A 52,507-nucleotide genomic window follows, 5' to 3' on the forward strand; every position below is an offset into this window, starting at 1 on the left:
ACGCGCTCGGACGGACAGCCGACATTCAGATTGACCTCGTCGTAACCCCAGGTCTCGGCCAGCCGCGCACAATGCGCCAGATCAGCCGGTTCGGAACCGCCAAGCTGCAGCGCCAGCGGGTGTTCACAGGCATCGAAACGCAGATGGCGGCCGACATCACCATGCAGCAGGGCACCGGTGGTCACCATTTCGGTGTATAGCCAGGTGTGGCGGCTGATCTGGCGGGCGAAGGCACGGTAATGACGATCCGTCCAGTCCAGCATCGGCGCCACGGTAACGCGGCGGGGCGGGAGCTGGCCGGCAAATCCTTGCCCTGACTGGGTTTTGTCGTTGTCTGCAGCGATCTTGTTGCTGTCCATTTCTACCTGTTTTTGCCAGTTTTCGTCGCTTCTGTGCTACATTTCGTGCTACTTTTCGGTGCTGTAGCACCGATCAACGCATCTTCGTAGCACCGGAATCACTTCGCATGGCGACGATAACTAAGCATTTGAAATCAAACGGAGAATTATCCTACCGTGCTCAAGTGAGGGTCAAGCAGGGTGGGAAGATCGTCTTCAGCGAAGCCCGCAGCTTTCCCAGGGAACGGCTGGCGCGGGACTGGGCTGCACGGCTGGAACTCGAACTGAAGGGGCACGGCGCCATCGCCAGGCGCAAGATGGCCAAGGCTACCCTGGGGACGCTGATCGCCCGCTACGTGGCCGAGCTCGAACCGCACGGCAAGATCGGCCGGACCAAAGGCTACGTACTCGACAGCCTGCTGGCCCGTCCCATCGCCGACAAGGAAGCCCTGGCTCTCGACACACGCGACGTCATCCAGCATTGCCGCGACCGCCAGGCAGAAGGCGCCGGCCCGGCAACGGTACTGCACGACGTCAGCTATATGAAGTCGGTGCTCGAACACGCCAAGCGGGTCTGGGGCATGCCGGTCTCGGCACAGGCCGTGGACGACGCCATGGCAACGCTGCACCAGTTGCAACTGATAGGCAAAAGCCGCGCCCGCGACCGGCGCCCTACTCCCGACGAACTGGATCGCATCTTTGCCTGGCTCGAACTGCGGCAAAGCACAAGCAAGTCCTTCATCCCCCATGTTGATATCGTCCGCTTCGCCATCGCCAGTGGCATGCGCGCAGCCGAGATCGAGCGCCTGTTATGGGACGACCTCGACGAAGAGCGCCGGCTGATCCTGGTGCGCCAGCGCAAGGACCCACGCAACAAGGCGACAAACGATCAGTGGGTGCCGCTGCTGGGCGAAGCCTGGGATCTGGTCCAGGCCCAGCCACGAGATACGGACCGCGTCTTCCCGTACAACATCCGCTCGGTCGCCGCAGCATGGCAGCGAGCCTGCGTCGATCTCAACATCAACGACTTGCGGTTCCATGACCTGCGCCATGAAGGCATCAGCCGGCTATTCGAGGCAGGGTTGTCGATTCAGGAAGTGGCAATGGTGTCGGGGCACCGGAGCTGGAACAACCTCAAGCGGTACACACAACTGCGTCCAGAATCCCTGCACGACAGATTCGGGGCGCCGATCGCAACCAAGGAACCGCTGCCGGAAGGCGACGGCGAGGACCATGGCTGCTACCTGGGCGAATGGTCCTGCCAGGCTGACGTGCTGAACGCCTACAGGCTACGCCCGAAGGACGTCGCCGGCGTCGAGATCGTGTTTGCCGCAGCGTTTGAGGAAGAGAACCGCTTTGTGCTGTTCCGGGAGGATGGCAGGCTGTTCGAGGTTGCCAGCGGTGCTGACTGGCTGCCAGAGGCGACGACAGCCAACAGCATCAGGCACCGGGTGAAGACGGGGAAGATCGGGCGTAGCGGGAGGATGGATTTGTTTGCGTCGGAGTTGTTGGGGGTGCTGGAGGGAGGGCGGTAGATACGGTGAAATCTTTCCCCGACAGCCTACTAATGTATCCCGTGTAAAGCCCTCCCCTGCCAAGGTGCAACAGGAGCTGTCTATCTAGCAGCTTCCAGCGTCATCTCCATGGCACTCCGACTGCTCATGTGATACGTTCGTGAGTGATCGTGGCGCAATCTTCATTTTCTTTAAGGTGACCGTCGGGAGCGACGCATGCACATTTTAATCTAACATCAACTAAGTTTTGCTTTAGCTTCCGAGTGACAGAAAGACACCAAAATGAATGACTCTTTTGACGTTGTGCAAAAAAAACCATTGAATCTATTGGATTTAGATTCAAAAAACCCAAGATTTGGCCTTGACAGAAGTAAAATAGCAAATCAAACCGATATTCTTGATTTTATCGTTGATAACTTTGGTGTAGACGATGTTATTAGCTCACTTGCCTACAATGGTTATTTTGATGCAGAGCCTATTATTGCTAAAGCAGAAGATAATGGAAGATTCACTGTCATTGAAGGCAACCGCCGGCTTGCAGCATGCTTGATTTTATCAGGCTCGGAACGAGCGAAAAACCAAGCAAGAAGAACTAAAGAATTTGAAAACATTAAAAATGACGTTTGGGATGACAACACAGAGATTCCTGTTCATGTATATGAAAAGGGCCATGACCCAGTAAAGCTTCACTCTTACCTTGGCGTGAGGCATATCACATCAGCCAAAGCATGGGATTCATTTGCAAAGGCAGCGTGGATAAATGATGTTGTTTCAAGTGGCGCTATGACACTTGAGCAAATAAGTGAAGTTACCGGCGATAAAAACAGAACTATTCAGCGATTGCTTGAAGGTTACAATTTTATCCAACAGTTGGTAGACCAAGGTCGTTTCCACCCCGATGACAGCATAAGACGTGGCCGCGGAAGCAATCCTGAATTTCCATTCTCGTGGGTCTACACCCTACTTAACTATGGGCAAGTGAGAGATTGGTTAGAGATAGAAGGCAATAGTCCGACCGAAAAAAATCCGATCAAGGCACATCGGATCGACGATGCCAAAATGACAATGACGTATATGTTTGGCGATCGATCTACTGGCACGAGCCCGGCAATTAAAGATTCTCGCCAACTTGGATTATTGGCCAACGTTCTGGGCAGCCCGGCAAGACGAGAGCTGCTAAGCCAAGGTAAGTCCATAGAGCAAATCGAGGAGTTGGCTCGAGAACCTGTCGATCAATTGGCTCGATCTCTTGAGCAGGCAAGCGCAGCATTCACGCAAGCGATGAAGGTGATCTCAACAAGATCACTAACAGATAAAGAAGCGATGGCTATTGCTTCCTCAGCTAAGGATGTAGCTACGATGGGCGTGAATGTATTTAAGAGCCTTCAGTCTTACAGCGACCTCTCTTTCGATTAATACCATGCTAGTTTATAAAGATTCCTATACTTGGCAGGATAGAGGCTCGTTGCTTCAGACAGCAAGAAATGCTGATGAAGCTGAGTTGTTTGCAATTCTTAGAGGATCGACCCCAATAGACTCAGGAGTTAACGATGACATCATTGCAGATGTTCATCACGCGGATATTCATCACGCAGATAACCATCTTGATTTTTCTGATTGGTCATCTGAGGACTCTGCAATTGAAAATATTACCAGCCCCGTTATTGAAGAAATAGACCGTAGGGCATCTCTATTAGGTTGCGCATATCCTTTCTCTCGAAAAAAAGCATCATTATATTATAATGATTCTAAATCGCATATGTATGAATTCTGTTTAGCCATATCTTTACAGTCGGATATTTCATCAAAACCATGGAATCATTTTCCAATTCTTTTTGAATATGCCTCAGCCCAACTAGCGCAATATTTCTTAGGCCACTCGTCGTCATGCTATCGAACTGGTTGGCCTCCAAGCAACAAATCCATTAGGCCATCAAGATTTAAAGATTTAATTTCTATTCTGAACACAAGAACAAATGGCGAATTTGAATGGCGACCACAAGCACCACATGCAGTAGACTATAGCCCGCCTCACCAACACGTAAAAGACGAAGGAATGGATTTTATTGCATGGAAAGATTTTCCTGATAAACGGCTAGGCAATTTGATTCTTCTTGGTCAATGTGCCTGTGGCGACGATTGGGTTGATAAATTTGAGGACTTGAATGAAAAAAAAATAAGGCAATGGATTAATCCATTGCCTTCGGCAGGGTTTTTTAGAGTATTTTCAGTGCCGTTTCACATACCTGGCCATCATGTTTTTTCTCATGTCAATGCAATGGCTGGGTTAACATTTGATAGAGTAAGACTAACTAGATTGGCCGAAGAAAACTCCGTTGACTTCAATTCAAAATTTTCAGAATATATATTAAAAGCAATACATATGAAGCTTAATGCTTTCAAATAAAACAGAAGTTATCAACTTCTATCTCACTCCCAAATATTAGGTAAGCATTTTGCCACTGCCTCAAACAAAGGAGGCGGAACGGCATTGCCAACCACTTTATAACGATGCCTCAGTAAATTCGATAACTTTGATGATCCACTAGAGGAAAATTCAGGAAAGATCATGTCCCCCCCATGACTCGTATAATCACTTGTCATGCCTTGTAGTCGGGCAGCTTCACGAAAAGAAAAACGGCGAGCCGGCAAATCTTCTTTAAAGACCCACTTGTCCGTATGAATGCGCTCAAGCGAGGGGCTAATTGGGTGCAACGGCATATGTCGCATATGGCTGACAATAGTTTTACTTACCTCATCCCAGTCTCTACGACGGTTTCTTGATAGATAATACCAGTGAAATACATCTTCACAGAATTCACCTGTAGGCCAATCCGGCAACCCGGATAAAGCTTCACGAATGGTAACATAATCATGTTCACAGCCAGGACCATGTGTTGGCTGTGGGAAGCAATATTTTATCCCAAAGTCCTTTCTAATCCCAACAATAATAAGGCGCTTACGTTCCTGCGGCACGCCATATTCATGGGCTTTTAACTCTTTCCAAGTTACATCATAGCCATTCTCACCTGATTCTGAGAAAATTTTAAGCTGATCATCCAGCAAATGTTGATATGTAGAACGGCGCATGCCAGAAACATTCTCAACAATAAATGCTTTTGGCTGGATATACTCTAATGCGCGAGCAAATTCAATATAGAGATAATTAATTCTTCTGTTTGCTTCCCTAGCCCCGCCTTGGCTAAATCCTTGGCATGGATAACACCCGACCAGAAGCTCAGCTTTTGGGAAAAATTTTATATCCCGAACATCGCCCAAGACATAGTCTGTTTCTGGATGGTTGGCTACATAGGTATCCCTCGCATACTGAAGGACATCATTAGCCATCAGCACGTTGAAGCCAGCACGTATGACGCCAGCATCAGACCCACCGCAACCAGAAAAAAGTGACACTGCAGTTGGCATTTTGCCTCCAAATTTTTCTGCATTATATCTGAGCCAGTAGCCTTGCCACCCAGCAATCACAACTGGCTCTTCTCCCAGCAGTTCCTGGCCGCCTCACGTTGCCGGTCGATATGCCGAGCAAGATCATCCACATGCACGCAGACGGGGGCCTTCTGGCTGTTGTTCAACCTGAACGTCGGTACCGGTAGCTGATTGAGCCCGGCCAGCCGCCGGGCCTTCGCCGGCGACAGGCTGAAGTACTGTTCGCAGATCGCATCCAGCGGAATGACGGTCTTCTCGAACTGGGCCATGAGCAAAAGAGTCGTGTTCATGCATCATCACCCTTCATGCAGGAGCAGTCGCCACGCAACATTTCAGTGACTTTCTTCTCGTAGCTACCCGGAACCAGCTCGGAGGCTTGGCAACTCGGGCAAGGTTGTCTCTGATCCTCCCCTGTCCCGCCGCAGTACCAGCAGGGCTCTGGATCGGTGCCGTGCGGCACGTCGCGGCGGTCGGTCATCTCTGGCTCCCCGTCGTAGCACGTGAGCCACCAAGTGCCTGGGTCAGTCGACCATGAAACTGCCGCCACTTTTCCGCATCCGGTTCCAGTGCTGCGATCTGTGCCTGCAAGCTGGCGATCTGCTCGACCTGCTGCTCGATGAGGTCAAACAACCGCCGGCGGCGTGCGGGCCTTTTCTCCAGTTCAGCAATGCGGTCAAGCATGGCTATGACAACCGGCGGCGCCACTACAGCCACCAGTGCAGTCCATGGCTCCGTCGTGCATGCCGTCCTGATCTGCTTGGCTGTGTGGCCGGCGTAGGTGTGATCGGTCATGCCACGCCACCTTTCCCGCTGATGATGTCGTCCGCAGGCCCGGTTGTCTCGCCGCACTCAGGGCATAGCGGACCGAGCGGTGAACGGCCACCGAGATAGCGAGCATCGTCGCTGCTGCCGATCCAGTCGCAGGCGTTGCACTGGATGGTCTGTGGTGCCTCTGGCACGGCGGCGAGCATGGCGCTCGCATTCCATGCATCCTTACCGAACTGCCGCATGCCATCGCATGCAGTGCTCTGTTTGGACTGGAACCATGCGTTGTAAGCGGTGTCCTCGTTCGCGGCCGTCTGAGCGGTTGCCAGCTCCGGCCCCGGTTCGTCGGCACCCGGTACCCGAATCGGCACAAACTCAGCCTGACCCAGCCCGTACAGCAACGCGCCTGGCTGCTCAATCACCAGCAGCATCCAGTCGGCAGTCGGCGTCAGCCGAACCCAGTGCGGGCCTGGCTTCACCTGATTGGCGGTAAGTGTCATGCCAGTGCTGCCTGCTCAAGCGCGCAGCGCAGATACGGATCCAGATCCCCCTGCCCGGCCAGCCAGCGGCGGTAATCAACAGGCACGTCGGCGATCAACTCCCCCTTGTGCTTGCCAAATGGCATGGTACGCGGCACGCGGGCAGCTTCCGAGTGTTGCCACAGCTCGTCCAGCGTGGCCGGATTGCCAAGGCGGTCCAGGATGTGGGTCAGCAGGTGTGCCAGCATGAAGACGTCCGCAGCGGCACTGTGAGCATCGGCGGCGTACTGCCTAGCGAATCGCGGGTTGAGCATGTACAGCATGGCAGTCTGCTTGTGCGAGTCCGTTTCGGGCCATAGCGCGCGGCACAGTGCCAGCGTGTCGATCCGGCGTATAGCCGGGCGGCCGATGACGTTCCAGTCGAAGTCGATGTTGTGGCCAACCAGATATTGCACATCGTCTGGCAGCCGGAAGTCGGCCGACGGCGGGCAGTGTTCGAGGTCGTCGTCGGTAATGTGGTGGGTAGCCATCGCCCCGAACTCGATGGGGGTCGTCGGACGGAAGCGCTGGCAATAGGTGCCTTCGGTGCGCAACGGTGCCAGGCTGGTGACACGCATCCACGCGGCCTCGATGACCTGCGGCTCGTGCAGGCCGGTTGTTTCTGTGTCGAAAATCAGGGCTTTCATACAGGACTCCTTGTGGTTCGGGCGTGGCCCACGGGATAGCAGCCGAGTGGAAGCTATCCGGTAGGCCCAGCTTGAGCCGGGCATGAGTTCAGGAAAAGAGGCTGGCTGCGACCTTGACCCAGCCCACCGCCGCTATCGCGCCAGTAGCAAAGCCAAACCCGGCGCAGGTGGACAGGAAGACCAGCCTCAGCAGGAACACGATCACACCTTGCCGAAGTAGACCGGTACGCCCGACTCGGCCTTGATGCGCTCGATCATCTTTTCGGTCGCGCTTTCCAGTGCCTTGTCCGGGCGATTCAGGTCGTACCAGAGCTTGAGTTCGCCGCTATTGCGGTCGATGCGGAAACGCAGGAACGCTTCGATGAAGTAGGCATCGCCGCCAGCGAACGGCTGCAGGCCAAGGCCGAAGCGCTCGAACATTTCGAGCCGGCCCTTGGTGTTGTTGTCGCCTTCTTCGACGAACTCGAATTGCACTTGACCGTTCTGCACCCTGGTACTGCTGCGGAAGCGCACGGTGCTGGTCATTTCCAGATTGCTGGCGAATTCCAACAGGGCAGCAGCAGCCGGGTACTGGCGACTGGTATCGGCCGGATTCTGACTGGCGATATTGGCAATGTTGTCCTGCAGGAAGCGGGCGAATTCCTCCTGGCCCATCTTCTTGCCGTTATTTGCCAACCAGTTCGACCAGTCGACCGTTTTCAACGGTGCGTACAACGCGGTGAAGTCACAAAAGCCCGGTTCGACACCGGTGTGGCCGTTGATCACGGCCCTGAACTGCGTGCGCCCCTGTCCGTAGTCTGCGTCGACGATCAGTTGAGTCCCCCCCTCCTTATGCTCCTTGACGAATGTCAGCAGACTGTCGAGCTGGTGCAGCACCACGGAGCCGGTCTTGCGCAGCGGTTCCCAGCGGTAGCGCGTCAGCTCGTCATAGTTCCAGCCGCCATCGCTGCCAGGCAGCATCAGGACCGGCGTGCCAGCGATGTCGATCAGAAAGGGCTTGTTTGCAGCCTGGAGGGCAGATTCGACGATGTTCTTTTCAGTGTTCATGTGCGTGGGTGCTTTCAGTTTGGTGGTGGGAGAATCAGTTGCCGCCGACGACGCGCAACGTCGGGGATTCAGCAGGGGTCGCCTGCAGCGTCGGTGTGGTGGCTGGTGCGGACTTCAGTTCCAGATCACCCTGGCGCGGGTCTTGCCGCTGCAGCGAGCCGGACGGCGTAGCGAACATCAGTGTCCCGGTGCGCTTCTCCTGCGGCACCGTCTTCTTGATCTCGTCGGTCACCGTCACCACGGCGTCACCCTTGCTGGCTGGGTTGATGTCCAGCTTCAGCCACACGGCGCCCTTCTTGCCGGTGGCGAGCGAGGCGTTGACGACCTCGGCCAGGGTCTCGGTCAGCTCGGCCATCATCAGGCCGCCACGAATGTCGGCCAGTTGCTCGGTTGCGTTGCGCATGTGTTGCTCCTTCGGGATGGGTTAACGGATGGCCAGGCAGTCGTCGACGGCCTCACGCAGGGCAAAGGTCAGCGCCTTGCCGCGAGGCCAGCGGGCAAAACGGTCCAGGTGGATCACCCGGTGCGCCTTGATCCGTGCCCGGCTGTCAGGACACTTGGTCACGATCAGCAGCGCATGGGCCTGCCGGCCAGTGACCGGTTTGCGGGCAGGGACCTCACCATCCAGCACCTGCGCCACGGCGTGGTGGTGCTGCTCGGCAATCTGGGCAGCGACCCGCGCAGCGCAGGTCTTGCCACTGCCCTGCTCTCCAACGATTAGCAAAACGGGGGGCATTGAAAGCTCCTTGAGGGGGTCAAAAAGCGCCAACACGCGGGACCGCGTGGGCAAGCTCTGCCACGGCACACGCGGCAAAGAAAAATGCGGTAGCGAGGGCGCCACGCAGCAGGCTCAAGGCGCAGGGCGCGAGCACGTGGCCGGTAGCCAGCAGGAGGCGTTTCATCAGCTCACCCGCCTGAATACTGGAAAGACCGGGCGGCGGTGACGGCCGACGAAAACCGGGGCCTTGATGACCCAGCCGGTGCGGCGCAGTTCGCCGACCAGCTCATCGGTCAGCAGCAGGATGGTCATAGCCATGTCGACAACTCCTAAGCACGTTTTGTGTTTTTCAATTCAACACGGTTTGTGATTTAATTGTCAACACGTTTTGTGCTTCCCAGTTTCCCTGCGGCTAATCCGCCACAGTCAGCGCCTCGCCTTGACCGTGGCTTGCACCGGGCCTACCATCCACTCGTCACGTTCAATAGCGTGATACGGGCTTGGTCGCCTGGTGACGTAGGCGGACTCCGCCGCGCAAGCGGTTTTTTTGTGTCCGCAGCATGGTTATGCCCTCTATGGGCGGGCCGTGCGGGAGGGGGCAACCCCTGCCGGTCCTACGTCCGGTCGACCAACCCGCACGGTTCCGCTCACCCCGTTTGGTCGCGGGGTACGGAAATCACAATCCGTACGTAGGAGGTCTGTTATGACCAAGCTCCCCCAAGGTGTCCCTTCTGTCTTCGACTTCAACTTGCACCAGGTTCGTGTCATCACATTGGATGGTTTACCTTGGTTTGTTGCCTCGGACGTGGCTGCTGCATTGGAATACCGAGACGCTGCAAACATGGTTCGTAATCTGGATACAGATGAAGCTTCTACTCACATTGTGAGTACACCCACGACGAACCAGCATGGCTCATTCATGATTGAAAAAAGCGTGATCATCATCAACGAATCAGGCCTGTACTCAGCAATCCTCCGTAGCCGGAAACCAGAGGCTAAGCGCTTCAAAAAATGGGTAACGAACGAAGTACTGCCGGCAATTCGTCGTACTGGCAGCTATGGAGTGACCTACAGGATTCCGCCAGGGGACTTGGCAGTAGATGGGGTAGCGCTGGAGGATCTGCGGCACGAGCTTTGCTCGTTGCGAACTGTGGCACTGGAAGTATGTGATGTTCTTCAGTCGCTGACAGGAAACAACAGTGCCGGTTTGGTTGCAGAGCTGCGAGATAGCGCATCAGCCCTGCCCAGGCAATGGAACAACTTGAAGGCTTCTGGTGGTATTCGGGAGCCGATAGACTTGGCGAGCTAGCAAAAATTGAACTGCGCCCAAGACATGTGCTGTACTGGGCGCAGGCAAATTTTCTGTGTCTTCACACATGGCATTGCCCTCCACGGGCGGGCCTCGGCAAGAGAGAAAGCCTTGCCAGTACTATTTCTGGTCTACCAACCTATACAGTCCTACTCTACTCGTCAGCTCCCGAGACACGGAAATAGAGTTCTCATATAGGAATTTTAAATAAATTTTTACATCCTGTCTCATCCCTCACTTTACCTAGACGCTCCCACAAGGAAGATGCGTAATTGATTATATGCATAATTCGCAGAAAAATCGCGAAACAAAAAATTAAACCAATCTAATAGCAATTTAAATATAGCAACAACTTTCCTAATTTAAAAATATATAGGCACCCCGCTATTTTATATCATTTTATCTACTGCACCTCGGTATTCATTTATAACTGTCTGCAAATAATCACTGTACTGTATGATACTATTCAGCGCACCTACATATCTAGCAAAATCAAGCGTATTCACATGATCAAGCGTTCTATCTTTTCCTACATAAGAAGAGACGCTGACCGCAAATATTTCAAAATTTTCATACTCACCAATGAATATAGTAAATTTGGCAATACCTTCTGTAGGCATACACAACACCACTTCCGGTCTTTTAAACTGCAAAAGTTTTTTCGCTATTTGTTCTGCCTTATTCCCTGCAAGAGACAAGGTCATCTCATCTTTCTCAATACGCTTTATTATATTTTTGCAGGTAACTCCCAGCAATATGACCTCAGCAAAAAAAAAGTCCAATGTGGATTGAAGTTCTTTCCTTTTCAGAAAAGCAGAAACCTCTAGCGATCTCTTTGTCATTTCTGCAACATCTTTTTGTATTTCATTTGAATCTTCAACTGCTTTTTGGCTACGCCGAGCAGTTTCAATTACTATTATCAGCGTTGCAAATCCTAAAACAGGATTTATTATTCCTCCAAAGAAATCGCCAAAGGTTCCCCAATCACTCGTCTCATCAGAAAGGTGCAATCTTATAAACCTCATCCCGAAATATTCGCTATGAGAAATAAACTCAGCAAAAAAGCCGAACCAAAGAAAATAAGAAACGCTTAACACACCGGAGACAATTAAAACCAGACGCTTTATTTTTTTATATTCTTTCATAATAATCTTAGCTTTATTAAAATTTCTTTTCCAATATGATTTATTTTTTCAAGTGTCGCTATTAAACCACTTTTATCAAGACTGAAATAGTCACCCTCCGCGCCATACTATTTTTCCCAAAACTCTAACAAAAAACTCCCGCTCCCCTGTTGCATCAATATCCCGGTATTTAACTGAATTGTCACTATGCAAAATCAGCCCACCCGGCGCCTTGAAAATCCGCTTTATTAACCACTCATCTCCCAAGCAGACCGCATACACCTCACCATCCTTCGGTGCCGTGTCAGTGACATCAATCACCACCGTATCTCCAGCCGACAGATAAGGCTCCATGCTATCGCCTGCCATATACAGGGCCTTCAGATTACCGGGGACAAACCCCCGCTCATCCGCGTAGCTCTTGCGAAACGCCAACTGGTCATCTTCCCGGACGATCCAGTTCAATGCCCCGTCCGCCGACAGTTCCAGGTCGTAGCGGTCGATCAGCACATAGTCATCCTGGCTGAGTTCTTCGGCATGGTCGTAGGTAACGATGCGGCCAGCGCCAGTCAATTGCTCTTCCGGGCCGAACAGCATCTCTTTCACGGTCACGCCTAAAGCACGGGCGATCAGCTCCATGTCGTGCAGGGTGGGTTCGCGCGTATCGCGCTCATAGTTGCCGATGCGCGACTGCCCGTCCCATCCGCAGGCTTCGGCCAGTTGCTTCTGGGTCCAACCTTTTGTGTTTCTCAGGGTGGCGATGCGCTGTCCGAGTTTGATCATGTTTGACTCCATTACTGCATGAAGGGTGAAGCTATCACGCACCGTGTTTGCCAAAGGCGACGTTCCGTGTTTACAAAAATCACATACCGTGTTTTCATTGCCCGCATGAACCCCTCTCCTTCCTTCATCCGAGATGTCATTCAGGCGGCTGGCGGCGCACAGGCGATTGCCAGGCGTCGCGAGATCGGTCTGTCGGCCGTTCACAACTGGCCGCTGCGCGGCCGGATCCCGGCCGATCACTGCCCGACGCTGGAGCAAATGTGCGCGGGGACGTTCGTCTGCGAGCAGATGCGTCCGGATGTGGAGTGGTCGGTCATCCGTGGTCAGTCCACGGCGGTTTTCTCCTCTGCTGCTTGTCCTGACTCTTGAGCGGCAGTTCGCCGGTTCGCCCGGCGTTTTTTATTCATGCCTGCAGCGTAAGTCGTGGTGGGCGCGTTGAGAACCTTTGACGGTCTACGTTTCGGGCCGGGAGTGTAGGCAATGGGATTGCAGGACGCGATTAGGGCGGACGCCGACAGCTGGCCAGGGCTGCAGGAAGAGCTGAGCCGCACAGTCTGTGGCTCGGCTCAGGGGCTGCGCCACAAGCTGGTGGGCTACAAGGGCGCCAAGTTCTCGCCAGAGGAGCTGGCCATGCTGATGCTGGCGACAGGCAGCCGTCATACGGTGACTGCGCTGGCGCGGGAGCTCGGCGGCGTGTTCCTGCAACTGCCGCCGCTAACCAGTGGCGTGGACCTGTCGACGCTGGAAGCGGAATGCCAGGCAGTGACGATGCGACTGGCTGACATGTTCGCCGAGATCCACCAGGCCGTCGCGAATGACGGGCAGATCGACGGTGATGAACGCAAGCGCATCGAGGCGAGTTCACATGCGCTGCGCGAGCAGGTCCTGCGCTATCTGACGCTGTCCTTCCGGCTGTATGCACCGCTGGAGTCGCAATGACTGAGCCGCGCCGCCCTTTCCAGCTTCGGCGGTTAAAGGCGCAGGCGTGGCGAATCCGGTTCCTGCCGCCTGATCAGCAGCGGGAGGCAGGCAAGGCCCTGCTGAAAGCGATCAAGCATTACCTGGAAAGTTTGAGCGATGGCGCAGAACTACCGAGATCCGACGTTCGACATAGTAGCGGCCCGCGAAGCGGCCGCGCAGCGGGAAGCAGACAAAAAAATTGAGCAAGCCCGCCGAGAGGCGGAACGCCGCGCCGATCCACGCTACACGGCCATGCGGCGACGGAAGATTGCCCGACTGGTCAAGCGAGCCATGTCTGGCATACGAAAGTAGGCAGTAGACGGTTTCTTTTTCCTGGCGGCGCCAGCAGGCAATGCCAGCAGTACATGCAGTTCTTGGGGGCGAATCATGGGGGCGACGCTGGAAGGGGTATTGAACCAGTTCCGCGATAACAAGATGCCGGAGATCGGCGTGTCCGATCTGCGCGCCGACGGCAAGAAGCACATCTTCGGGCCGAAGCGGAAGGCGTTCTATCGCCTGTTCGAGTACGTGTCGCCCCGCACCGGTATGGTCTGGGTCAGTGGCACCTTCGGCCACAAGGATCAGTGGTGGAAGGTGGAACGCGAGGCGCTGGCGGATACGATGACACCCGAGGAGCGCGCTCAGGCCCAAGCGGAGTGGGCTCGCAAGGAGCAGGCACAAAGGGCCCGCCAGAAGCGGGTCCATGAACTCGCAGCCAGCCGTGCCCGACATCAGTGGGATCGTGCAAACAAGGGCGGGACCTCACCCTATCTGCAGCGCAAGCAGGTGGCCCGGCCGGAAAGCACTCGTTTCATGACGGACAAGGGCTGGGAGGGCTGGATCATCATTCCGTTGATCCGCTATGACGAGTCCCGGCTGGTCGGCGCCCAGAAGATCGCCCCCGCCAGACTGGAGGACGGCGGCGACAAGCGCTACAGCAAGGGTTTCGAGAAAGTCGGTGCTGCCTGCCGCCTGGGCGATGAACCAATGGATGGCGATGCGATTCTGATCGCCGAGGGCTACGCAACGGCGGCCAGCGGGCGCGAGGCAGTGGACTACGCGCACCCGGTCTATATGGCGATGGACAGCGGCAACCTGCCCCATGTGGCCCGGATCCTGCGAGCCAAGTATCCGAACAGCCCACTGCTGTTTCTGGCCGATGATGACTACCTGCCGAAGCGTGACGGCGAGCCGAACCATATAGGCATGCTCAAGGCCCGTCAGGCAGCGGCGGAAGCCGGCAACGCTGATCTGGTATTGCCCCGGTTCTCGGTCCGCCGGCGGGAAACGCGCGAGGACGACAGTCTGCCCGAGCTGACGGACTTCAACGATCTGCACTGTGCGGAAGGGATCGCGCCGGCCCGGGAACAGATCGCGGCGGCGATCGCCTCGCTGCTCTCCCCCACCCCGCTCAAGGAGACTGCGCCGGTACCTGCCGCCAACGACCCGGACGGGGGTGCGGGGAGTCTGGATGAAGCGGTGTCCGCTGAGCTGTACCGGCATTTCGCGCTGGTAGAGGGCAAGACGCGGGTTTTCGACCGGCGTACAGCGGTGGAATACAGCAAGGCGGCGTTGAAAGACCGCTTCGGTCGGGCTGCCGTCGATGCCTGGCTCGCGCGCGGCGACAAGCTGCTGATGACGCAGGCCGAAGTCTCTACTGTCAAGCGTGACCGGGCCGAGATCGAGCGTAAGACAGATGTCGAGCTGGTACCGATCATGCAGCGCTATGTCTATCTGGACGGCTCCAGCAATATCTGGGATGCGAAGCTCTACCGGGTGATCGATCAGGGGGCTGCCAAGCTGGCCATGGGCAGCTACTTCGATGTCTGGCGTGACAGCCCGGAGCGCAAGGTGCTGCCGTTCGATGCGATCCGCTTCGAGCCCGGTCGTGATCTGGGCCCGAATTACATCAACCTGTACCGTGGTTTGCCGCTGGTGCCGGTAATGCCTGCGGGCGACCTTCCGCGCGATCTGTGGGCGCTGCTACCACTGTTCCCCCAGTGCGAGGCGATTGTCGGCTTGCTGCAGCAGTTGTGCGGCTGGCGGCCGGCGGTCATCGAGTGGCTGCTCAACTGGATTGCGTATCCGCTCCAGCATGTCGGGGCAAAGATGGACTCGGCGGTGCTGATGCATGGTGACATTCACGGTTCGGGCAAGTCGATGTTCTGGGAGCTGTGCGTGAAGCCACTGTACGGCGAATACAGCACGACACTGGGACAGCACCAATTGGAAAGCCAGTACACATCCAGTCGCAGCCGGCGGCTGTTCATTCTGTTCGAGGAGGTATTCGCTTCCAATCAGAAGTACAGCCACACCGGGGTGCTGAAGCACATGATCACCGGCAAGACCCAGACGATCGAGAAGAAATTCGTGGACAGTTGGGAAGAGGAAAACCACCTGAATGCGGTATTCCTGTCCAATGCGATCCAGCCTTTCCATGTCGAGGCGCACGACCGCCGCTATCAGGTAGTCTGGCCAGCAGAGAAGCTGACCGAGAAGGTCAAGGCGGATGTGAGCTTTGAACTGGCCAATGGCGGACTCGAAGCGTTCTATGGTCTGCTGATGTCGGTACCGCTGACGTTGACGGTCGAGCGGGAGGAGCCGGTCAAGTTCGATCCGCACACCCAGCCGCTCATGACCCCGGAGAAAGCCCGGCTGATCCGCTATGGTTTGTCGGGCTGGGAGCTGTTCTGCTCCGAGTGGATGCGCGGCGATCTTCCCGCCCCCTTTGTGAGTTGTCTGGCGGATGATCTGGTGGCGGTATATCGCCACTGGTGCAACAGGTCGAGCGAAAAGGAAATGTCACGCAACAAGTTCGTGCAGGCGCTGGCGACCAAAGTACCCAAGGCACGACGCTGGTGGCGCTGGAAAGGCATGGGCAATGCGCGGCAAGCCCAGGTGTTCAAGGTCGGGCGGGAGGGTGCAGGCGTTGCTGAGATGGACTTTCTGGGCGACCATATCAACTGCTTCCGCGTTGCGGCGCGGGAGGCTGAAATAACCCTTCCCGAAGTAGCCTGATATGCAGCTTGTGCAGGGACTATGCAGGGTTCTGTGCAGGGCTGAAACCCAGTAACGAAGGGGGTTTGTGCAGCTTGTGCAGGGTAAACAGGTCACGTGCGGGTGCGCGTGGCCTTTTTTGTTTTCCCCCTACCCTTTTTCAATGTTTCAGGCGGGAGAAAAAATATCCACGCATGTATGAGAAATTACCCTGCACAGGCTGCATATCCTGCACAAAAGCCCGTCGTTACTGGATTTCGTGAACCCGGTTTGCTGCACATTACACTGCACAGCCCTGCACAAAGGGCGGCTCACTTTCTGGTGAAATTCCACGCGCCATGCTGTAATATATTGATTAATAAAACAAAGCCTGACTTGATTTGGCTAAAGGAGTCTCCAAGAGTCTTCACGGAGGCGAACGTGGTAAACCTGAATGATATTGATGAGGCCCTGCGGCTCTGGGCCGGCTATGTAGCCCGGCGAGAAGATGGTGGTCTCGGCTATGCGATGCAAAGCCTTTACCGGATGGTGGAGTCCGGCCCGGAACGGGCGGTCGGCTTCGGTATGGTGGTACCGTTTGCCGGCGTTCCGATCGATGTGCGCGACCCGGCCGAGCAGGAAAAGCTGGAACTGATCGAGCGGGTGGTCATGCGCGAGGTCACGCCATCGGTCAGGGTGGTTGTTCTGAGCTGGTATCTGGGGCGTGGGACTGTCGATCAGCGTGCCCGAGACCTGGGCACCACCCGGCGCACGCTCTACCGCTGGGTCGAGAATGCCAAGCTGGCAGTTGCGCAAAAAGTAGCCGCCATGCGCTATGGCGTTCGACAGACCGCATTCCCGATAGTGGCCGACCGCTACCGCCTGGCAGCGAACGATTAGCCGTTGACAGCCATGACACACTTTCGATAGCATCTAGGTACACTGTTTGTTTTTGCGTCCAACAAAAACCCGAGATTGCATGTCTCGGGTTTTTTGTGCCTGTCGCCTCCGCGCCCCGGTCGATCCATATCGTCGGGGCGCACCTCTTTATCGGGGGTCTCCCATGCGCATCGAAATGAAGGGCATCGAGACCCTGCACCGGGTGCTCGACAAACTGTCCGACGTCCAGCAGCGCCAGGTGCCGTTCGCCACCGCCAAGGCATTGAACGCGCTGGCCGAGCGGATCAGGATGGGCGAGCGCGCCGTGATGCGGCAGCGCTTTGACCGCCCGACCGGCTACACGATGGACAGCCTGTATATCCGCTATGCGAGCAAGTCCAAGCAGTACGCCGAGGTGAAGATCAAGGACTCGGCCTACAAGGCGGCACCGGCGGCGAACTGGCTGAATACAGAGATCGTCGGTGGGCCGCGCCGGCAGAAGCGCAGCGAGAAGGCGCTGTCCATCGCTGGGCTGGGCAGCTACTGGACGCCCGGGCCGGGTGCGGTCATGGATGGCTATGGCAACGTCGGGCGTGGCTTCATCGTCAAGATGCTGTCGGCACTCAAGGCGTTTGGTGAGCAGGGTTACATGGCGAACCGGTCGAAGAGCCAGCGCAGTCAACGCAAGGCACGCAACTTCGACATCTTCGTTGGTACGCCCAACGGGGAAGCGATGGGGGTATGGCAGCGCGTGGCCATGGGCCACGGCACCGCTCTGAAGCCGCTGATGTGGATTCAGAATGACGCGCCTGCGTACCGTATCCGCTTTCCGTTCGACAAGATCGCGGGCAACACCTTCAACGCGCACGCGCCTGCCGAGTTCGAGCGGGCGCTGCGCGAGGCCATGGCAACCGCGAGACCGTAGGTCGCCGGCGGCACCGGCCGGTGGGCTGGGAGGTCAGCGGGTCCTTCCCCCGCCTTCTCCCGACGCGGGTAATTCGAGCCGTGTTTTGGCGCTAGCCACGGGATTGCCAGGGACTTCCTTCCTTTTGCAATCCTAGTTTAGAGAAAACTACTGGCTGCTCTTATGCCACCTACCCACGCAACAGCACCAAGAGCTTCAAGGATGCTGATAGCCGCTGTTCCCCAAAAAATTTTTGATTTCTTGCTCGGCATCTTCGAGATCCATTTATTGATTTCCCGAAATGCATGGATAAAGAAAAAAGCACAAAGCATGTAAGCAAATAAAATCACGGCAACCGTAAGTATGCTGAAGTGAGCCGCTTGCACAGCCGGAATACTCAGCAAAGCTGTAATTATGCCTATCAATACCAAAGCCTCAGCGGTCCAGCTTCTGGTCATTTTCATCAGATCATTTGCAATAGCATCCGTGCTCATTTCCGCACCATCCAATTGAAATCATCAAGAAAAACCATGGTTATCCAGAATGGGCAAACTCGTCAACAAACGCGAACTCGCGCAGATCCTCGGCGTGTCCGAACGGACGCTGACCGAGTGGCAGCGTGACGGCCTGCCGATCGTGATCAACGCCGGCCGTGGCGCGTCCAACCAGTACGACACCGCGGCCGTCATCCAGTGGCGCATCGCCCGCGAGGTCAACGGCGCCAGCAAGGAAAGTCCGAAGGACCGCCTCGACCGCTTGCGCGGCGACCAGGTCGAGCTGGAACTGGCCGAAACCCGGCGGCAACTGGTCAACCTGGCCGAGATCGAGCCGGCGCTGGGCCAGTATTTTTCCGATGCCGTTGCGCTGATGGCCTCGATGCCCGACAAGTACGCGCCGCTGCTGAGCGAAGTGGCAACCGATCCCGATGCCATCCACGCCGCGCTCGAAGACCTGATTGAAGAACTGCGCCAGCAACTGGGTGACTATGAATTCCGCAACGACACTGATCGTGGCGCTGCTGAAGAAGCTGATGCGCCCGCCGCCCAAGATCAGCCCGGCTGAGTGGGCAACCACATACCGGCGCATGAGCGCCAAGGAATCGGCCTTTGTGGGCCGATTTTCGTTTTACCTGAACCCGTATTTCGAGTGGTTCCTGACCGAGATGATGCGACGCGACGTGACTCGCGGCGTGTGCCGGAAATCCGCCCAGGTCGGCTGGACCCAGGCCGTGATTCTCAACCTGCTGGGCTGGCTGATCCAGATCCGCAAGGGCACCGCCATCGTCATGTTCCCGAAGGAAGGGGCGGCGCAGGCATTCAACCTGGAAAAATTCGAACCGATGGTCGAAGGCACGCCCGAGCTGGCCGAGATCATCCCGACCAAGGGCCGGTCGAAGGACGTCAAGCAACTGTTCAAGAACTTCCTCGGCGGCTTCCTGAAGTTCGTCGGCTCGAACTCGATCTCCGACGTCAAATCGACCTCGGCCCGCTACCTGGTGGTCGAGGAACCGGACGACTGCAACCTGAACCTGCGCGGCCAGGGCGACGCCATCGCCCTGCTCGAAGAACGCGGCAAGACTTTCCGCGACGCCAAGCTCTTGATCGGCGGCACCCCGTCGATCAAGGAAGTGTCGTCGATCGACCGCGAGTTCGAGCAGAGCAACCGCTGTTACTGGCACGTCCCCTGCCCCGACTGTGGCGAATACCAGCCGCTGCGCTGGGAACAGGTGAAGTGGGAAAAAGACCCGCAGCAGCATGACCCGCTGTACGGCCACCACCGGCCCGACACCGCACGCTACTGCTGCGAGCACTGCGGCAGCCTGTGGAACGACGCGCAGAAAAACGCGGCGATCCGCGCCGGCAAGCCGGTCGAAACCGCGCCGTTCCGCGGCGTACTCGGGCTGGCGCTGAACGAGCTGTACAGCCAGATGCACGCCAGCCGGCTATCCGAACTGGTGGCGAAGTTCATCAAGGCAAACACCAAGCTGCGCACCGGTAACGCCAACGAGATGATCGTTTTCTACAACGCCACGCTTGGCGAGAGCTGGGAATTCAAGGACGGCCAGGCCAAGCCAGACGAACTGCGCGAACGCGGGCTCGACTACCCGCCGATGACCATCCCGCGTGGCGGGCTGATCCTGACCGCCGGCGTCGACGTGCAGACCGCACAGGGCGGCTGGCTGTCGGTCACCCTGCGCGCCTGGGGCCGTGGCGAAGAAAGCTGGCAGGTGCAATGGACCGACATCGCCGGCAACCCGCTCGACACCGAACCGCGCGACAACGACGGAAAGCGCCTCGACAGCGTATGGGACAAGCTCGACAAACTGCTGTTCACCCCGCTACGTCACGTCGACGGCTTCTACGTGCGGATCTCCGCCATCTCGATCGACTCCGGCGACGGCAACACCTCGGACGCCGTCTATGGCTGGGTGCGCAGCCGCCGGCGCCGCTATCCGGGCATCGAGATCATGGCCATCAAGGGCGCCAAGGCTGCCGGTGCGGAAATCTTCAGCCGCCCGCGGCCCTCGCTGGATACCGACTACCGCAACAGCAAGGTCAGCAAATACGGGCTGCGCGTGTTCATGGTCGGTACCGCAAAAGCCAAGGACCTGCTGATCGGCCCGAAAGGGCGGTTGACGCTCGACGGCTACGGCCCGGCGCGCTTTCACTTCTCGCGCCATGTGCGCAGCGACTACTGCGAGCAGTTGCTGGCCGAGCGCAAGGTGCCCAAGCGCGGCGCCGCCGGCTACAGCGACGAAATGGTGTGGCAGAAAGTGCCGGGCGCACGCAACGAAGCGCTGGACACCGAGGTGTACGCGCTGCATGCGGCGCGGGCAGTCAAGGTTCACCTGAAGTCGGATGCCGACTGGGACCGGATCGACCAGAACCTGCGCCAGTCGCCGCTGTTCGACGAACCGGTCGCCACCGCACCGGTCACCGACGAACCGCCCGACCCCGAAGACAACGACGACGACTTCGAGCCGCTGGAAGCAAGCTCGATGCTGGAGGACTGATGGATACCACCCTGCTGCGCAATCGCCTGATCGAGGCCGAAACCGCGCGCCACAAACTGCTGACCGGCTCGATGCGCGAACGCATCAGCCGCGGCGGTACCGACATCACTTACACCCGGGCCGACATCGGCAAGCTCGACCGCTACATCACTGACCTGCGGGCCGACATCGCCAAGGCCGAAGGACGCGGCAGTGGCCGCCGCGCCCTGAACATCCACTTCTGAGAGGACACACATGGGACAACGCACCCGAAAACGGCTGGAGAAATCGCCCATGCCGCGCCTCGGCGCCGTGTCCCACCAGGGCGCGTCGACCACCAGCCAGCAACTGGCCAGTTGGCTGCCGATCCGCGCCAGCGCCGACGCCGACCTGCTGCCGGAACTCGGCACCCTGGTGTCACGCAGCCGCGACCTGACCCGGAACAACGGCATCGCCGCCGCCGGCGTGCAGACCCTGGTCGACAACGTCGTCGGCGTCGGCCTGCGACTGTCGGCACTGCCGGACTACCGCGCCCTGGGCCAGAGCGCCGAATGGGCAATGGACTGGCAGCGCACCACCGAACGGCTGTGGCGAGAGTGGGCCGACAGCCCGCATTGCGATGCCGCCTGCACGCTGAACTTCGCCGGCCTGACCGAGCTGATGTTCCGCTCGCAGGTCATGAACGGCGACGCCGTGGCGCTGCCGCTGTGGCTGCCGCGTCCCGGCTCGCGCTTCGCCTCCTGCCTGCAGGTGGTCGAGTCCGACCGGCTGAGCAACCCGGGCGGGCAAGTGGACAGCGCTACCCTGCGCGGCGGCATCGAGCACGACACCTACGGCGCGCCGCAGGCGTATCACATCCGGCAGAGCCATCCCGGCGACTACCTGATGGGGATGATCGGCGACACCGGCGTCTGGCAGCGCATCCCGGCGCGAACCGCGTGGGGCCGGCGGCGCGTGATCCACCTGCACGACAAGGAGCGCTCCGGCCAGTCACGCGGCAAGCCGGTCATCTCGGCGGTGATCCAGCAATTCAAGATGCTGGACAAGTATTCCGGTGCCGAGCTGGACGCGGCAGTGATCAACGCCATGATGGCCGCGTTCATCGAAACCGAGATGAGCAGCGAAGACCTGTTCGAGCTGATGGGCGGCACGGCAGAAGGCATGGACAAGGAAATCCGCAAGCGCAACCGCGGCCGACCCCGGCTGAAACCCGGCGCCATCATCCCGCTGTACCCGGGCGAGAAAATGTCGCCGTTCATGCCGGCGCGGCCGGCCGCACAGTTCGAGGCATTCACCGTCGCCGTCATGCGCCATATCGCCGCATCGATGGGCCTGCCCTACGAGCTGCTGCTGAAGGACTTCAGCAAGACCAACTACTCCAGTGCGCGGGCCGCGCTGCTGGAAGCCTGGCGCACCTTCCGTGGCCGGCGCGAAAAGCTGGCCGACTACTGGGCACAGCCGTGCTACGAGCTGTGGCTGGAAGAAGCGGTCAATGCCGGCCTGATCGACGCCCCCGGCTTCTATGAACACCGCGCGGCCTACTGCCGCAGCAAGTGGATCGGCCCCGGTCGCGGCTGGGTGGACCCGGTCAAGGAAGCCCAGGCGGCGCAGATCCGCATGAACGCCGGCATCAGCACACTGGAGGCCGAGTGCGCCGAGCAAGGACTGGACTGGGAAGAAGTGCTCGAACAGCGGGCGCGGGAACTCACCCGGCTGCGCGAACTCGGCATTGACCCGGCCTCACTGGCCGCCGTCGCCCCGGTGACCTTTGTCGAAAACCAGAACGTGAAAGGCGCCGATGACGGACAAGGCCCAGGCAGCACTGCTTAAGTTCGGCACCGTGGTCAGCGTGACCGACGCCGGCCGCATCTGCGTGCGCTTCGACGACCTCGACGGCATGGTCAGCCAGCCGCTGAAAGTCATCGTGCCGCGTGCACACCGTGACAAGGCACACCACGCGCCGGACGAAGGCGCGCTGGTCGCCTGCGTGGTCGACGAAAACATCGAGGACGGCGTCGTGCTCGGCGAGGTCTACAGCGACGTCGACGCCCCGGCCACCAGCAACCCGGCGCTGTGGCACTGGAAGATGGCCGACGGCAGCGAATTCGAGTTCGACCGCGACAGCGGCCGGCTGCGGATCAAGACCAGCAGCGACATCAGCGTCGAAACCTCGGCCGCTGCCAGCCTCAAGGCCGCGACCGACATCACCCTCGACGCGCCGCTGGTCAAGGTCAGCAACAACCTGGAAATCGGCGGCGGCATTACCCAGGGCGGCGGCGCGGGCGGCAAGGCCGTGTTCAACGGCCTGGTGGAAACCCTCGCCGACTTCGTTGCCCGCGGCAAATCGTTCCTCGGTCACCGCCACCAGGAGAACGGTGCCGGCAGCCAGACCGACCCGCCGGGCTGAGGCCGTACGCGCCCCCCTGCGGAACATACCTGTGGCATTGATAACAACAGGAAAGACATGCCATGAAATTCGAACAAGCCCTCAACGACGCCCGCGACGGCAAGCTCATTGCCCGCGCCGACTGGCCCGCCAGCCGGGCCCTGGCCCTGCAACTGCACTGGCGCGTGGGCGAACAGGTTCGCGCCAGCGGCTACCTCGCCACGCTGACCGGCCAGCGCTACCTGCCGGCCGACGATGACCTGTCTGCCGAGGACTGGCTCAGCGCCCGTTGACCCTCTTCACCACTGCAAGCCGCCTGCCCCGGGCGGCTTTTTTATGGGAGATCGCCATGCGCATCCTCACCCGCCTGCGCTCGCTGTTCCACCGTCTGGCCGAGCGGTTCCGCCTGCACCGACCGGCCACGGCGCCCGTCATCACGCTGTGCAGCACCGGCCGCCCCGTCGGCGGCGGGCCGCGCGAAGTCGCCCGCCGCCGACGCCAGATCGAACGGGGGATGCTGAAATGCAGCCCCACGACCTGAAATACGCGCGCCTGCTCGGCCGGCTGTACAACGCCCCGCTGATGCTGCTGCCCGACAAGGCCGAGGCCCTGCATCAGGCAATGGCTGCGGCCCTGGCCGGCGGGCTCGCCTGGCGGTCCGAGGCAAGCAGTGGCGGCCGGTCGGGTACCGGCGAGCAGCCTGCGCGCAGGCCATACGCAGTCGTCGGCAAGGGCGTCGCCCTGATCCCGGTGTTCGGCCCGCTCGTGCAGCGCGGCGGCTGGCTCGATGCGCTGTGCGGCATGAGCAGCTACGACCGCACCGCGAGTCTGGTCGACCAGGCGATGAACGATCCCGAGGTCAACGCCGTGCTACTCGAAATCGACAGCCCGGGCGGCGAAGTCGCCGGCCTGTTCGCCCTGACCGACCGGCTCAAGGCCATGGGACAGCGCAAACCGGTCTGGAGCTACGCGAACGAAGGCGCCTTCAGCGCCGGCTACGCAATTCCCTGCGCGACCGAGCGGATCTACCTGCCGCGCACCGGCATGGTCGGCAGCGTCGGCGTCATCGCCATGCACGTCGACCAGAGCCAGCGCGACGCCACGCAAGGCTACGTCTACACCCCGATCTTCGCCGGCGAACGCAAGGCCGCCGGTTCGCCCCACGCCCCCCTGGACGATGCGACCCGCGCCGGCATGCAGCACGAAATCGACCGGATCTACGGCATGTTCGTTGACCACGTGGCGATCGGGCGACAGCTCGACCGCCAGGCGGTCATCGACACCCAGGCCGGCCTGCTCAACGCGGATGACGCGGTGGCCGGCCGCTTTGCAGACGGTATCGCGTCGCTGGACGACGTGGTGTCGATGCTCTCCGACGCGGCCAGTCCGCACACCTCTGTTTTCATGAAAGGCACCCAGATGGATCCCCAGGCACAACAACCCGACAACGCAGCACTCAACGCCAGCATCGCCGCCGACGCCAAAGCGGCCGAACGCACCCGCATCGCCGCCATCCTCGACCTGCCGCAGGCCCAGGGCCGCGAAGCACTGGCGCGCAAGCTCGCACTGACCACCGACATGGACGCGGCCGCTGCGGCCGGCCTGCTCGACGTCACGCCGCAGGCCAGCGCCGCCGCGCCGGCCCCGGCCAATCCGTTCGTCAGCGCCATGCAGGCGCTCGGCAACCCGCAGGTCGGCGCCGGCGGCCAGGCCGAACAGGACCCGGCTCAAACCGCCGCCAGCCTCGGTGCCGCCATCGCCGCCCTCGCTTAAGGACCACCATGCACGCCCAACTGAAAACCGAAGGCAGTTACCAGCCCGTCGCCCTGCTGTCGGGCGACGCCGCCAGCGCCCACCTGAAACCGGTCGTCGTCCTCGCCGGTCAGGCCCTGTCCGCCGGCGCAGTGCTCGGCACCATCACCGCCAGCAAGAAAGTTCTGCTGTCACTGGCCGCCGCCAGCGACGGCTCGGAAAAACCCGACCTGATCCTCGCCCACGACGTGGATGCCAGCGCCGGCGACACCGACGCGCTGGCCTACTTCACTGGCCCGTTCAACAGCCAGGCACTGACACTCGGCACCGGCCACAGCCTCGCCAGCGTATTCGAGCCGCTGCGCGCCAAAGGCATTTACCTCGACTGACCGGAGCCCCTCATGGATATCTTTACCACTGCCGTACTGGCGCAAGTCGTCGCCAACCTCAAGCGTCCGAAGCTGTTCCTGCTGAACAGCTTCTTCAAACTGGAACAGCGCGAAACCACCGAAGAAATTCACTTCGAGGTCGAACACGGCCGGCGCACGATTGCGCCGTTCGTCTCGCCGCTGAGCGCCGGCAAGGTCATCGCCAGCGAAGGCAGCACGGTCGTTTCCCTGAAGCCGGCCTACGTAAAAACGAAGACCCCTTTCAACGCCAATGACGCGATGCGCCGCGCCATCGGCGAGCAGATCGGCGGCGTGATGAGCCCGGAACAACGTGTTCAGGCCAATCTGGCCCGCACGCTGTCCGACCACGTCATGCAGATCGACCGCCGCCAGGAATGGATGGCCGCCCGCGCGATGATCGACGGCAAGTACACCATCGTCGGCGAGAAATACCCGGCCAAGCTGATCGACTTCCAGCGCGACCCGGCGCTGCGCGTGGTCAAGGGCACGGGCAGCAAGTGGTCCGACAACGGCGTCAATCCGCTCGACGACCTGCAGGACTGGGCGCTGCTGGTGGCGCAGAAATCGGGCGTCTACCCGAGCGAAGTCGTCATGGACCCGAACGCGTGGAAGCGCTTCCGCGACAACCCGGCGGTCAAGGAACGCTGGAACAGCCTGAACGGCAACATCAGCGGACTGACCCCGGCCGCGGCCGGCGACGGCGGCAAGTTCATGGGCAGCATCGACGGCTTCGACATCTACACCTACGCCGACTGGTACGTCGACCCGGTCGACAACCAGGAAAAACCGATGCTGCCGATCGGCAGCGTGCTGCTGTCGTCGGCCGACGGCCTGCAAGGCTACCGCGCCTTCGGCGTCATCCGTGACGAAGAAGCCGGCTTCCAGCCGCTGCCCTACTTCCCGAAGAGCTGGGTCGAAAAAGACCCGTCGGTGCGCTGGCTGCTGACCCAGTCCGCGCCGCTGGTGGTGCCGTACCGCATCAACGCCTCGCTGTCGGCCACCGTGCTGTAAGGAGCCCGCCATGAAAATCACGCTGCTGTGCCGCTACGAGCACAAAAATGGCGTCGCCGTCGCCGGCGAGCTGATTGAGGTCAGTGACGACGAAGCACGCCGGCTGGTCGACGAGCTCGGCCTGGCCGAGAAAGTCGGCAAGGCGGGCAAGTTCTCCGGGAAGCCGGCGCCGGCCGATGATCCCGGCACGGATCCTAACAACCCCGAGGTCCCGGCATGACCTGGGCGGATGAGCAGGCCGCCGCCTTCAATGAACTGGCCGACACCTTCGGCGCCACGGCGAGCTGGGCTCCGTCCCTGGGCGGCGAGCCGGTTGACAGCCAGCCGGTCCTGTTCGAATCACCGACCCGGGGTATCGGCATCGACGCCCCGGGCGATGGTCTCAACACCCGCTTCGACATCACCGACTTCGTACTGACCGCCGAGGCCCGCGCCTTTACGGGGCTCAAGACTGCGGTCGATTCGGGCCGGGCCGAGGTCCTGACCATCGCCGAAGACGGCCGGGAAACCGGCCGTTTCCACGTGCGCAGCGTGCGTCATGTCGGCGACGGCAAGCTGATCGAGGTCCGGCTCTCCGACATTCTGGACTCTGCTCATGCTCAACAAGATCGAGGACAGCCTGATCCGGCGGTTGCGCGACTCCTTGCCGGACGCGGTTGAAGTCATCCCGCTCCCGGACACCGTCGAGGGAATCGCAAGGCCGTTCGCAACCGGCCAGATCTGCGTCTACTACGCGGGCCTGAACGGACGGCCGCAGCCGAGCACAACCGGCAGCATCGAGTCCCGGCGCCAGATCTGGCAACTGCTGCTGCGTCACCGCCACCGTCGTCAGGATGGCGGCCTGCACGGGTTGATCGACTCGGCGCGCTACCTGCTGACCGGATTCCTGCCGGCCGGCGCAGCCGGACGGCTGCAGCTCGAAGAGGAAAGCGTGCCCGAGCCGCTCGATGGCGTCTGGGTCTCGTTCCTGACGCTGTCCTGCCCTGTACCCGTTCTGCATCTGGAAGACCCCGAAGCCGGGCCGCGTCTGGTCCGGCTCGAATGGGAAGGCCAGGTGCAGCCACCCAATTTCAAGGAGTCTCCATGAAATACCGCTATACCGGCCCGGTTTCGGGGCTGGACGTACCCGAACGGGGCGAAGTCGTCCTGGTCAACGGCGGGGAATACGACCTGCCCGCAGACAGCGATGCTGTTCGTCGTCTGGTGAAACTCGGCCATCTGCAACCTGTCACGGAGAGCATTCCCGATGCCGGCTAATTATCTGCACGGTGTGGAAACCATTCGCATCGACAAAAGCCCGCGCGCCGTCCAGGTGGTCAAAAGTGCGGTCATCGGCCTGATCGGCTGCGCACCAACCGGCCCCGTCAACGAACCGACCCTGTGCCTGAATGACGGGGATGCTGCGGCATTCGGTCCGCTGTTGAGCGGATTCAGCGTGCCCGACGCCCTGGACGCCATCTATGCCCAGGGTGCCGGCACCGTCATCGTCATCAACGTGCTGGATCCGTCTATCCACAAATCGCTGGTCACCAACGAGTCCGCCCAGTTCAACGCGGCGACCGGCCGGCTGAAAACGGCGCATCCGGCCATCGCCGACCTGGTCGTGCATCCGGCGGACGGCTCGGCCCCCTACACAGCCGGCGCCGACTACAGCGTAGATGCGGTCAGCGGCACCATCGACCGGCTGCCCGGTGGACGTATCCCGGCCGGTGCCACGACGGTCAGGCTCGACTACAGTCATGCGGACCCCTCCCTGGTTACACCGGGTGACCTGATTGGCGCCATTGATGCGATGACAGGCAAGCGCAGCGGCATGAAGCTGCTCGACGACACCTTCCAGAAATTCGGCTTCTTCCCGAAGATCCTGATCGCCCCCGGCTACGCGAGCCTGGCCTCGGTGTCCGGCGAACTGACCGCCTGGGGTGCCAGGCTCGGTGCCAAGACGCTGATCGATGCGCCGATCGGCACCAGCCGCACCGTCGCTATTGCCATGCGCGGCCCGACGGTCGCCAACTCGCCGTTCAACACGTCGAGCCGGGCGGCCATCCTCTGCTACCCGCACGTCAAGGTCTACGACCGATCGACCGACAGCAACCGCCTGCAGCCGCTTTCGGCACGGCTGGCCGGCGTCATGGCTGCCCGCGACTTCGAAAAGGGCTACTGGTGGAGCCCATCCAATACCGAAATCAAGGGCATCGTCGGTCTCGAATTCGAGTTATCGGCGCGTATTGACGATGCCCAGAGCGACGTCAATCTGCTGAACGAGGCCGGCATCGTGACTGTGTTCAACTCGTTCGGCAGCGGCTTCCGCGTTTGGGGCAACCGTTGCGCAAACTGGCCGAGCGAGACCGGGCTGACCACCTTCATTCCGGTCACCCGTACCCAAGATGTCATCGACGAATCGCTGCGCTACAACGCACTGCAGTACGCAGACAGGCCCTTCAACCAGGCGCTGATCGACATCATCACCGAGTCAACTAACAAGTTCATGAGCAAGCTCAAGGGCGACGAGGCCGTTCTCGGCGGCGTGTGCTGGTTCGACCCGGCCCGGCAGACGGAAACCGAACTGGCCAACGGTCACGCCGTCTTCAGCTACAAATTCACCCCGCCGCCGCCATTCGAGCGCGGCACGTTTGAAAGCGAACTAACCAGCGAATACCTGGTCAGCCTGAAAGGCAGCCAATGATCCTCGAAGAAATCCGGGAAGGCGTGGTCTACGTCAACGGCACCAGCTACTTCGGCGCCGCCGAAACAGTCAAGTTGCCCGAAATCCAGTTCCGCACCACCGAGCGCAAGCCGACCGGCGGCATCGGCGTCATCGAACTGCCGGGTGGCGGCGTGGACAAAATGGAAATGGAAATCAGCTGGCGCAGCTACGACAGCGGCCTAGCCGGCTCCGTGTTCAATCCGCGTGCCGCCACCGCCCTGATGATCCGCTCGGTCAAGCGCACCTTTGACGCCAGCGGCGCCATCAGCAGCGAAGAGGCCGTCGTCACCCACGTCACCGTCGTACCGAAATCATTCGGTCTGGGCGAGCACAAGAGCGGCGAATCAATCGAGGTTCCGAACAAATTTGCCGTCCATGCGATCAAGCAAATCGTCGGCAAAAAAGAGCTGGTGAATATCGACGTCATTAACCAGATCATGGTCATTGGTGGCCAAGATCTGCTGGCCAACCTGCGCAGCATTCTGGGGATTTAAATCATGAGCACCCGTACGAACGAAACGACCGAACAGACAACCGGGACTAAATCCGAACAGCCGGGCATCCTGCTCAGAGACGGCCGCCTGGCCGTGGTCGTGCCGGCACTGGGCCGCCATATCCGTCAGGCCCGCCGCATGGCGGCAGAAGCCAGCCACGACTACATGTTTGCTCTGATCGCACAGGTGGCCACCATCAATGGCCAGGCCATCGTTGCGGAAGACCTCGACGCCATGCCGGGTGCCGATGTCGTGAAACTGATGGAGGAAGTGCAGGGAAATTTGCAGTAGAGGCGCATCCAGCCCTCCTCTCCATCATGCACCTGATTGCGACGACAGGCTGGACAGCGGCGGAGGTGGATGCCCTTCCTGCTGCCGAGCTGGTTTTCTGGTGCGGGCAGGCTGTCGAGTATCACAACCACTTGAACCGGCCACCGGTGTAAGGTTACCGTTCTCCATTTTCAGGAAATTGTCATGAAGTGGCTTGCTGCGGCATTCCTGTCGCTTGTCCTGTTGGGGTGCTCCGGCGAAAAAGCACAGACCTTTACACGGCCGAACTGGCAGCATGATGCCATCGTCGCGGCCCCCGGCACTGCCTCGCGCGAAGTGCAGCAGGATGTTGATGCCAAGGGGCGCAAGGAAGTCCGCTACCTGTACCAGCCGGACGGCAAGCCCGGTTTCCAGATTGAGCTGGATGGCGATAAACGTGTCGAGCAGGTGGTCATCGGCTTCAATCAGTTCAGGGATGCCGGGTTCGAGCAGGACAATGCCGCCGTCAAAGCCATGGCAAAGCAGACCCTCGCTGTACTGACGGGCAGCGATGGCCGGGAAACCGATGCGCTGATCGAAGCGGGGAAAGGCGATGGCGGGATTGCGGCCAAACGCCGCGAGATCAACGGTGTGGAAATCATTCCCAACACCGATGGCGCCATGGTGATGTGGACTCTGCAACGCCCGGCAAACGCCGTGGCTGATATCGACAAGCCCACCGGGCCGACCGCTATCCCCACGCTTGGCATCTCGACGGCAATGGTCAAGGCCGCAATCGATGGTTACGCTGAAAACTACCAGCACGGTGCCATGAAGGACGGCACGCCCACCCTGATGATCAAGCTGCAACATCAGGGCCAGATCGAACTGGTTGGTGACAGCGACAACCTTGCCCTGGTGTCGGTACTCATTCCGGCCGGTGGCGATGAAGCAACATTGCTCAAGAACATGGCCCGGCTGCTCGCCGTGCTGAACGTGGCATGCCCGGAAATGCAGGCCAAACTGACCCCGGCCGCATGGATGCAGGAACGTCTGGCTGAAACTAAGACCGATGGAAAAGGCCGCAAGGACTTCGCCCGCACGGAAGACTTCGGCACCAAGCGGGTGTACTACCACGCCAGGATCAGGGACGGACAGATCCGCGTCACCGTTGCACACCAGAGTGCGCCTGCCTCGCTGATACCGTAAGCGAGCAGGATCTGCACTAGCCACTACACGAACCCTCAAGCCCAAGGCCCGATGGCGAACAACCATCGGGCCTTGGCATATCTGCACGCCGCCATCTGGCGGTTTTTTTGGGAGTACGCCATGAACATGATCCAGTTCGGCATCGTATTGAAAGCGTTCGACCAGATGTCTGGTGTGTTTGGCGGCGCGGCCAACAAATCGATGGGGGCCATCAACAGGCTGGACGCGCGCGTTGGCGCCCTGTCTTCCCGCCTCGAAAAAATGGGCACCCGGGCCATGGGAGATGGCGCTCTGCTGACAGGCATGATGCAGAAGCCAATCGAGGCATTTGTTGCGGCGGAAGATGCCGCAGCACGTCTGAACGCCACCATGCTGAAGGCTGGCGGGGTCGCCGACCCGCAATTCAACAAAATGATCGGTCTTGGCAAAAAGCTCGGCGCATCGCTGCCGGGCTCCGACACCGAGTACATCAAGATGCTGCAAACCATGCAGGAAGAAGGCATCAAGACAACCGCCATCCTTGGCGGACTGGGTGAGGCATCGGCAAAATTCAAGGTCATCATGGGGGACAAGGTGACGGCTGACGGTGCAGCCAAGCTGACTGCCCAGCTTTCCGATGCCCTGCAGGCGAAGGAAAGCGAGATGGAGTCGGTGATGGATTACGCCGCCCGCTTGCAGGGGGTGGGCGCCAATGCCGATTACAGTCTCGGCTTCTTCAGCAAGGCTTCGGCGTCACTCAGCCTGACCAAGAAATCCGGTATCGGCGCAATGACAGAAATGGCGCCGATTGCGGCCATGGCAGCCAACGGCAGCATGGAAGCCGGGTCGGCCGGCGGAACGTTCAACAAGCTGCTCTCCGCTACACTGGACGGCAAAAAGATGGAGAAGGCTAACCGCCTGATGGCCGCCAGCGGGCAACGCCTTGATTTTGTCGGGAAGGATGGCAATTTCCTCGGCATCGGCAACTTCATCTCCCAGATCGAAAAACTCAACAAGCTGAACGACACGCAACTGACGGCAGTCACCAAAGAGCTTTTCGGCGACGACACCGAGAACAAACAACTGCTCAATATCCTTCGCCAAAAAGGCGTGGACGGTTACAACGAGTATGCCGAGCGGATGGCCGAGCAAGCAAAGCTGGCCGATCGTATCAAGGTGATACAGGGAACGCTGGGCAACAAATGGGAAGCTGCCATGGGGGGCTTCTCATCCAATTTGGTTACGCTTGGTGAATCGCTTTCACCGGCACTGAATAGCCTGGTCGACATATTTGACTCAGCCAACACCGCCTTGTCCGGAGTAATGAAAGAGTACCCAAACCTGACAAAGGCACTGAGTGTCGGCGTGGCAGGTATTGGCGGCGGATTACTGGTCCTTGGTGCAACCGCCATGGTTGCAAGTACGGCCCTCAAGGGCCTGGGCTTTGTGCTCGGCCCGCTGGCAAAACTCGGCGGACTGTTCGGCAAGAAAGGCGGTGCGGCCGGCAAGGCCGCTGAAGCGGCGGCCGGCATGGCGGTTCAGCGCGTCTGGGTCACAAACTGGCCTGGCAGCGGCTTCGATGCCGGTGGACCTGACGGCGGAGGCGGCAAGCGGAAGCCTGCCGCCACTGGCCGTAGCCGGATGTCGCGGCTTGGCGGCGGGATCAAGACTGCAGGCCGCTTCCTCGGACGTAACGCTGGCGGGCTGCTGGCCGTCGGCGCCTCGATGTATCAGGCATACGACACCTACCAGAACGCCAAGACCAGCAAGGACAAGGGCGCCGGCTATGGCGGCGCGGCGGGGAGCCTCGCCGGCGGACTGGCCGGTGCCAAGGCTGGCGCCCTGATCGGTGCGCTGGGTGGCCCGATCGGCATTGCGCTCGGCGGGCTGATCGGCGGCGCCATTGGCACCTTTGCCGGCCAGAAGCTCGGCGCCTACGCCGGCGGCAAACTGGCGGCCGGCGAACCCACACCCCTCGCCAGAACCGGCACGCCCCCGGTGACGGCGCCACGTGCCGCCGGGCTGGGGGCGCCAGCCGGACCAGTACCGGCTCCGGTGCCGCTGAACCCGGCCGCCCGGCAGCAGGCTGGCGCCACGCCACCGGTTGGCAAGACCGTCGTGCCACAGGTCAGCCTGACCTACAACCCGTCACTAATCATCCAGGGCGACCCGATCCCGGGCACGGCCGAGAAGTTCAAGGCCATGCTCAACGCACACCGCGACGAGCTCCTGCGCCTGGTCAACCAGGCGGTAGAGAACAAGGCGCGTACCGCCTATTAAGGATGTCCCCCATGTTTGCACTGCTGGGCACGATCCAGTTCAAGCTGATCACCTACTTCGACGGCATCGAGGTCAACAAGGCGACCAAGTTCGCCCGGCATGAAGTGCTGGACGGCAAGCCGATCCTGCAGCGCACCGGCGACGAGCTGGATGAGATCAGCATAGAACTGGCGTTTCACGACTACTACTGCGACCCGGCCACCGAACTGAAACGGCTCGATGACGCACGACTGGCGGCCGAAGCCATGCCGCTGATCTGGGGCAACGGCGTGGTCGAAGGCCAGTTCGTGATCGAGAAACTGCGCGTGACCGGGCAGACCGCCACCCGCTTCGGCGAACTAACCTCGGTGTCCGCCTCGGTCAGCCTGATCGAATACGTCGAGCCGCAGGTGCCGGTCGAAGCGGCCAGGGCGCGCAAGAAACAGAAAGCACCGGCCCGCAAGAAGGGCCGGAGCAAGAAGGTAACTGGCACCAAGGTCACCCGCCCCGGCACGACCACCATTAAGAACAAGGACGGGGTCGAATTCACCAAAATCACCCGGAACTGACATGGACTATCTGGAACACCTGACCCGTGACGGTGACCGCTGGGACCTGCTGGCCTGGCACTACTACGGCGACGCGGCGCTGATAAACCCGATCATCGATGCCAATCCGCAGTTGCGCCTGCTGCCGACACTGGGCGCCGGTCTGACGGTGCGGATTCCGGTGCTGGAGGACGACGAGCCAATGCTGAGCAAGGAAGAACTGCCGCCATGGAAACGGTGACCACCCACAAGACCGGGCCGCGACGCCTGGTCTTTTTCATTCGCTACGAAGGCCGCGACATCACCGCCGACATCAGCCGAGACTTCATCCGCCTGGTCTACCAGGACAAGCGCAGCGGCGAAGCTGACGAACTGGAAATCGTGCTGGAGAACAGCCACGGCCGCTGGACCCATGGCTGGTACCCGGAGAAAGGCGACCTGATCGTCGCCAGCTTCGGCTACGCCGGCGAAGCCATGCTGCCGTGCGGCACCTTCGAGGTCGACGAGTGCGAACTCAGCGGCCCGCCGGATGAAGTGTCGATCAAGGCCATCGCGTCCGGCATCACCCGCGCAGTACGGACCCGGCAGACCCGGGCCTACAACGGCCAGACCCTGGCCAGCGTCGCGCGCCAGGTTGCACAGCGCAATGGCCTGAGCCTGGTCGGCGACCCGGAACCGGTGCAGCTGGAACGGCTGACCCAGAATCAGGAAACCGACCTCGGCTTCCTGAAGCGGATCGCCGAGCAGTACGGCCACATGGTGTCGGTACGCGGCGAGCAACTGTTCGTCGCGCCGCTGTCGGCGGTCGACGACCGCGACGCGGTACTGACCATCAGCCAGCGCCAGCAACTGAAAAGTTACCGTATCCGCGACAAGACCAACGCCACCTACAAGAGCGTGTCGGTCACCTACCTTGATCCGAAAACCCGCAAGCTGGTCGAACACACTGAGCAGGCCAAAACCACCAAGCGCAAGCGCGGTGACAAGGTCATCGAGGACAAGGCCGACACCCTGAAGCTGAACACCCGGGCCGAGAGCAAGCAGCAGGCTGTCGCTATGGCAAAAGCCGCCCTGCGCGACAAGAACCTGAAAGCGGTCGAAGGCGAGTTCACGCTGGTCGGCGACCCGCGCCTGCTGTCCGGCAACACGCTGAACATCTCCTGCCTCGGCAAACTCGACGGCGACTACCTGCTGTCGGAAGCCCGCCACAACATCACCCGCAGCAGCGGCTGGGACGTCTCGGTGACCGGCCAGCGGCTGCGTACCCATGCCGAATCCAGTGCGGCGGCGAAGAAACGGAAACTCACATGATTCTTGCAAACATCCAGTCCGCCGACTGGTCACTGGCGCTGGGCGAACAGGGTGCGGTCGTCGAGGACTTGGACGACATTGACCAGTGCATCCGCATCCTGCTCGGCACCCGTCCGGGCGATGTGCCGCTGGAGCCGCTGTTCGGCTGCAATGCCTGGCAGTGGATCGACGCCCCTATCGAGACCGCCCTGCCCCATGTGGTCGGCGACGTCCGGGCCGCGCTGCTGATGTGGGAACCGCGTATTGAAATCATCGGCATCACGCTGGCGCCGGGCGACGACGGCAGCCATTGGCGCATCCGGGTGAACTGGCGGCCGGTCGATGGCCGCGAAAACCGTACAACGGAGGTCCACCATGGACGCGCCACCTGATTTTATCGAACGGAGTCCCGACACCATCGTGGCCGAAATGGTGGCTGATATCGAATCGCGGTCAGGCAAGACGCTGTACCCGGCACAGCCGGAACGGCTGCTGATCGACTTCATGGCGTACCGGGAATCCTTGCTGCGCTCGGCCGTACAGGATGCCGCCAGTTTGAACCTGGTGCGATTCAGCCGAGACAAAATCCTTGATGAATTGGCGACGGATCGCGGCATGCAACGGATGCCGGCCTATGCGGCCGGCTGCACGCTCGAATTCTGCTTGCCAGCCGTGCATTCGGCCGCCGTCCGGATTCCTGCCGGCACTGTCGTCGCCACCGGGGACGGTGCCGTGTCAGTCGTTACACGCACAGCGGCCGTGCTGCCGGCCGGTCGCCTGACCGTCAGCGTGCCGGCCTCGGCGCAGGACGCCGGGACGGCCGGTAACGGGTATGTGCCTGGCCAGATCAGTCAGTTGGTCAGCATCCTGCCGGATGCACCGGCCGGCCTGACAGTCACAAACACCAGCGCCACAGAGGGTGGCGCCGACGCCGAGACCGATGCGCGACTCCAGCAGCGGCTGTTGCTGGCGTTCGATAGCTACAGTGTCGGCGGTCCGGCCCCGGCCTACCGGATCATGGCCATGAACCAGCATCCGGACGTGATCTCGGTCGCGGTGGTATCGCACGATCCCGGTATTGTGACCTTGTACCCGTTAACGTCTGATGGTCCTGCGGGTCCGACCGTGCTGGCTGCAGTGCAGCGCGGCGTCAGCGCTGACGAGGTTCGCGTACTGAGCGATACGGTACGCACCGTGCCACCGGTTGCCCGACCCTATGCTGTACGCGGACGGCTGACCCTGCGGCCCGGGGCGGATCCGGCCACCGTGCTCGCACAGGCAGAGTCGGCAGTCCGGGACCTGGTTGACCGCATGGCCGGCGAGATGGGAGGGGACATCGTGCCCAGCCAGTTCATCGGTGTGCTGCAGCCGCTGGTTCACCGTGTTGAGCTGGACGAGCCGGCGTCATTCAGCACCTGCGAGTCCTGGCATTGGCGACAGTGCACAGGCATCGACTTGCGGCAGGCGGGCTGACCATGACAGACGCGTTGATTGACCTGCCCGCCGTCCTGGCTGCCGATGCAAGATTTGCGGCTCTGGCCCAGATGTGGGGCTCCCGACTGGCTGCCATTGACCCGCAGGACGTCATTGTGCGCTGGATCGACCATGTAGACGCCTCGCTGCTCCCGATTCTGGCAGAGGAGTACAGCCTGCTGGATGACGGCTGGGAACTGGCGGATACCGAATCAAAACAGCGGGCACTGCTCAAGCTCTCCAGTCAGCTGCACCGCCGAAAGGGAACGCCGTGGGCCGTCAAGGCGGCGTTAGCCACTATCGGCTATCCGGTGCTGGATCTGATCGAACAGCGGGCCAGCCATGATGCGTGGGTGGCCGCAGGCGGGCTGACGCTGAATGGCGACTGGCTAACAGATGGCCATTCCACACTGGATCCGCCTGCCAGTATCGGTCCGCTGGTCCGCCACGCCCGACTTAACCACTGGGCTGAGTACTCAATCCGCCTCAATGTCGCTGATGGCGAGTGGACGCGCGAGCAGCAGCGCCGCATCCGCGCCACCGCCGAACGGTACGCACCGGTGCGGTCGCGGCTGGTCGCCCTGATCACGGCGGTCCGGCTGGCATTCGACGCCCGCATCCGCCTGACCGGCTATCGCGGCCGCGTGCATACCCGCCTCGACCGCTGCCGGCGTCTGAGTGCGCACAACCGCACGACGCTCGACGGCTGCTGGCTGCTCGATGGCGACGACGCCCCGCTGATGCTGGCCGGCTGGCCGCTCGACGGCCGCCGCCTGCACGGACGCACACCGACTGGCCGGCCGCTCAATGCCGGCGCGATGTCGCTGCGCACCCGCCTGCGCCAGCGTATTCGTTCCAGCCTCGGCGGGTCGCGCACACGCACGGTCACGCTCGGCGGCAGGTTCGCCCGGCTCGATGGCCGCACCCGACTGTCCGAATCCACGCTCGGCGACGGCTGGACGCTCGCCAGTGGCCGCTCGCTGGGCGATGCCACGCTGGACCGCATCGCGGCGCCACGGCTCGACGGCACGTGGCTGCTCGGCGGTGAGACCGGCCAGCCGGGGCTGTGGTTCACCGGCACCCTGACCATTCGCCGTAATGGCATCACTACCACGGAGGCCATCTGATGGCTCAACAGGCTATCGCTGTTTCGCACACGTACCGGCACCAGGTCGCGCTCGCCGCGGCCGCCGGCACCGCCATTCCGAAAACCGCGTGGATGGCATTCGGCCGTAGCGACCGACCGTATGCGCCGGAGACCGATTTCGCGCTCGGCGACGAGTTCGTGCGCGTACCGGTCACGACACAGGTCGACGGCCCGACGCTGATCGCGTCCGGCGTCCTGACCGGCGAGGCTGCCGGGGGCAACACACTGCGCGAGGTCGGCGTGTTCACCGCCGACGGCACGCTGATGGGCCGCCGCGTGCTGGCCCCCAAATCGTTCGAGCCCGACACCGAGTTCGAGGTCGAACTCGTTTTTGAATACTGAGAGGCACCATGACCCAGACCACGCTGACCCCGTCCGACGCCCCGGCGCTGACGACCTCGCTGCCGGCGCTGACCACCAGCAGCGTCGCCCACCCGGATACCTGGAATCCGACCCATCAGGCGCTGCTCGACAACGACGCCTATCTGAATGCCACCCTGGCGTCGCTGAGCGACAGCACGGACACCCGCGTCGGCGAGCTTGATGCGCGCGTGTCGGGCGTCGAGGCGACCAGCAGCGTGGCTGTCCAGCGCGCGGTCAGCCTCGACTGGCTGTATCGCGGCAACCGCGTCGCATTCGAGCTGTTCACGCCCGGCTATACGCTGATCGACCTCGCGCCGGTCCCGGTGACCGGTGGTGTCAATGGTGACGACTCGCTCGATGTGGCCAGTACCGCCAGCCTGCGCGTCGGTGATTACTATGTGCTGGCTGATGCTGGCGGCACTGCAGCTCTGGTCCTGGTGTCGGCCATCCTGTCGGCGACCCGCCTGCGCCTGAGTGCCAACCTCAGCCGCGACTGGACGGCCGGCGCGACCCTGTCGCGGTCGAGCCTCGACGTGCGCGGTGCCGCAAACGCGGTGGCCGCCGTTGGCGACCTCTACCTGAGCCGCCCGGTCAATATCGGCACCGACCTCGACGGCGGTGCCGTCGTGCTGCGCCGCACGCTGAATGCCGGCGAGGCGCGGCTCTACTACCGCGATGCGTACCAGACGGCCTGGCGCGAGTGCGGCTGGTCGGTGCGTCGCCAGGGCGATGGCGTGCCGGCCGGATTTGCCGACTACGAATACATGCTGCCGATGCGTGGCGATGGCGCGCTGCGCCTCGACATCACCGGCGAGCCGATGACGATTCACCATCTGGTCGCGCTCGGTGCGCCGACCGGCCTCGGCGGGTTCATCAACCCGGCCCAGCGCCCCAATACCCCGACCCTCAGCGTGCCAGCTGCTGCTGCCGCCGGCATCATGGAGCGGCCGACGCTGGCGCTGGCCGGTTACAGCAGCCCGGCCAACAATGCCCAGGCGGCAGTGCAGTTCCAGTTGTCGGTGACGGCGGATTTTGCGGCGGTGCTGCACGACTCCGGCGAACTGCCAGCCGGGCTGTCCTACCCGCTGCCGGCCGGCGTGCTGGCAGTCGGTAAAACCTATCAGGTGCGCGCCCGTGTACGTGACGTGGCCGGCCTGTGGTCGGACTGGTCGGCCGCCAGCGCGTTCACCACCGCTGCGTCGTTCGTCTACGTCGCCACGCCGACGCTGACCGGCCCGGCCATGAACGCGGTCGACATCCCCGAACAGCCGACGCTGGCATCGAGCCCGTTCGCCGTGTCGGGCGCGACCGACACCCATGCGGCCAGCCAGTGGCAGATCCGCAGCGCGGCCGGCAGCTATGCGGCGCCGGTCTGGGACAGCGGGACCGATACCGTCAACAAAACATCGGTTGTGGTGCCGGCCGGCAAACTGCAGCCTGGACAGAACAGCTATTTCCTGCGCGTGCGCCACCAGGGGGCAGCCAAGGGCTGGTCGGACTGGTCGAATGAAATCAGGATCACCACCAAAACCCAGTTTGCCAACGTGATCGGCATCGTGCTGGCGCAGACCGGCGGTGGAGCCGGGACCTGGCGGCGCATCGACGAGAACGGCAATGACCGGGTCACGGATGCGTCGTTTTTTAATACGCACCCGATCTATGGCGCCGTCAGTGACGTGACGATCGACGGGCAGGCGATGGTCCGCATCCCGGCGTTCTATGTGAAGACCGGTACGCTGGCCGCAGGGCCATATGCGGGGCGTCGATTCTGGTCGATCTCGGACCAGCCGCTGCCCGGCTACGCGCTGCACCCGGCATTCATGGTCGATGGGGCGCCGGTCGGGCAGTTCTGGGTCGGCAAGTATCAGGGCACGACGGATGGCACCAAGCTCGGTTCGGCCGCTGGCCTGACGCCGCTGGTGTCGATCGACTTCCCGACCATGCAGGCCCGCGCCGCGGCCCGAAACACCGGCGGCGTGACTGGCTTCGCGCTGTGGAACTACTACCAGCTCGAGGCGATCCAGCTGCTCGCGCTGATCGAGATGGGCGGCGCTGACAGCCAGACCCTGATCGGTCGGGGTCACGCCGGCGGCTTGTACGCGCAGGCCACCGACAATGCCACCGTGGCGCAGGCCACCTGGCGCGGCATCGTCGGCCTGTGGGGCAACGTGTGGCAGATGGTGGACGGCCTGCAGACCGATGCCAGCAGCAAGTACAAGATCTGGGACAAGAACGGCAACCGGACCTGGATCACCACCGGCCAGATCGCCCCGGCCTCCGGCACTTATCCGGTGACGTTCTCGACCGACAGCGGCGCAAGCCACGACCTGTCCGTCGGATTCGTGCCGGCCACCAGTGACGGCACCGCCGCCAACGGCAGCACTGGCGACAACTACTACCAGAGCCACAACTGCGTCGCCTATCACGGTGGCGGCTGGAGCGACGGCGCGAACGCCGGCTTGTTCTATCTGTACGTCAACAACGCTTCGTCGAGCTCCGGCCCGTACCTCGGCGGCCGTCTCGCAAAGGTGTAACCCATGAAAATTGAAAACCATACCCTGATCCTCGGCGAGACCCTGCTGCCCCTGCCGCATCTCGCCACCCCGGCCACCGTTGATGTCTGGACGGTGCCGACCGACTACCGTGCCGACGGCTATTTTGTCGCCGTGACCCCGGCCGGCCGGCCGCCGGAAATTCCGGCCTGCGCGATGGCCGATACCGAGTACCTCGGTCAGCTCGCGCTGGCGCCGAATGACGACGCGCTGCTCGATGCAGCGCGGCAGGCGGCACTGGCCCGCATCAATGCCGCATGCAGCGCAGCACTGGCCGCGCTGGCCGCCAGCTACCCGGACGGCGAGGTCACCAGCTGGGCGCAGCAGGTGCGCGAGGCTGAGGCGCTGGCGCACGATGCCGGGGCCGACACGCCGCTGCTGTCGGCGATTGCCGGTGCACGCGGGCTGACCGTGGCCGTGCTGGCCGAGCGGGTGCAGGCCAAGGCCGCTGCCTATGCGCTGGCGTCCGGTGCGCTGATCGGCCGCCGCCAGGCTGCCGAGGACCGCATTGCGGCCGCCGGGACGCTGGATCAGGTGCAGGAGGTGACGTGGTGACCTGGCGCTATCGGCTCGATACGGCCTACACCCTCAAATCCCCGCACCTCGCGGGGATTTGCTTTTGCAACGAGTGGCTGCGGATTGGCGACGGCGCGCTGACCATTCCGGCCGGTTACGCCTGGGACGGCTGCAGCCCCGCCTGGCGTGTGCCGGGCGGTCTGTGGCTCGGGACGCCGGATGGTCCGCCCGGCATCGACGGCCGGCCGCCGACCTTCTATCCGAGCCTGGTGCATGACGCGCTGTGCCAGTTCGCCGCCGATGTGCCGGTGACCCGGGCCGCGACCGTGGCACTGTTCCACGACATGTTGCGCGCAGCCGGCATGCCGGCCTGGTGTGCCGCGCTGTATGCAGCCGCGGTACGTGCATTCGGCCCGGCTGCGTTCGGTGGCGATCCGCACCCGGCGGCCTGACTGTTGTCCTGAATCCATCCCCGCCGTGTGCGGGGTTTTTCTTTCCATCGGAGAATTCCATGCCCGGAAACGGCAGTTTTTACCATGGTGTGACCGTTACCCTGGTCGATACCGGCTCGCGCACCATTGCGCTGCCGTCGTCGTCGATCATTGGCCTGACTGACACCTATACCCCCGGCCCTGACCTCGCCCAGCCGAACAAGCCGGTCAAAATCACCACGCTGCGTGAGGGTGCCGCTGCGTTTGGCAACGACAGTGCCATCTACCGCGCGCTGAAAGGCATTTTTGCCCAATCCTCTGCGGCGGTTTCGGTGGTCGGCGTGGCGAAGGCGGCCGACACGGCAGCGCAGACCAGCGCCATCATCGGCGGCATTGCTGCCAGCGGCGCGCGTACCGGCATGCAGGCACATCTGGATGCCAAATCGCTGCTGAATCTGGCCCCGCGGCTGCTGGTCAGCCCGGGCCACAGCTCGATTCAGGCGGTGGCCGCATCGAGTCAGGTTATTGCCGACAAGTTGCGCGCCATCTCGATCATCGACGGGCCGAACACGGACGACGATGTCGCCATTGCCTATGCCAAAAATTTCGGCAGCAAACGGCTGTACCTGGTCGATCCCGGCGTGCGGGTGTGGGACACCACCAGCAATGCCGAGGTCGACGTGCCGGCCTCGGCTGCCGTCGCTGGTCTGTTCGCCCGAACCGATGCCGAGGTTGGATTCTGGGCCAGTCCGTCCAACCGCGAACTGAGCGAGGTGATCGGCACCGGGCGCCCGATCGAATACCTGTACGGCGATGCGACCTGCCGCGCCAACCTGCTGAACGAAGCCCACGTCACCACCATCATCCGCGAGGGCGGCTTCCGACTGTGGGGTAACCGCACGCTGTCGGCTGATCCGAAATGGTCGTTTGTCACCCGCGTGCGCACCACCGACATGGTGATGGATGCGATCCTCGCCGGCCACCAATGGGCGGTCGACCGCGGCATCACCAAAACCTATGTGCGGGACGTTACTGACGGCCTGAATGCGTTCATGCGTGATCTGCGACGTGCAGGCGCCGTCATCAATTTCGAGTGTTTCCCTGACCCGGAACTGAACACCGCCAGCCAGCTGGAAGAGGGGCGCGTGTACTGGAACATCCGCTTCACCGATGTGCCGCCGGCTGAAAACCCCAACTTCCGTGTCGAGGTGACCAACCAGTGGATCACCGAAGTGCTCGGCGAATAAGGACTGACCATGATTCCGCAAACCCTCACTAACCTGAACCTGTTCGTCGATGGCCGCGGCTATGCCGCCAAGGTCATGGAAATCCAGCTGCCGAAGCTCAAGCGGAAAACGGAGGCTTATCGCGCCGGCGGCATGGATGCCGAGATCGATATGCCGGTCGGTCTGGAAAAGCTCGAAGGGGGGTTCACCCTGAGCGGCATCGACCGTGAAGCGCTGTCCTTCTTCGGCATCGGCGACGGTACGCAATTCAACGGGCGATTCCACGGATCGATGCGCGACCAGAAGGGGGCCGTTGTCGCCGTCATCGTCACCTGGCGCGGGCTGCTGACCGAGGTCGACATGGGGAGTTGGAAACCGGGAGACAAATCGGAGACCAAATACACCGCGACACTCAGCTATTACAAGCTCGAGGTCGGCCCGGTAGTGGTCTACGAGATCGACCCGGTTAACAGCATCCGCATCATCGACGGTACCGACGAGCTGGCCGCCGAACGCGCTGCCATCGGCCTGTAACCCCACGCATTTCCCCCAACCACGTACAGCCCGCGCCGCGGGCTGTACGCATTCCTGATGGAGTCAACATGAAACTGAGAATCACCCTGTCCAGCCCGATCGAAATCAACGGCATCAGGACCGACACGCTGTACATGCGCGAGCCGACGGTGGGCGACCAGCTTGACAGCGAAAAGCTGGCGAAAGATGCCGGCGAGCGTGAGTTGCGGATGTTCTCCCTGTTGTGCGAATGCGCACCTGATGACCTGAGACGGTTGACGATCCGCGACCTGGAACGCATGCAGAAAGCCTATCTTCGGCTTCTGGCCGATGACGATCCTGCCGGTAACGCAGTGGTGGAAGTTGTCCCGTAGGTTGATGCGAGATCATGGCTGGCCGCGGTCGGAAATCCGTGCCGTACCGGTCAGCGAGGTGCTGGAGTGGCTGACGAACGACGGTTAGCGATGGCGTGACCACAGCCAGCTCACCACCAGCGCCAGAACGACCAGCGGTAGGCCGAAAACCAGTATGCCGGCCATTGCACCATACATCAGGTGGCCGGCTTGCCAGCCACCTGTCATCCCTGCGTGCACGGCGCCAATGCCCGCCATCAGGGCAATGGCGAGCCAGCCTGTCAGGTCAAACCATTTATCTGCAGTCATCGGAGATTTCCTGTGTCCAAGGACATTGCACTTGGTATTTTAATCGGTGGCGCGGTGTCGTCCACTCTGGGTGCTGCAGTTGGCAAAACCACGGGCCTGATTAGCGGCCTCAAGGCCAAGGCCGAGGACGCGCGCGGCCTGCAGGCCCTGATCGGCCGCACCCAGCAGTTGCAGCGCGAATACAGCGAGACATTCAAGTCCGGCGGCAAGGGTGTCGACAGCTTGCGTCGACAGATCGATCAGCACAATGCTGCACTGAAAAAAGCCGGCATTGACGTGGGGGCACTCGACCGCAGCTACGCGAAGCTGGGGCGCACCGTCAAAGGTATCCAGTGGCAGACCGCTGGCATCGGCAACATGCAGGAAGGCGCCAAGCTCGGGCGCACGGCCGTTACCGGCCTTGGCATGGCTGCCATGCCGACCAAGGCCAGCGGGGACTATCAGTCGGAAATTCGCGACATTGCCATCAAGGGCGGTATTGCGGGGCAAGGAGAAGAGCAGGAACTGGACCGTCTGGTCCGTGCTGCGGCTGCGCGCCAGAAAGTCAACCAGTCCGAACTGGCACGCTCAGTCAATGGCCTGGTTACTCAGGGGATGGATTGGAAAGAGGCGACGGGTTACGGCGATCTGCTTGGCGAGTTGACCGTCGGTCAGAAAATGGATGCGGGTGACGCGGCCCAACTGATCTACGCATTCAAGGAAAACGGTGTCAAACAGTCCGAAATGCGCAAGGTCATGGGCGAGATCGCCGTAGCCGGCGACCTTGGTGCCTTCGAGTCGGACAAGATGGCCAAGTTCCTGCCGGAACTGATGGCGACCGTCGGTGGCATGGGGATGAAAGGACAGGAGGCTGCACGTTACCTGGCGGCCAGTCTGCAAGCGCAGATCAAGCTGACCGGGAATGCCGACAGTGCTGCCAACAACCTGAAGAACCTGCTCAGCAAGATCATTTCTCCGGAGAGCAACAAGAAATTCGCTGATGCCGGCATTGATCTGCAGGGCTCCATGGAACAAACCATGCGCGCCCATGGTGATGGGCCGATTGCAGCCTTTATCCGGCTGGCAGAACACCTGGCCACCAAAGGCGACAAAACCCGCGCAAAGAAGATCGAAGCGCTGAAAGCCAAGGTCAAAAATAGCCAGGGTGACAAGAAAGCCGAAGAGGAGGCGCTTTCGGCCTACATGCAGGCGGCGGGTCTGGGGGAGGTCATTTCTGACATGCAGGCACGTTCCGCCGCGCTTGCGCAGATCAAGTACGCCGACCAGATCCAGTCCGATCTGGACAAAATCAAGGCGACCGATGGTGGTGCCAAACTCGCCAAGGACAAATCGGCGCGCGATCAGACCTCGAACCGCAAGTGGGAAATGGCTGCCAGTGAATTCAGCGGCGCCATGATATCGCTTGGTGACGCGATCCGGCCCGTTACCGATGCCGCTGCGGATCTGGCCGCCGGTGCCTTGCATCTGGGAAGTTCGCTGATGCAGGACAAGCCGTGGCTGGGACTTGCTGCCGTCGCGGGGGGGCTGGGCACGCTGGCCTGGTCTGGCAAGAAAATCGTGACAGGCGGTACGCAATGGGTCGCCGGTAAAGCCATGGAACGGTTCGGATTGAAGCTGCCGACGGACAAGCCCGGCCGTGGCGGATTGTCTATTCCTGGCGTTGACGGGAAAGGTCCGGGGAGTGCCGCCGGTGCGCAGCGGGTGTTCGTCACCAACTGGCCGGGGGGCGGCATCTCGGGCGGGGACGGTCCGGACGCGGGCGGCAAGGGCAAGCCCGGGGCGCGTGCCGGCCGGGCTGGGCGCTTTGGCCGTCTCGGCAGTGCGCTCGGCCGGGCTGGTGGCTTCCTCGGCCGCAACGCCGGCGGCATTCTGGCGGCCGGCACGGCGGCCTATCAGGTCTACGACACCTATGCGAACGCCAGGACTGGCAAGGAGAAGGGGGCCGGCTACGGCAGTGCGGCCGGTTCGCTGGCCGGCGGCCTCGCGGGCGCCAAACTCGGTGCCATTGCCGGCACGCTTGCCGGGCCGATCGGCATGGCTATCGGTGGCGTACTGGGTGGGGCCATCGGCACGTTTGCCGGTAGCAAACTCGGCAGTACGGTAGGCGAAAAAATCGCCACGGCCGAACACAAGGCGCCGACCGGCGGGCCACGGCTTGGTAATGCGATCGGCGGCCGGACCGTGGTGGCCGAAACGATACCTGTTGCTGGCGTCCGCCCTGTGCCGGCCGTTGTCGTCCCGCCGAAACTGGTTGCGCCCGCCCGCGCGGTGCCACCTGTCGTGCCGACGACAGTGGCGGCGACAGCCGCCGGATTGCCGGCGTCCCGCCCCGCTAGCAGCGGTGCGTCGGTGAGCAAGACGCAGCAATTTGTTTTCAAGCCCGTCATCCAGATCACGGTCAAGGGCGACGTCAAGGACCCGGCCCAGGTGGCCGCCAGCCTAGCGCCGTACCTGAAGCGGATCTTCGATGGCTGGCAGCAACAGGCCGGCCGCTCGGCGATGTTCGACCCGGTGGGCTGATCTACAAAAGGAATTTTATGGAATACCTGCCGATGCTCAATCTGGCCGCCAATGCCGCCGCGCAGGCGGCTGGCGTCGCCCGGTTGCCGGGCGCGGTGCGCGACCTTGCCAGCGCCGTCAGCCAGGCCGACAGCGCCGCTGTGCTGACACAGAAAGCGGCCGGCCTGCTGACCAGCGCTGCGCCGATGCTGAAGGGGCCTGTCGGCCAGGCCGTCTCGCGAGCGGCCGGCATCATTGATCTGGCAAGCAAGGACCTGTCCGCTGCCGGCGCCCAGGTGCTGCAGGAGGCCGGTGCCCGGCTCGGCGCCGCCAGCGGCATGCTGAAACGTGCCATTGGCGGCTCGCTGGGCAATCTCGCCGGTGGGCTGTCGGTGCAGAACCTGGCGCGCAGCGCCCTGTCTACTGCCGGGCTGAAGTTTAACGATGCGCCGGCATCGTCGTTCCAGCTGGAGATCGCCGGCGAGAAGGGGCAGCTGTTTCGGTTTGCCCTCGGCCAGGCTGCATTCGACCAGTTGCGCCGATCGAACAAATTCAACAACCCGGCGCAGGAACGGCTGCAGCGTACGCAGGCACTGCAGGCGGTCAGCCGTGGCGGCAACACCCTGACCCTGAGCGGCGCCGTCTTCCTGGCGGCGCACGGCAGTGGCCACCTCAACGCACTGCGTGCCATCGGCGACCGGCTGGAGCCGGTCACCCTGACCACCGGCTACGGCGAACTGCTGGGCCGGTGGTACCTGAACAGCATCGACGAAGAGCAGAGCCATTTCTTCAGGGACGGTGCGCCGCGCAAACAATCGTTCACCCTGGAGTTCGGACTGTATGGCGACGACTATCAGAACCTGTGACGGCGACATCCTCGACACATTGTGCCAAGCGCACTACGGGCACCTGAATGGCTGTGTCGCCATGGTGCTGGAAGCGAACCGGGGGCTGGCGGCCGAGCGCCAGCCGTACCGTGGCGGAGTGGTGATCGAGCTGCCGGATCTGCCGGCGCCGACGCGGGAGGTGGTGACATTGTGGGAGTGAGGGGAGCCTATCGAGATAGATAGAGATGTTTGTCGAGAAAGCTATCCGATGCTTTGGCAAGATCTTTTATGAATCTGATGGCTTTTTCGAGCTCATCCCTTTTTATCAGATGCGCCGCAGGTTGATCGTTGCTTGGTTGCTTTGAGCGGTGAACGGCATCGCCACGTTTTGATATTAAGCTGTTCAAGGTTGTTTTTGCTTTTTCGGGGGTGTAATTTGCCCAGGCCCATCCAGTGGTAATATCCAAATCAAGGTAATCAACGAATAGTTTTTTTGTTTTTTCGGATGAGGGGTTATGAAATTGCTTGAGCTCTTGCTGTAGCCGCTTGAATACAAAATTTCCAACATAGCTGCCACTTACTGCGCTTAGTTTTTTGTTCATGTCTTCGACTACGCGGTCTTCAACATAGGTCTCCCATGCTGTGAGAGCCATTACAAGTCCAGCTCTTTTTAAAACTTCCGCATTGGCTGGAGGAGGATTGCAATTGATTGAATCGAAGTGAGCCAGGAGTTCTTCTGCGTCCTTGATAGCATATTCGAAATTGTCAATGGCGCTAGGCATGGTCATCGTAAAAGTAGTTTAAATGCATTCATCATAACACTGCTGCTAGAACATCTCTAGAAGGATCGATTGATGCGCCCAGATTTCCAGATCCTCGCCGACGGCAAGGACGCCACCGCCCAGTTTCGCGACCGACTGATCAATATGAAAGTGACCGACAAGGCTGGCGTCGAGAGCGATGAAGTCGAAGTCACGCTCGATGACCGCGATGGCGCTATCACGCTGCCGCGTCGTGGAGTGACGATTGACGTCAGCCTCGGCTATCGCGAAACCGGGCTGAGCCGGATCGGCAAGTACAAGGTCGACGAGGTCGAAAGCAGCAGCCCGCCACAGCAGATCGTTATCCGGGGCCGGCCTGCCGACATGTCAGGTGGTCTGAAAACGGCCCGCAAGCATTCCTGGGAAAACACCACGCTGGATCAGGTGGTGCGTACCGTCGCGTCCCGCAACAAGCTGACACCGGTGTGCCAGGTTAAAGCCGCCATCGACCGCCTCGACCAGATGAACGAGAGCGATCTGCACTTCATCACCCGCATCGCGCGCCAGTACGACGCGACCGCATCGGTCAAGGGCGGCAAGCTGCTGGTGCTGCCGCGTGGCGGACAGGCGAAAAGCGCCAGCGGCAAGACATTGCCGGTCATCGTGCTGACCCGCAAGGACACCAAAAGCTGGCGCTGGAGCGCGAGCGACCGCAATGCCTCGGGCGGCGTCAAAACCAAAACCCACGACCCGAAGACCGGCAAGACCCTCGCGGTCCTGGTTCCGGACAAATCCAACCCGGACGGCCCGGTGCGGGTCGTCCGCCACCCGGTGCCGGCGAAGGGCAGGGCGGCCGCGACCGCCAAGGGGGCGCTGGATCGGGGCAACCGCTCGACCATCACCCTGTCGCTGACCCTCCCGGGTCGCGCCGATCTGGTCGCCGAACGCCAGGTACGGGTGAGCGGCATCAAGTCGGGCGTCGATGGTCTGTATCCGATCGAGAGCGTGACCCACGACTACAGCGCCGGCGGCTGGTCGACCAGCGCCGAGCTGGGCGTCAGCAAGGAAACACTGAAAAAGACCCGGGAAAAGAAGGGCAAGAAGAAAAAGAAGGCGAACACGCCGAAGGTGATCACGCCCTGAGCGTGATCAATGGGATTCAGGGGCAAACCGGCCGCATTCGTGCGGCTTTTTTTATGGAAGGTTCACCGTGACACAAACATTCCGCCGCCGCAGCTGGCAGTTTCTGGCAGCCATCGCTGCCGGCCTTATCACCCTGCTGGTATTCCGCAACCTGATCGTTGCCGGGTTGTCAGCAGCGCTGGCCGGCCTATCGGCCCAGGCCGTCGCTGCCGTTGCCGGCAAGGCGGCGACTGGTGCGGTGCCACCGGTCCACATCTCGGCCGCCAGCGGCGCCTTCGTCGGCTCGCTGTTCCTGCTGCTGAACCTGCGCGGCCGTGCCTGGCCGGAAAAAAGCATGCTGCTGACCGTGTCGGCCGGCGGTTCGTATTTCGGCGGCGTGGCGGCATCGGAATTCTGGGCGCTCGGCCCTGGTGGCGTCGGCTTTGCTGGCATGGTGTGTGGCGTGCTGCTGATCCCGATCGCCGACGCTGCGATGGCGGTGCTGAAAGATGTCGGCTGGATCAAGCGCCTGCTGTTCGTCAGATTGGGTGGCCAGCGCGACGCCGGCGACAGCGAACAGTAATCAAGTCATTCCATTCAGAAGCCCCGCTCCGTCGGGGCTTCATCATTTTCGGAGATGCCAATGTCAGACATCACACTCGACCAACTCAAGCGCATCCTGCCGCAGGCCGGCGCCCGGGCCGCGACGTTCCTGCCGCACCTGAACGCCGCCATGGCGCAGTACGCCATCACCACGCCGGCACGCCAGCGTGCATTCCTGGCGCAGATCGGGCACGAGTCCGGCCAGCTGCGCTACACCCGCGAACTATGGGGGCCGACCGCCGCCCAGTCGGGCTACGAGGGCCGGCGCGACCTCGGCAACACTGTTGCCGGTGACGGTCGCCGGTTCATGGGGCGCGGCCTGATCCAGGTGACCGGCCGTGCCAACTACGGCACGACGTCGCAGGCGCTGTTCAGCGATGACCGCCTGTTGCGCCAGCCGGAGCTACTGGAGCAGCCGGAGCTGGCCTGCCTGTCGGCGGCGCTGTTCTGGAGCCAGCGGGGGCTGAACGCACTGGCTGATCGCGGGGACTTCGCCACCATCACCCGCCGCATCAATGGTGGGCTGAACGGCCAGGCCGACCGGCTGGCGCTGTTCCAGCGTGCGCAGGCGGTGATTGTATGACCGCCGCGCTCTATCGCTACGCCGCCGGCGCACTGGCCATCCTCACGCTGCTGTCCGGCGTCTGGTGGCACGGCCACAGCCGAGGCGATGCCGGCGTGCAGGCCGAATGGGATGCCGCTCAGTCTGCCGCTGATCGGGCTGAACTGGTCGCGCGCAATGCCGCCATCGTCGAAGCGCTGCAGATCGAGCGTCGGGCGGTGGCGGCGCAGCAGGCCCGCGCGACCGCGCGCGAGGAAAAACAGAGAGTCATTACACGGGAGGTTGTACGGTATGTTGAACGGGAAAATGCAGTGCGGACCGCTGGTGGCGATGTGCCTATGCTGGACGCTGACTGGGTGCGGATCCACGACGCCGCTGCCCGACCGGCAGATGGCGCAGCCGAGCCCATTCCTGATGAGGCCGCCGGGCCAGCTACAGCCGGTGCTGCGCTCGACGCCGTCACCGGCAACTATACCCAGTGCTACCTCTGGCGCGACCAGGTAATCGGGTGGCAGGAGTGGTGGAAGATGGCGCCGTCGTCCGGCAGCTGAGCGCGTGCCAGGCGGTGGTGCGGGCCGATCGCCTCATTGCCGATTCAGGTCGCGGATCGACTCCAGGCGCGCGCATGCGCCGTGCGGAACCTCGCGCGTGTCGATAGTGTACGGACAGCCCCAGCGATGCCAGACGACGGAGCCGTCGCGCATCAGCACGGGCAGGCGAGGGTAGCGGTCGGCAAATCTGCTGACCGTGCCGGCGAATTCGAGAGCGGAACACATGAGGGTAAGGTAGCCCGGGCGAGCGCTCATTGCGAGCGATGGGCGGGCCGATCCGGATGGATCGGCCTGAAGTGGGGGTCACGTTGGATCAGTCGAGCTGCATTTGATACGCTCAGCCCACCATTCGAGCATCTGCCGGCGCTGGGTGATGTACTCGGCACGGTTGTATGCCGCCCGGGTCTTGTTCGGGTCGACGTGGGCAAGCGCCGCCTCGATCACGGCGGATTCAAATCCGGCTTCATGCAGCGTGGTCGACGCCAGTGCCCGCAGCCCGTGTGCCGTGGTCGGAATGCCGAGCCGCTTCAGCGCGACATTGGCCGTTCCCTCGCTGGCATGAGTCTTGGGGTCGTTTCGCCCGGGGAATACATGCTCTCGGTGACCGCTGATGGGGCGCATCCGTTCCAGAATGCTGGCCACGGCCGGAACGATCGGGATGACATGCTGCCGGCGGCGCTTCATCCGCTCCGGCGGGATGACCCACATATCACCGTCAATTTCGTCCCAGCGCATGCCGGCCGCTTCCATGGGGCGTGTCATGGTCAGCAACTGCAGCGTGATCATCAGATAGGTCTGGGTTTCGATCTTGTCGCTTTGCAGCCCGGTGACCAGGGCCGGGAGCTGGTCAGGTGGCAGGGCGCGGAAATTTGCCGGCTTGGCCTGGGCGAAAGCACCGTTGATGCCGACGGCCACGTTGTTCTCTACCAGGCCTCGCGCCAGCGCAAAGGCGAGAACCTGGGTGATGGTATGCCGAGCGCGCTGCAGGTACACCAGCGCACCACGCGCTTCCATTGGCGATAGCGCATCAACGACCATGCGCGCAGTGATCTGGTCAACCGGCCAGTCTCCGAGGAACGGGAAAACGTTGGCCTCCAGCACGCGCCAGACTTGGTCCGCGTAGGACTCGGTCACGGAGTCGCGCCAGCGCTCGTTCCATTGCGTAGCTACGGCGCGAAATGTGGCCACCTGTGAATGGCGTGCCTTTTCGGCCTTGGCCATGGCTGACGATTTCGGGTTTTTTCCCGCCAGCAGATCTGCCCGGATGACGTCGCGCTTTGATCGGGCGTCGGCCAGGCCCACTTCCGGGTACGGCCCGATGGTGATGGTATCCAGCTTCTTGTCGTGGGGCCGTCTGTACTGGATGCGCCAGACCTTCCTGCCGGTCGGCATAACCCAGAGGGCGAGTCCACCGCCGTCGGTGAGCTTTACGACTTTCTCGCCAGGCTTGGCGGCATTGATCCGGGAGACGGAGAGGGGTGGGA

General features: G+C 61.5%; 64 protein-coding genes and 2 pseudogenes (2 of these 66 cut by a window edge). 50 read left to right on the plus strand and 16 right to left on the minus strand.

What is annotated here, in order from left to right; translation table 11 throughout:
- Window positions 1-359: the start of a tRNA dihydrouridine(20/20a) synthase DusA gene (gene dusA / locus ACYVG8_RS06265; protein WP_460745194.1), read on the minus strand. Its footprint begins 688 nt before the window's first position; only the first 359 of its 1,047 coding nucleotides appear in the window; its start codon is at window positions 357-359; its stop codon lies beyond the left edge, outside the window.
- Window positions 360-466: 107 nt separating this feature from the next.
- On the opposite strand from dusA, the gene ACYVG8_RS06270 reads away from it, so the two are divergent.
- From ACYVG8_RS06270 to ACYVG8_RS06280, 3 genes are all read left to right on the plus strand, one after another.
- Window positions 467-1,873, plus strand: coding sequence for a tyrosine-type recombinase/integrase (locus ACYVG8_RS06270; RefSeq protein ID WP_460745195.1), 1,407 nt, complete (start codon window positions 467-469; stop codon window positions 1,871-1,873).
- Between the two features lie 261 nt (window positions 1,874-2,134).
- Window positions 2,135-3,268, plus strand: a complete 1,134-nt coding sequence (locus ACYVG8_RS06275) for a hypothetical protein (RefSeq protein WP_460745197.1) — start codon at window positions 2,135-2,137, stop codon at window positions 3,266-3,268.
- A gap of 4 nt (window positions 3,269-3,272) precedes the next feature.
- Window positions 3,273-4,259 (plus strand): hypothetical protein, encoded by a 987-nt coding sequence (locus ACYVG8_RS06280; protein WP_460745199.1) that lies wholly within the window; start codon window positions 3,273-3,275, stop codon window positions 4,257-4,259.
- A gap of 23 nt (window positions 4,260-4,282) precedes the next feature.
- Here ACYVG8_RS06280 and ACYVG8_RS06285 read toward each other — a convergent pair whose 3' ends face one another.
- The 9 genes from ACYVG8_RS06285 to ACYVG8_RS06325 all read right to left on the minus strand — a co-directional run bounded on the left by ACYVG8_RS06285 (window position 4,283) and on the right by ACYVG8_RS06325 (window position 9,312).
- Window positions 4,283-5,278 carry a DNA cytosine methyltransferase gene (locus ACYVG8_RS06285; protein ID WP_460745200.1) on the minus strand — a complete coding sequence of 332 codons (996 nt, stop codon included), beginning with the start codon at window positions 5,276-5,278 and terminating at the stop codon, window positions 4,283-4,285.
- Window positions 5,279-5,334: 56 nt separating this feature from the next.
- Entirely contained in the window at window positions 5,335-5,589 is a 255-nt protein-coding gene (locus ACYVG8_RS06290; protein ID WP_460745201.1) for a pyocin activator PrtN family protein, read from the minus strand.
- A 184-nt stretch (window positions 5,590-5,773) separates the two neighbouring features.
- The gene (locus tag ACYVG8_RS06295; protein WP_460745202.1) at window positions 5,774-6,091 is read right to left on the minus strand and encodes a hypothetical protein; all 318 of its coding nucleotides are present in this window, start codon (window positions 6,089-6,091) and stop codon (window positions 5,774-5,776) included.
- A complete protein-coding gene (locus ACYVG8_RS06300) occupies window positions 6,088-6,564 on the minus strand; it encodes a hypothetical protein (protein ID WP_460745203.1) in 477 nt (158 codons plus the stop codon). Before ACYVG8_RS06300 ends, ACYVG8_RS06295 begins: the two co-directional genes overlap by 4 nt.
- On the minus strand, window positions 6,561-7,229 hold the full coding sequence (locus ACYVG8_RS06305; protein ID WP_028499669.1) for a putative quorum-sensing-regulated virulence factor: 669 nt from the start codon (window positions 7,227-7,229) through the stop codon (window positions 6,561-6,563). The genes ACYVG8_RS06300 and ACYVG8_RS06305 overlap by 4 nt, the downstream gene beginning before the upstream one ends.
- Window positions 7,230-7,430: 201 nt before the next feature.
- Window positions 7,431-8,276, minus strand: coding sequence for a DUF2303 family protein (locus ACYVG8_RS06310; RefSeq protein ID WP_460745204.1), 846 nt, complete (start codon window positions 8,274-8,276; stop codon window positions 7,431-7,433).
- Window positions 8,277-8,310: 34 nt separating this feature from the next.
- A complete protein-coding gene (locus ACYVG8_RS06315) occupies window positions 8,311-8,679 on the minus strand; it encodes a hypothetical protein (protein ID WP_051528925.1) in 369 nt (122 codons plus the stop codon).
- Window positions 8,680-8,700: 21 nt separating this feature from the next.
- Window positions 8,701-9,012: a hypothetical protein gene (locus tag ACYVG8_RS06320; RefSeq protein WP_460745205.1), complete on the minus strand. Its 312-nt coding sequence runs from the start codon at window positions 9,010-9,012 to the stop codon at window positions 8,701-8,703.
- 165 nt (window positions 9,013-9,177) lie between these two features.
- On the minus strand, window positions 9,178-9,312 hold the full coding sequence (locus ACYVG8_RS06325; RefSeq protein ID WP_460745206.1) for a hypothetical protein: 135 nt from the start codon (window positions 9,310-9,312) through the stop codon (window positions 9,178-9,180).
- A gap of 385 nt (window positions 9,313-9,697) precedes the next feature.
- On the opposite strand from ACYVG8_RS06325, the gene ACYVG8_RS06330 reads away from it, so the two are divergent.
- Entirely contained in the window at window positions 9,698-10,303 is a 606-nt protein-coding gene (locus ACYVG8_RS06330; protein WP_460745207.1) for a BRO-N domain-containing protein, read from the plus strand.
- A gap of 389 nt (window positions 10,304-10,692) precedes the next feature.
- Here ACYVG8_RS06330 and ACYVG8_RS06335 read toward each other — a convergent pair whose 3' ends face one another.
- Both ACYVG8_RS06335 and ACYVG8_RS06340 read right to left on the minus strand, forming a co-directional pair.
- Window positions 10,693-11,448, minus strand: coding sequence for a hypothetical protein (locus ACYVG8_RS06335; RefSeq protein ID WP_460745208.1), 756 nt, complete (start codon window positions 11,446-11,448; stop codon window positions 10,693-10,695).
- A 90-nt stretch (window positions 11,449-11,538) separates the two neighbouring features.
- The gene (locus ACYVG8_RS06340; protein WP_460745209.1) at window positions 11,539-12,210 is read right to left on the minus strand and encodes an XRE family transcriptional regulator; all 672 of its coding nucleotides are present in this window, start codon (window positions 12,208-12,210) and stop codon (window positions 11,539-11,541) included.
- A 66-nt stretch (window positions 12,211-12,276) separates the two neighbouring features.
- Between ACYVG8_RS06340 and ACYVG8_RS06345 the strand changes: the two genes are divergently transcribed.
- The 6 genes from ACYVG8_RS06345 (at window position 12,277) to ACYVG8_RS06370 (ending at window position 17,950) form a co-directional block, all read left to right on the plus strand.
- Window positions 12,277-12,579, plus strand: a complete 303-nt coding sequence (locus ACYVG8_RS06345) for a YdaS family helix-turn-helix protein (RefSeq protein WP_460745210.1) — start codon at window positions 12,277-12,279, stop codon at window positions 12,577-12,579.
- Between the two features lie 111 nt (window positions 12,580-12,690).
- Window positions 12,691-13,149 carry a phage regulatory CII family protein gene (locus ACYVG8_RS06350; RefSeq protein ID WP_460745211.1) on the plus strand — a complete coding sequence of 153 codons (459 nt, stop codon included), beginning with the start codon at window positions 12,691-12,693 and terminating at the stop codon, window positions 13,147-13,149.
- 138 nt (window positions 13,150-13,287) lie between these two features.
- Window positions 13,288-13,482 (plus strand): hypothetical protein, encoded by a 195-nt coding sequence (locus ACYVG8_RS06355; RefSeq protein ID WP_036386988.1) that lies wholly within the window; start codon window positions 13,288-13,290, stop codon window positions 13,480-13,482.
- A gap of 75 nt (window positions 13,483-13,557) precedes the next feature.
- Entirely contained in the window at window positions 13,558-16,188 is a 2,631-nt protein-coding gene (locus ACYVG8_RS06360; protein ID WP_460745212.1) for a DUF5906 domain-containing protein, read from the plus strand.
- 486 nt (window positions 16,189-16,674) lie between these two features.
- Window positions 16,675-17,046, plus strand: coding sequence for a hypothetical protein (locus ACYVG8_RS06365; RefSeq protein ID WP_460745214.1), 372 nt, complete (start codon window positions 16,675-16,677; stop codon window positions 17,044-17,046).
- Window positions 17,047-17,209: 163 nt separating this feature from the next.
- On the plus strand, window positions 17,210-17,950 hold the full coding sequence (locus tag ACYVG8_RS06370) for a hypothetical protein (protein WP_460745215.1): 741 nt from the start codon (window positions 17,210-17,212) through the stop codon (window positions 17,948-17,950).
- Window positions 17,951-18,087: 137 nt separating this feature from the next.
- Here ACYVG8_RS06370 and ACYVG8_RS06375 read toward each other — a convergent pair whose 3' ends face one another.
- Window positions 18,088-18,423, minus strand: coding sequence for a hypothetical protein (locus ACYVG8_RS06375; protein WP_156952615.1), 336 nt, complete (start codon window positions 18,421-18,423; stop codon window positions 18,088-18,090).
- A gap of 49 nt (window positions 18,424-18,472) precedes the next feature.
- Here ACYVG8_RS06375 and ACYVG8_RS06380 point away from each other — a divergent pair, with 49 nt between their 5' ends.
- The 33 genes and pseudogenes from ACYVG8_RS06380 to ACYVG8_RS06540 all read left to right on the plus strand — a co-directional run bounded on the left by ACYVG8_RS06380 (window position 18,473) and on the right by ACYVG8_RS06540 (window position 43,810).
- On the plus strand, window positions 18,473-18,991 hold the full coding sequence (locus ACYVG8_RS06380; protein WP_028500653.1) for a terminase small subunit: 519 nt from the start codon (window positions 18,473-18,475) through the stop codon (window positions 18,989-18,991).
- A 22-nt stretch (window positions 18,992-19,013) separates the two neighbouring features.
- A pseudogene (locus ACYVG8_RS06385) lies at window positions 19,014-19,781 on the plus strand (phage terminase large subunit family protein); the annotation flags it as partial.
- A 57-nt stretch (window positions 19,782-19,838) separates the two neighbouring features.
- Window positions 19,839-20,942, plus strand: a pseudogene (locus ACYVG8_RS06390) (terminase gpA endonuclease subunit); the annotation flags it as partial.
- Window positions 20,942-21,166 carry a gpW family head-tail joining protein gene (gene gpW, locus ACYVG8_RS06395; protein ID WP_084300417.1) on the plus strand — a complete coding sequence of 75 codons (225 nt, stop codon included), beginning with the start codon at window positions 20,942-20,944 and terminating at the stop codon, window positions 21,164-21,166. The pseudogene ACYVG8_RS06390 and the gene gpW, both read left to right, overlap by 1 nt.
- A gap of 10 nt (window positions 21,167-21,176) precedes the next feature.
- Window positions 21,177-22,751, plus strand: a complete 1,575-nt coding sequence (locus tag ACYVG8_RS06400; protein WP_028500650.1) for a phage portal protein — start codon at window positions 21,177-21,179, stop codon at window positions 22,749-22,751.
- A complete protein-coding gene (locus ACYVG8_RS06405) occupies window positions 22,720-23,328 on the plus strand; it encodes a phage baseplate assembly protein V (RefSeq protein WP_028500649.1) in 609 nt (202 codons plus the stop codon). The genes ACYVG8_RS06400 and ACYVG8_RS06405 overlap by 32 nt, the downstream gene beginning before the upstream one ends.
- A gap of 62 nt (window positions 23,329-23,390) precedes the next feature.
- Window positions 23,391-23,600, plus strand: a complete 210-nt coding sequence (locus ACYVG8_RS06410; RefSeq protein ID WP_028500648.1) for a Thoeris anti-defense Tad2 family protein — start codon at window positions 23,391-23,393, stop codon at window positions 23,598-23,600.
- A 56-nt stretch (window positions 23,601-23,656) separates the two neighbouring features.
- A complete protein-coding gene (locus ACYVG8_RS06415; protein ID WP_460745216.1) occupies window positions 23,657-23,848 on the plus strand; it encodes a hypothetical protein in 192 nt (63 codons plus the stop codon).
- Window positions 23,830-25,080, plus strand: a complete 1,251-nt coding sequence (locus tag ACYVG8_RS06420; RefSeq protein WP_051529098.1) for a S49 family peptidase — start codon at window positions 23,830-23,832, stop codon at window positions 25,078-25,080. Before ACYVG8_RS06415 ends, ACYVG8_RS06420 begins: the two co-directional genes overlap by 19 nt.
- Before the next feature lie 8 nt (window positions 25,081-25,088).
- On the plus strand, window positions 25,089-25,448 hold the full coding sequence (locus ACYVG8_RS06425) for a head decoration protein (RefSeq protein WP_028500645.1): 360 nt from the start codon (window positions 25,089-25,091) through the stop codon (window positions 25,446-25,448).
- A gap of 12 nt (window positions 25,449-25,460) precedes the next feature.
- Entirely contained in the window at window positions 25,461-26,480 is a 1,020-nt protein-coding gene (locus ACYVG8_RS06430; RefSeq protein ID WP_028500644.1) for a major capsid protein, read from the plus strand.
- A gap of 10 nt (window positions 26,481-26,490) precedes the next feature.
- On the plus strand, window positions 26,491-26,700 hold the full coding sequence (locus ACYVG8_RS06435; RefSeq protein WP_028500643.1) for a hypothetical protein: 210 nt from the start codon (window positions 26,491-26,493) through the stop codon (window positions 26,698-26,700).
- On the plus strand, window positions 26,697-27,140 hold the full coding sequence (locus ACYVG8_RS06440; protein ID WP_028500642.1) for a hypothetical protein: 444 nt from the start codon (window positions 26,697-26,699) through the stop codon (window positions 27,138-27,140). Before ACYVG8_RS06435 ends, ACYVG8_RS06440 begins: the two co-directional genes overlap by 4 nt.
- Window positions 27,076-27,567, plus strand: coding sequence for a Gp37 family protein (locus tag ACYVG8_RS06445; protein WP_084300415.1), 492 nt, complete (start codon window positions 27,076-27,078; stop codon window positions 27,565-27,567). The genes ACYVG8_RS06440 and ACYVG8_RS06445 overlap by 65 nt, the downstream gene beginning before the upstream one ends.
- On the plus strand, window positions 27,564-27,737 hold the full coding sequence (locus tag ACYVG8_RS06450; protein WP_156952614.1) for a hypothetical protein: 174 nt from the start codon (window positions 27,564-27,566) through the stop codon (window positions 27,735-27,737). Before ACYVG8_RS06445 ends, ACYVG8_RS06450 begins: the two co-directional genes overlap by 4 nt.
- The gene (locus tag ACYVG8_RS06455; RefSeq protein WP_460745217.1) at window positions 27,727-29,166 is read left to right on the plus strand and encodes a phage tail sheath subtilisin-like domain-containing protein; all 1,440 of its coding nucleotides are present in this window, start codon (window positions 27,727-27,729) and stop codon (window positions 29,164-29,166) included. Before ACYVG8_RS06450 ends, ACYVG8_RS06455 begins: the two co-directional genes overlap by 11 nt.
- The gene (locus ACYVG8_RS06460; RefSeq protein ID WP_460745218.1) at window positions 29,163-29,681 is read left to right on the plus strand and encodes a phage major tail tube protein; all 519 of its coding nucleotides are present in this window, start codon (window positions 29,163-29,165) and stop codon (window positions 29,679-29,681) included. Before ACYVG8_RS06455 ends, ACYVG8_RS06460 begins: the two co-directional genes overlap by 4 nt.
- Before the next feature lie 3 nt (window positions 29,682-29,684).
- Window positions 29,685-29,972: a hypothetical protein gene (locus ACYVG8_RS06465; RefSeq protein WP_460745219.1), complete on the plus strand. Its 288-nt coding sequence runs from the start codon at window positions 29,685-29,687 to the stop codon at window positions 29,970-29,972.
- Window positions 29,973-30,155: 183 nt separating this feature from the next.
- Entirely contained in the window at window positions 30,156-31,139 is a 984-nt protein-coding gene (locus ACYVG8_RS06470; RefSeq protein WP_460745220.1) for a hypothetical protein, read from the plus strand.
- A 51-nt stretch (window positions 31,140-31,190) separates the two neighbouring features.
- On the plus strand, window positions 31,191-33,398 hold the full coding sequence (locus tag ACYVG8_RS06475) for a phage tail tape measure protein (protein WP_460745221.1): 2,208 nt from the start codon (window positions 31,191-31,193) through the stop codon (window positions 33,396-33,398).
- 11 nt (window positions 33,399-33,409) lie between these two features.
- Window positions 33,410-33,946, plus strand: a complete 537-nt coding sequence (locus tag ACYVG8_RS06480) for a phage tail protein (RefSeq protein WP_460745222.1) — start codon at window positions 33,410-33,412, stop codon at window positions 33,944-33,946.
- A 1-nt stretch (window position 33,947) separates the two neighbouring features.
- Window positions 33,948-34,166 (plus strand): tail protein X, encoded by a 219-nt coding sequence (locus ACYVG8_RS06485; protein WP_460745223.1) that lies wholly within the window; start codon window positions 33,948-33,950, stop codon window positions 34,164-34,166.
- Window positions 34,154-35,236 (plus strand): phage late control D family protein, encoded by a 1,083-nt coding sequence (locus tag ACYVG8_RS06490; RefSeq protein WP_460745224.1) that lies wholly within the window; start codon window positions 34,154-34,156, stop codon window positions 35,234-35,236. Before ACYVG8_RS06485 ends, ACYVG8_RS06490 begins: the two co-directional genes overlap by 13 nt.
- Window positions 35,233-35,607 (plus strand): GPW/gp25 family protein, encoded by a 375-nt coding sequence (locus ACYVG8_RS06495; protein ID WP_028500633.1) that lies wholly within the window; start codon window positions 35,233-35,235, stop codon window positions 35,605-35,607. The genes ACYVG8_RS06490 and ACYVG8_RS06495 overlap by 4 nt, the downstream gene beginning before the upstream one ends.
- Entirely contained in the window at window positions 35,558-36,688 is a 1,131-nt protein-coding gene (locus tag ACYVG8_RS06500; protein ID WP_460745225.1) for a baseplate assembly protein, read from the plus strand. The genes ACYVG8_RS06495 and ACYVG8_RS06500 overlap by 50 nt, the downstream gene beginning before the upstream one ends.
- Window positions 36,689-36,690: 2 nt before the next feature.
- Complete coding sequence (locus ACYVG8_RS06505; RefSeq protein ID WP_460745226.1) at window positions 36,691-37,815, plus strand: phage tail protein; 1,125 nt, start codon at window positions 36,691-36,693, stop codon at window positions 37,813-37,815.
- Window positions 37,815-38,177, plus strand: a complete 363-nt coding sequence (locus ACYVG8_RS06510) for a hypothetical protein (protein WP_460745227.1) — start codon at window positions 37,815-37,817, stop codon at window positions 38,175-38,177. Before ACYVG8_RS06505 ends, ACYVG8_RS06510 begins: the two co-directional genes overlap by 1 nt.
- An 8-nt stretch (window positions 38,178-38,185) precedes the next feature.
- On the plus strand, window positions 38,186-40,732 hold the full coding sequence (locus ACYVG8_RS06515) for a hypothetical protein (RefSeq protein ID WP_460745228.1): 2,547 nt from the start codon (window positions 38,186-38,188) through the stop codon (window positions 40,730-40,732).
- 3 nt (window positions 40,733-40,735) lie between these two features.
- Window positions 40,736-41,305 (plus strand): hypothetical protein, encoded by a 570-nt coding sequence (locus ACYVG8_RS06520; protein WP_460745229.1) that lies wholly within the window; start codon window positions 40,736-40,738, stop codon window positions 41,303-41,305.
- Window positions 41,302-41,718, plus strand: a complete 417-nt coding sequence (locus tag ACYVG8_RS06525) for a hypothetical protein (RefSeq protein ID WP_107890392.1) — start codon at window positions 41,302-41,304, stop codon at window positions 41,716-41,718. Before ACYVG8_RS06520 ends, ACYVG8_RS06525 begins: the two co-directional genes overlap by 4 nt.
- 59 nt (window positions 41,719-41,777) lie before the next feature.
- A complete protein-coding gene (locus tag ACYVG8_RS06530; protein ID WP_107890088.1) occupies window positions 41,778-42,944 on the plus strand; it encodes a phage tail sheath subtilisin-like domain-containing protein in 1,167 nt (388 codons plus the stop codon).
- A 9-nt stretch (window positions 42,945-42,953) separates the two neighbouring features.
- Window positions 42,954-43,457, plus strand: coding sequence for a phage major tail tube protein (locus ACYVG8_RS06535; RefSeq protein ID WP_460745230.1), 504 nt, complete (start codon window positions 42,954-42,956; stop codon window positions 43,455-43,457).
- Between the two features lie 68 nt (window positions 43,458-43,525).
- Complete coding sequence (locus ACYVG8_RS06540) at window positions 43,526-43,810, plus strand: phage tail assembly protein (protein ID WP_107890086.1); 285 nt, start codon at window positions 43,526-43,528, stop codon at window positions 43,808-43,810.
- Between the two features lie 84 nt (window positions 43,811-43,894).
- Here ACYVG8_RS06540 and ACYVG8_RS06545 read toward each other — a convergent pair whose 3' ends face one another.
- Window positions 43,895-44,098 carry a hypothetical protein gene (locus ACYVG8_RS06545; protein WP_107890085.1) on the minus strand — a complete coding sequence of 68 codons (204 nt, stop codon included), beginning with the start codon at window positions 44,096-44,098 and terminating at the stop codon, window positions 43,895-43,897.
- 12 nt (window positions 44,099-44,110) lie between these two features.
- Here ACYVG8_RS06545 and ACYVG8_RS06550 point away from each other — a divergent pair, with 12 nt between their 5' ends.
- From ACYVG8_RS06550 to ACYVG8_RS06560, 3 genes are read left to right on the plus strand one after another with little or no spacing between them, the layout of a single operon-like run.
- Window positions 44,111-46,618: a phage tail tape measure protein gene (locus tag ACYVG8_RS06550; RefSeq protein ID WP_460745231.1), complete on the plus strand. Its 2,508-nt coding sequence runs from the start codon at window positions 44,111-44,113 to the stop codon at window positions 46,616-46,618.
- 17 nt (window positions 46,619-46,635) lie between these two features.
- Window positions 46,636-47,463, plus strand: a complete 828-nt coding sequence (locus ACYVG8_RS06555) for a phage tail protein (RefSeq protein ID WP_460745232.1) — start codon at window positions 46,636-46,638, stop codon at window positions 47,461-47,463.
- Complete coding sequence (locus ACYVG8_RS06560) at window positions 47,438-47,644, plus strand: tail protein X (protein ID WP_107890082.1); 207 nt, start codon at window positions 47,438-47,440, stop codon at window positions 47,642-47,644. The genes ACYVG8_RS06555 and ACYVG8_RS06560 overlap by 26 nt, the downstream gene beginning before the upstream one ends.
- 7 nt (window positions 47,645-47,651) lie before the next feature.
- On the opposite strand, the gene ACYVG8_RS06565 is transcribed toward ACYVG8_RS06560, so the two are convergent.
- A complete protein-coding gene (locus ACYVG8_RS06565) occupies window positions 47,652-48,206 on the minus strand; it encodes a HEPN domain-containing protein (RefSeq protein WP_107890391.1) in 555 nt (184 codons plus the stop codon).
- Between the two features lie 72 nt (window positions 48,207-48,278).
- Here ACYVG8_RS06565 and ACYVG8_RS06570 point away from each other — a divergent pair, with 72 nt between their 5' ends.
- The 4 genes from ACYVG8_RS06570 to ACYVG8_RS06585 all read left to right on the plus strand — a co-directional run bounded on the left by ACYVG8_RS06570 (window position 48,279) and on the right by ACYVG8_RS06585 (window position 51,023).
- Window positions 48,279-49,328: a phage late control D family protein gene (locus ACYVG8_RS06570; RefSeq protein WP_460745233.1), complete on the plus strand. Its 1,050-nt coding sequence runs from the start codon at window positions 48,279-48,281 to the stop codon at window positions 49,326-49,328.
- 67 nt (window positions 49,329-49,395) lie between these two features.
- Window positions 49,396-49,890: a hypothetical protein gene (locus tag ACYVG8_RS06575; RefSeq protein ID WP_460745234.1), complete on the plus strand. Its 495-nt coding sequence runs from the start codon at window positions 49,396-49,398 to the stop codon at window positions 49,888-49,890.
- A gap of 60 nt (window positions 49,891-49,950) precedes the next feature.
- On the plus strand, window positions 49,951-50,493 hold the full coding sequence (locus tag ACYVG8_RS06580; RefSeq protein WP_460745235.1) for a glycoside hydrolase family 19 protein: 543 nt from the start codon (window positions 49,951-49,953) through the stop codon (window positions 50,491-50,493).
- A complete protein-coding gene (locus ACYVG8_RS06585; protein ID WP_460745236.1) occupies window positions 50,490-51,023 on the plus strand; it encodes a hypothetical protein in 534 nt (177 codons plus the stop codon). The genes ACYVG8_RS06580 and ACYVG8_RS06585 overlap by 4 nt, the downstream gene beginning before the upstream one ends.
- 303 nt (window positions 51,024-51,326) lie before the next feature.
- Here the strand turns inward: ACYVG8_RS06585 and ACYVG8_RS06590 are convergent, their stop codons facing one another.
- Window positions 51,327-52,507 carry the 3' portion of a tyrosine-type recombinase/integrase gene (locus ACYVG8_RS06590; RefSeq protein WP_460745237.1) on the minus strand. 13 nt of this gene lie beyond the right edge of the window, so the window shows 1,181 of its 1,194 coding nt (coding positions 14-1,194); its start codon lies beyond the right edge, outside the window; it ends in the stop codon at window positions 51,327-51,329.

This window comes from Microvirgula curvata (assembly GCF_054781615.1).

Excerpts from the sequence above, each read along its gene's own strand:
- ACYVG8_RS06270 (WP_460745195.1), top strand. The coding sequence starts at position 467 with ATGGCGACGATAACTAAGCATTTGAAATCAAACGGAGAATTATCCTAC.
- ACYVG8_RS06275 (WP_460745197.1), top strand. The coding sequence starts at position 2,135 with ATGAATGACTCTTTTGACGTTGTGCAAAAAAAACCATTGAATCTATTG.
- ACYVG8_RS06280 (WP_460745199.1), top strand. The coding sequence starts at position 3,273 with ATGCTAGTTTATAAAGATTCCTATACTTGGCAGGATAGAGGCTCGTTG.
- ACYVG8_RS06285 (WP_460745200.1), bottom strand. The coding sequence starts at position 5,278 with ATGCCAACTGCAGTGTCACTTTTTTCTGGTTGCGGTGGGTCTGATGCT.
- ACYVG8_RS06290 (WP_460745201.1), bottom strand. The coding sequence starts at position 5,589 with ATGAACACGACTCTTTTGCTCATGGCCCAGTTCGAGAAGACCGTCATT.
- ACYVG8_RS06295 (WP_460745202.1), bottom strand. The coding sequence starts at position 6,091 with ATGACCGATCACACCTACGCCGGCCACACAGCCAAGCAGATCAGGACG.
- ACYVG8_RS06300 (WP_460745203.1), bottom strand. The coding sequence starts at position 6,564 with ATGACACTTACCGCCAATCAGGTGAAGCCAGGCCCGCACTGGGTTCGG.
- ACYVG8_RS06305 (WP_028499669.1), bottom strand. The coding sequence starts at position 7,229 with ATGAAAGCCCTGATTTTCGACACAGAAACAACCGGCCTGCACGAGCCG.
- ACYVG8_RS06310 (WP_460745204.1), bottom strand. The coding sequence starts at position 8,276 with ATGAACACTGAAAAGAACATCGTCGAATCTGCCCTCCAGGCTGCAAAC.
- ACYVG8_RS06315 (WP_051528925.1), bottom strand. The coding sequence starts at position 8,679 with ATGCGCAACGCAACCGAGCAACTGGCCGACATTCGTGGCGGCCTGATG.
- ACYVG8_RS06320 (WP_460745205.1), bottom strand. The coding sequence starts at position 9,012 with ATGCCCCCCGTTTTGCTAATCGTTGGAGAGCAGGGCAGTGGCAAGACC.
- ACYVG8_RS06325 (WP_460745206.1), bottom strand. The coding sequence starts at position 9,312 with ATGGCTATGACCATCCTGCTGCTGACCGATGAGCTGGTCGGCGAACTG.
- ACYVG8_RS06330 (WP_460745207.1), top strand. The coding sequence starts at position 9,698 with ATGACCAAGCTCCCCCAAGGTGTCCCTTCTGTCTTCGACTTCAACTTG.
- ACYVG8_RS06335 (WP_460745208.1), bottom strand. The coding sequence starts at position 11,448 with ATGAAAGAATATAAAAAAATAAAGCGTCTGGTTTTAATTGTCTCCGGT.
- ACYVG8_RS06340 (WP_460745209.1), bottom strand. The coding sequence starts at position 12,210 with ATGATCAAACTCGGACAGCGCATCGCCACCCTGAGAAACACAAAAGGT.
- ACYVG8_RS06350 (WP_460745211.1), top strand. The coding sequence starts at position 12,691 with ATGGGATTGCAGGACGCGATTAGGGCGGACGCCGACAGCTGGCCAGGG.
- ACYVG8_RS06355 (WP_036386988.1), top strand. The coding sequence starts at position 13,288 with ATGGCGCAGAACTACCGAGATCCGACGTTCGACATAGTAGCGGCCCGC.
- ACYVG8_RS06360 (WP_460745212.1), top strand. The coding sequence starts at position 13,558 with ATGGGGGCGACGCTGGAAGGGGTATTGAACCAGTTCCGCGATAACAAG.
- ACYVG8_RS06365 (WP_460745214.1), top strand. The coding sequence starts at position 16,675 with ATGCAAAGCCTTTACCGGATGGTGGAGTCCGGCCCGGAACGGGCGGTC.
- ACYVG8_RS06370 (WP_460745215.1), top strand. The coding sequence starts at position 17,210 with ATGCGCATCGAAATGAAGGGCATCGAGACCCTGCACCGGGTGCTCGAC.
- ACYVG8_RS06375 (WP_156952615.1), bottom strand. The coding sequence starts at position 18,423 with ATGAGCACGGATGCTATTGCAAATGATCTGATGAAAATGACCAGAAGC.
- ACYVG8_RS06380 (WP_028500653.1), top strand. The coding sequence starts at position 18,473 with ATGGGCAAACTCGTCAACAAACGCGAACTCGCGCAGATCCTCGGCGTG.
- gpW (WP_084300417.1), top strand. The coding sequence starts at position 20,942 with ATGGATACCACCCTGCTGCGCAATCGCCTGATCGAGGCCGAAACCGCG.
- ACYVG8_RS06400 (WP_028500650.1), top strand. The coding sequence starts at position 21,177 with ATGGGACAACGCACCCGAAAACGGCTGGAGAAATCGCCCATGCCGCGC.
- ACYVG8_RS06405 (WP_028500649.1), top strand. The coding sequence starts at position 22,720 with ATGACGGACAAGGCCCAGGCAGCACTGCTTAAGTTCGGCACCGTGGTC.
- ACYVG8_RS06410 (WP_028500648.1), top strand. The coding sequence starts at position 23,391 with ATGAAATTCGAACAAGCCCTCAACGACGCCCGCGACGGCAAGCTCATT.
- ACYVG8_RS06415 (WP_460745216.1), top strand. The coding sequence starts at position 23,657 with ATGCGCATCCTCACCCGCCTGCGCTCGCTGTTCCACCGTCTGGCCGAG.
- ACYVG8_RS06420 (WP_051529098.1), top strand. The coding sequence starts at position 23,830 with ATGCAGCCCCACGACCTGAAATACGCGCGCCTGCTCGGCCGGCTGTAC.
- ACYVG8_RS06425 (WP_028500645.1), top strand. The coding sequence starts at position 25,089 with ATGCACGCCCAACTGAAAACCGAAGGCAGTTACCAGCCCGTCGCCCTG.
- ACYVG8_RS06430 (WP_028500644.1), top strand. The coding sequence starts at position 25,461 with ATGGATATCTTTACCACTGCCGTACTGGCGCAAGTCGTCGCCAACCTC.
- ACYVG8_RS06435 (WP_028500643.1), top strand. The coding sequence starts at position 26,491 with ATGAAAATCACGCTGCTGTGCCGCTACGAGCACAAAAATGGCGTCGCC.
- ACYVG8_RS06440 (WP_028500642.1), top strand. The coding sequence starts at position 26,697 with ATGACCTGGGCGGATGAGCAGGCCGCCGCCTTCAATGAACTGGCCGAC.
- ACYVG8_RS06445 (WP_084300415.1), top strand. The coding sequence starts at position 27,076 with ATGCTCAACAAGATCGAGGACAGCCTGATCCGGCGGTTGCGCGACTCC.
- ACYVG8_RS06450 (WP_156952614.1), top strand. The coding sequence starts at position 27,564 with ATGAAATACCGCTATACCGGCCCGGTTTCGGGGCTGGACGTACCCGAA.
- ACYVG8_RS06455 (WP_460745217.1), top strand. The coding sequence starts at position 27,727 with ATGCCGGCTAATTATCTGCACGGTGTGGAAACCATTCGCATCGACAAA.
- ACYVG8_RS06460 (WP_460745218.1), top strand. The coding sequence starts at position 29,163 with ATGATCCTCGAAGAAATCCGGGAAGGCGTGGTCTACGTCAACGGCACC.
- ACYVG8_RS06465 (WP_460745219.1), top strand. The coding sequence starts at position 29,685 with ATGAGCACCCGTACGAACGAAACGACCGAACAGACAACCGGGACTAAA.
- ACYVG8_RS06470 (WP_460745220.1), top strand. The coding sequence starts at position 30,156 with ATGAAGTGGCTTGCTGCGGCATTCCTGTCGCTTGTCCTGTTGGGGTGC.
- ACYVG8_RS06475 (WP_460745221.1), top strand. The coding sequence starts at position 31,191 with ATGGCGAACAACCATCGGGCCTTGGCATATCTGCACGCCGCCATCTGG.
- ACYVG8_RS06480 (WP_460745222.1), top strand. The coding sequence starts at position 33,410 with ATGTTTGCACTGCTGGGCACGATCCAGTTCAAGCTGATCACCTACTTC.
- ACYVG8_RS06485 (WP_460745223.1), top strand. The coding sequence starts at position 33,948 with ATGGACTATCTGGAACACCTGACCCGTGACGGTGACCGCTGGGACCTG.
- ACYVG8_RS06490 (WP_460745224.1), top strand. The coding sequence starts at position 34,154 with ATGGAAACGGTGACCACCCACAAGACCGGGCCGCGACGCCTGGTCTTT.
- ACYVG8_RS06495 (WP_028500633.1), top strand. The coding sequence starts at position 35,233 with ATGATTCTTGCAAACATCCAGTCCGCCGACTGGTCACTGGCGCTGGGC.
- ACYVG8_RS06500 (WP_460745225.1), top strand. The coding sequence starts at position 35,558 with ATGGCCGCGAAAACCGTACAACGGAGGTCCACCATGGACGCGCCACCT.
- ACYVG8_RS06505 (WP_460745226.1), top strand. The coding sequence starts at position 36,691 with ATGACAGACGCGTTGATTGACCTGCCCGCCGTCCTGGCTGCCGATGCA.
- ACYVG8_RS06510 (WP_460745227.1), top strand. The coding sequence starts at position 37,815 with ATGGCTCAACAGGCTATCGCTGTTTCGCACACGTACCGGCACCAGGTC.
- ACYVG8_RS06515 (WP_460745228.1), top strand. The coding sequence starts at position 38,186 with ATGACCCAGACCACGCTGACCCCGTCCGACGCCCCGGCGCTGACGACC.
- ACYVG8_RS06520 (WP_460745229.1), top strand. The coding sequence starts at position 40,736 with ATGAAAATTGAAAACCATACCCTGATCCTCGGCGAGACCCTGCTGCCC.
- ACYVG8_RS06530 (WP_107890088.1), top strand. The coding sequence starts at position 41,778 with ATGCCCGGAAACGGCAGTTTTTACCATGGTGTGACCGTTACCCTGGTC.
- ACYVG8_RS06535 (WP_460745230.1), top strand. The coding sequence starts at position 42,954 with ATGATTCCGCAAACCCTCACTAACCTGAACCTGTTCGTCGATGGCCGC.
- ACYVG8_RS06540 (WP_107890086.1), top strand. The coding sequence starts at position 43,526 with ATGAAACTGAGAATCACCCTGTCCAGCCCGATCGAAATCAACGGCATC.
- ACYVG8_RS06545 (WP_107890085.1), bottom strand. The coding sequence starts at position 44,098 with ATGACTGCAGATAAATGGTTTGACCTGACAGGCTGGCTCGCCATTGCC.
- ACYVG8_RS06555 (WP_460745232.1), top strand. The coding sequence starts at position 46,636 with ATGGAATACCTGCCGATGCTCAATCTGGCCGCCAATGCCGCCGCGCAG.
- ACYVG8_RS06560 (WP_107890082.1), top strand. The coding sequence starts at position 47,438 with ATGGCGACGACTATCAGAACCTGTGACGGCGACATCCTCGACACATTG.
- ACYVG8_RS06565 (WP_107890391.1), bottom strand. The coding sequence starts at position 48,206 with ATGCCTAGCGCCATTGACAATTTCGAATATGCTATCAAGGACGCAGAA.
- ACYVG8_RS06570 (WP_460745233.1), top strand. The coding sequence starts at position 48,279 with ATGCGCCCAGATTTCCAGATCCTCGCCGACGGCAAGGACGCCACCGCC.
- ACYVG8_RS06580 (WP_460745235.1), top strand. The coding sequence starts at position 49,951 with ATGTCAGACATCACACTCGACCAACTCAAGCGCATCCTGCCGCAGGCC.
- ACYVG8_RS06585 (WP_460745236.1), top strand. The coding sequence starts at position 50,490 with ATGACCGCCGCGCTCTATCGCTACGCCGCCGGCGCACTGGCCATCCTC.